We start from the raw sequence: 56,842 nt of genomic DNA on the forward strand, positions 1-56,842 counted from the left end.
AGAAACGTAAATAGGTGTCTGGGGAGACCATGGTCATGAGGGTGTCCAGGTGCATGACCGCGTCAAGCTCGGTGTAGAAGGCGCGGTCGGGCATGTGCACGCCAATGACCCTGTCGGCGACGCCGTCGGCGAAGAGCCGGGTGGCCAGGCGCTCCACCCCAGCGGCGCTGGAGCGGTGGGTCAGGCCCATGACCAGGGCGCGGTTGCCCAGGACCTGGAAGTCGCCGCCCTCGACGGTGGCGGTGGAGGCTCCGTGTCCCTCGGACCACAGGAGGCTGCGCCCACCATCGTTCAGGCGGCTGGTGAAGACCGGGTGGTAGCGGTAAACGGCCTCATAGTTGACAGCCTCGCGGCGGCGGGGGGCCAGGGCCATGGTGTTGACGGAGACCCCGCCGTAGAGCCACGCGGAGGTGTCGCGGGTGAAGAGGTGGTTGGGCAGGGGGGTGACGACGAACTGCCCCTCCAGGGTGGACAGGTAGGTGGTGTTGAACAGGGTGGCGGCGTCGGCGGGGGTGAGGCGCTCGTGCAGTTCGGCGCGGGTGATGCCGGCTAGGAGCACTTCGGCGAGCTCGGCGTCGGGCAGGGACTGGAAGTAGTCGATGAGAACCTCGGAGGTGGACACGCCCACCGCGTCGGGGCCGACGGTTTCAGTCAGGACTAGGGAGCGGGCCTCGGGGTTGGCCAGCGTTTCGGTGAGCAGGTCGCGGAAGTCGTGGACGATGACGCCCTCGGCGCGCAGGATGGCCGTGAAGGCGTCGTGCTCGGCCTGGGCGCGGGCAATGTTGAGGGCGTCGTCGAAGAGCAGGGAGTTGGCGTTGATCGGGGTCAGGCGGGAGATCTCGCGGCCGGGCCGGTGGACGATGACCTCGCGCAGCCGGCCTGTCTCAGAGCCGACACGCCCACCGCCGTCAGCGCGGAGGATGAAAGGGCGGGCCTGCGGGGAGGCGAGGTCGGGTGTCGTCGTCATGGGGCCAGGGTAACGGGCCCGGCCGCCTCCCCCTCCAACGAAATCCTCACAGCACAACGTCCGCGGACGTTGTGCTGTGAGGATTTCGTTGGAGGGGAGTAAGGTCCGGCGCATTGGGCCGAGAGGCGGGCGCCGGCCTAGGCTGACGCCATGCCAGGCTCTCAGGCGGATGCCGCCCGCTACCCCGTGCCCGCATGCGTCTCGGAGGTCTTCGCTCCCGCTCGCTGGCGGGAGGTTGAGGGTTTCACTCACGGCCCCGGGGGCCTGGCCGATATCACCTACCACCGCGGCTGTGTGCGCGACGGCGACGGCGTCTGGGTGCGAGATCTGCCGGTGGTGCGAGTGGCCTTCGACCGGCCCGAGGTGCGCAACGCCTTCCGACCCCGAACCGTTGACGAGCTCTACCGGGTTTTGGACCACGCGCGTATGAGCGGGGATGTTGGCGCCGTCATCCTCACCGGTAACGGCCCTTCCCCGCGCGACGGCGGCTGGGCCTTCTCCTCTGGGGGCGACCAGCGCGTCCGAGGGCGCGACGGCTACCGCTACGAGCGCGAAGAGGCCGCACTCGACGCCGCCGGCGAGCAGGCGGGCGCGGCCGGGGCGCCCCCCGGGCGGGCAGCCGCCGACGGCGCCGTCGTCCACGACGGCTCTCACGCCCACGATCACGCCGCTGACGTAGTAGCGGTCCGCGAGCGCATTGACGCCGCCCGCGCCGGACGGCTGCACATCCTGGAGGTCCAGCGCCTCATCCGCACCATGCCCAAGGTTGTCATCGCTGCGGTGAGCGGCTGGGCGGCCGGCGGCGGACACTCCCTGAACGTCGTGTGCGACTTGTCGGTGGCCAGCGCCGAGCACGCCCGTTTCAAGCAGACCGACGCCGACGTGGGCAGCTTTGACGCCGGCTACGGTTCTGCTCTGCTGGCGCGCCAGGTCGGGGACAAGCGCGCCCGCGAGATCTTCTTCCTGGCGCAGGAGTATTCGGCGGCCGACGCCGTGCACTGGGGTGTGGTCAATGAGGCCGTGCCGCATGCCCAGCTGGAGGACAAGGCCCTGGAGTATGCGGAGATCGTGGCCGGCAAGTCGCCCCAGGCGATCCGCATGCTCAAATTCGCCTTCAACCTGGCCGACGACGGCCTGGCGGGACAGCAGGTGTTCGCCGGGGAGGCCACGCGCCTGGCCTATATGACTGATGAGGCCGCCGAGGGCCGTGACGCCTTCCTGGAGCGCCGCACCCCGGACTGGTCGCCCTTCCCCTACTACTTCTGAACTTCTGACTACTTCTGAGCGCCGCTGTTCGCCGCCGAGGGGTGGGGAGTGTCGCAGCCTGTCGAGAAGGTGTCTTGGACGACGGTGGGGCTGGTCGCCTCCACGGCGATCCGCCCCACCGACTCGGTCGCTGTCAGTGCGGTCGTGCTGTTGTCTGCGCCTGGCTGCCGGGGTCTTCGAGCAGCGCGGCCGCCTGCCGCCTGGCCTGCTCCTCCTTGGGCTTGACCAGCTCCCGGTAGAGGCCGGACTCCGTGGTGCATCCGCGTTTGATCCCCCAAGTCCACACCTCGTCAAGCTGGGCGTTGATCGCCGCGAGCATCTGCGGTATCTGCTCACGCGTCCCAATGTGAATGACCCCCGGGAGTTGGCGGGCTTGGCCGTCATTGCAAGCCTGGCAGGCGGCCACGGACCACTGGTTGGAGAACCTGCGCACGACCGGGTAAAAGCTCGAACGGGTGGTCGGCCAGGGCAGGCGGCGGGTGAACATGCTGACGCAGATCAGCCCTTGGCGGGTGACTATGGTGCGCGCCACCGAGTAGCCCAACGCAAAGGCCAGCAGAATGCCCAGTAAGGGGAGTTGGACGGCGATGAGCAGGAGCGACACGGGGACCGCCCAGCTCGGTGGGTTGGGGTTGAGCACGACGGTGAGTGTCAGGAAGCAGCCTAGAAGCACCAGCATTGCCATGCTGTTGATCGCCAGGATCACGTATGTGCGCCGGGCCAGACCGGCGACTTCCCTCGGCGGTTCCAGGAGCAGCGCCTCTCGCAGGTCCGTTGCCGCCCGCGGCGCTTTGGCCATGTTGTCTCCTCCTTGCCCCCTACTGAACTGTAAGGGCTCGCCGCAGGCATGGGAATGGGGCCACCTCCCCATGGTGCGGAACAGGTGAGCGGTGCCGGGCCCGACTGCTGACAGGGGCCCGGATGCAGCTTTTGCACAGATCACCGAGTGCGGCCAGGACACCGCACCTATGGGGTCATACGGTAGTGACGCGAGCCCGCCCGTGCCATGAAGACGCGCAGGTCAATGAGTGCAATTGGGTTGTTGCATGTGGCTGTGGGCCGGGGTGCCCCTGTTGACTGTGATGCTGCCCGGCTCCTGGGGGCGCGCGAGGCCGCCCGTGTCGGCCTGGATCCTTAAGAGAGGTGTTGCCCGGCTCCCGGGGATTCGCGCCGTCCGAGATCCCCTAGCGCGCGCCCGGGTCTGGAGGTTGCACATTCTTTCTGCCCTCGAGGAGTGGAGAGGCGCGGAATCCTGCGGATCTGCCCGGGGTCCGAGGGCCCAGGAAGAAGATGAATGTGCAAATGGGTACTCCGTTGCACATTCATCCTTGTCGAACCAACCTTCTGCGGCGAGGAATCGTTGAAATACCAACGATCCCTCACAAGCCGATGCAAGAAGAATGTGCAACACTGCCAATCCCTCCGGCCACCCGCCCATCGATGAGGCCGGGGGCAGCGATCGAGCACAGCCACTGCCTTCTCAGCGCTGGCAAGGCTCGGTCAGGGCCCCGACGGCGCGGTGCTCAGCGCACCGCGAGGCTCGGCCGGTGACCTCGCGGCGTCGCCGCGCCGATCATTCCGCCGGTCCGAGGCGGCAGTGCGTGTCGCGTCATTGATCGGCGGGGACCGACAGTTCGATGAGGTTCCGGTCCGGATCGCGAATATAAACGCTGCGAATCGGACCTCGGGCTCCGGTCCTGGTCACCGGACCGAGTTCGAGGTCAACCCCGTGGGATTCAAGCCGTGCCATCGCCGCTTCCATGGGCACCGTGAGGATGAAGCACAGATCTGCGCTCCCCGGTGCCGGGTGCTCCGCATGCGGGGCGACGGGACGTTCGACATGATGCAGGTTGATTTTCCATCCCGCCCCCACCAGTGCGGTGCGTCCGTCATGGAGGTCCCGTCTCTCAAGGCCCAGCACGTCGCAGTAGAACCGCGTGCTCGCCTCGAGGTCGCGTACCGTTAGCACCAGATGGTCCACGTGGCTCAGCACGGTGACACCGGTTTCTGACGCCGAGGGGCTAACCGGCCTGTTTTTCCCGCATCACTCCCGCGCCATCGGCGACCCATCCCGCACGACCGAGGAACTCATGTCCGCCACTGCCGCCAGCTCACCCCCGCCTCACGATGGGGCCGCAGCCCGATCCGACCCGGCCACCGACGGCAACGGCGTCGTCATCGGCCCGGATGGTCTCGCCCGCCCCGCGTGGGCGAGCAGCGATCCCCTGCTGCGTGAGTACTACGACACCGAATGGGGGATGCCCGTGCGCGACGAACAGGGCCTCTACGAGCGCATCAGCCTCGAGGCCTTCCAAGCCGGGCTGTCCTGGGCGACGATCCTGCGCAAGCGCCCGGCCTTCCGGGCCGCCTTCGACGACTTCCACCCCGAGACCGTCGCCGCCTACACCGAGGAGGACGTCTTGCGGCTCCTCGCCGACCCCGGGATCGTCCGTAACCGGGCGAAGATCAAGGCCGCGATCACGAATGCGAGGGCCACGATCCAGCTCCGCGAGAAGAGCGGTCTCGTGGATTTCGTGTGGAGCTTCCAACCGGCAGACACGCCCCGCCCCACACGGTCCTCCGACATCCCCACTCAGTCACCCGAATCGGTCGCCCTGTCGAAAGCGCTGCGCAAAGAGGGGTTCACCTTCGTGGGCCCAACCACCATGTACGCCCTGATGGAGGCGATCGGCATCATTGACACTCACCTGATCGCCAGCCACCGCCGCGGCAGCTCCGGCATCTGGCCGCGATGACGCCCGTTACCCTGTTGGCGGTCCTGGATGCTCCGGGGCCGGACCGACCTGTGCCGGCATAATGTCTTGCCCCTGTCTCACCGAATGATCCGGGGGCGAAAGTCACTTGCCGAGGCTTCTCGCTGACGCTCGACTCAGCGGGTGACGGCCACCACCGCCATCGCGAAGGCGACGCCGTAGACCAGTTCTGTCAGTCCGGCGTCGCGCAGCACGGGGATGAGTGCGCGCCCCGACGCGCCGCGCCACACCGGCGCCGCCGCCCGGCGGACCATAGCGGCCACGGCCACTATGAACACTATGAAGGCGCCGACGGCAACGGTGTCCACCGACCTGGGGGCGCCATCGCCGTCGGCCCAGTGCGCCCAGCCCAGGGCCACCGCCCCCAGCGGCAGCGGGGCGACAAGAAGAGCGATGAAGGCGGCCCGGGCTCGGCGCTCCCCCAGGCGTACGGCCAGGGTCCGCTTGCCAGCGGCAGGATCAGTGCGGATATCGCGCAGGTTGTTGACCATGAGCAGGGAGCAGGCCAGCAGGCCAATGCCTGTGGCCGCCACCCACGCCCACCCGGGCACGGCGCCGCTCTGAATGTAGAGGGTGCCGCAGGCGGCCACCAGGCCGAAGAACACGAAGACGAAGACCTCCCCCAGGCCCGCATAGCCGTAGGGGCGGGGGCCGCCGGTGTAGAACCAGGCGGCGGCAATCGCCCCGGCCCCCAGCACCAGCATCCACCACTGCCCGCTTAGAGCCAGGATCACCAGGCCCAGCACGGCGCCGACTCCAAAGCAGCCGAAGGCAGCGGCCTTGACAGCGCCCGGGGCCACCTCGCCGGAGGCGGTCAGGCGGGGCGGACCGGTGCGCTGGTCGTCGGTGCCGCGGACGCCATCGGAGTAGTCGTTGGCCAGGTTGCAGCCGATCTGCAGAGCCAGGGCGACCCCGGCCGCCAGCAGGCTGCGTGGAGCGGAGAAGGCGCCCTGGGCGGCTGCGGCGCCGGCCCCCAGAATGACGGGGGCCACAGCAGCCGGCAGGGTGCGCAGGCGCACGACCTCCACCCAGCTGGTTGCGCGCGGCTGCACGCCCGCCGCCTGCCCGCCGGTACTGCTCACGTCGCCCTCCCAGGTTGTCGGCTAAGCGCCCGCACCCTAGCAGTGCGACCGCTGGGGGCGGAACCTGGGGCAATGGCAATGGGCCGGGCGCGGCCGTCAAAACGCGTCGCCGTCAACGCAGGAGGTACCGGCTCTCCTGCTCCTCGCGCGCGCTTTGCAGCAGCGCATTCCCGCGCAAAGGCGTGTAGCGGCCGGTCTCGCGGGCGTATCCGCGCGCCACCGCCCAGGCCCAGATCCGTGAGCACTCCTCCACGGCGGTGGCCTCGGTGTGCGCCAGGACCGGGCCGGTCCACCTCAGGGCGGCAATGGGCACGAGGCCGCCGTCGGGATCGACCATGCAGGCCTCACAGCTATGCATGGCCTTCGCACTGTGGCTCTCCTTGGTGTGCACGAAGATCCCGGTGCGCGACTCCGGCCAGGGCACGGTCCGCTTGCTGCGACCACCCACCCTGAGGGTGACCCCGCGGGAGTCCAGGACAGTGCGGATTCTCGACGCCAGGTACAGCACCCAGTCAATCAGGAGGGTGAACACCAGTGTGAACAGCGTGGCGGGCAGCGAGTTGCTTCTTTCAACCAGGGCGACAATCAGACCCGCGTTCAGGAAGATCGCGAACACCACCACAATCCCGAACGTGATGGCACCGGAGGTGGTCGACCACATGGCCAGGACCAGACGATCCGAGTTCTGCCCGCCGACGAGCCTGGTGCCGACGCCTCCATGGACCGGACCCTCCGACCGCGGCCCCGGGGCCGCCTGGGGGCCCGTGCCGGCGGCGGCACCGGCGGCTCCAGACGGCCAAGGTCCGCTAGTCGGACCGCCCGCGGCGGGGCCCGCCTGGACGACGCCGTACCCGCCGGGGCCCGCAGGGGCGCCTTCGGCGGCCGGGGCCCCATACCCCGGCTGCCCCTGAGGAGCCCCAGGATGCTGGTATCCATACGACGCCCGCCCGCCGACCGGCCCTTGGGGCGCCTGGTGGGCTGCATCTTGACCGTACTGACCGTATCCGCCGGAGTTCTCCGGCATGGGCTGAGTCATTACTATGCGCCTCCTGTCAGCATGGCTGCCCAGGAGGGTAATGCTCCCCCTGGGCAGGACGCACGGTGTAGAACTCTCCATCGCGCTGTCGCGCCCCGTCGTTGAAGCGCGCGCGGCCACTGACGCCCGCCTCGCTTCAGCTCCCGCCTTCTTCTCCGGGTCGACCCAGGGCGTCCTGGAGCATGGTCTGCACGGCGCGGCGGTCCGGTTTTCCCGGTCCTCGCACGGGCAGCGCGTCAAGAGCGATCACCTTCTTCGGGCATGATGGCCCGTCGAGGAGGGTGCGTGCGGCGGCCCGCAGCGCGGCGGGGTCCGGGTTGGCCCCTGCCTTGAGGACGACGGCGGCGACCACGGCGCGGCCCCATTGCGGGTCCGGGACGCCGACGACGCAGGCCTCGGCGACGTCGTCAAGCCCGATCAGTGCCGCCTCGACCTGGTGGGGGTCGACCTTGACGCCACCGGTGACAATGATGTCGTCGACGCGCCCCAGGACCGTCAGGCGCCCGTCGGCCTCCATGCGCCCGCGGTCGGCGGTGACCAGGACGCGGTGGAGAAGACCGTCGGGCCCGCGTTCGGTGTGGAAGCCGGGGGCACTGCTGACGCCTGCGGGGGCGAGTCGGCCGGGCCCCGACGGTGCGCCACCACTCCGCGCATCCTCTAACGCCCTGCCCTCACCGTTCCCCTGCGCTGAGGCCTGCGGGTCGTCGTCGGCGTAGCCTTCGGCCAGGACCGGCCCGCAGAGCACGACTCGACCGTGGGCATTCACCCGCACCCGGACACCGTCCAGGGGCAGGCCGTCGTAGATGCAGCCACCGCCCGTCTCGCTCATGCCGTAGGTGGTGACCACCCGGATCCCGGCCGCACTGGAGCGCTTCAGCAGCCCGGGCGGCGCCGAAGCGCCCCCGAGCAGGACGGTCTCGGCCCGCGCCAGGGCTTTGGTCGCGGCGGAGTCATCCAGGACGCGCTGGAGCTGGGTGGGGACCAGGGAGACGTAGAGGCGCGAGCCCGGCCCGACTTGGGCGGAGTCCGGGCCGAGGCGACCATGACCGTGGGGGCCCCGGCCTGCCCTCACAGCACCATCACGACCACCTGCGCCGACGGCGAGGGCCGTCAGCACGGCCTCGGCCAGACGCGCCGGATCGAAGCCCGTGCGCGTGTCCACAACCACCGGCTCGGTACCGGCCAGGAGGGAGCGCGTGAGGATCTGCAAGCCGGCCACGTGGTGGGCGGGCAGGGCGAGCACCCAGGTGCCGGGCCCGCCCAGCCGGGTGTGGGTGGCCCTGGCCGAGGCCGCCAGGGCGCCGGCCCCCATGGCCACGAGCCTGCCGGTCCCGGTGGTCGAGCCGCTGGTGCGCACTATGAGGTCGGTGGCCGCGTTGAGCCGGTGTGCGCGACGCTGGAGATCAGCGTCGACCTGCTCAGGGTCCTCCTGGGGGCCAATGGGCACCAGCAGTGGTAGGGCCGTGCAGCGGGCTCGGACCGGCGCCCCCGGTGGCGGCCCGGCTGGACCGCCCTGAGGGGGAAGCAGGCCACGGCGGGCCAGGCGCTGCGCGAGGGCGGCGCGCAAGGCGGCAACGTCGGCGGGGGCGGTGCCGCCGACAAGGAGCCGGAAGCGGGCGGAGGGTGCGCGCACAGAAGGCCATGGTGCCACGGCGCCGGGACTTGCGCCGCTCCCATCAGGCGGTGGGATCCAGGGGCGAGTCGGCCGGGCCCGGGCGCCGCCCGCATTATGGGCCCGGGCGCCGCCCGCGCGGCCCATGACCCGGGCTCCGGGGAACTGGTCGGCGCGACTCGGTTATGGTGTGCCCATGCGCGCTGTCGTCATCGTCCTCGTCCTAGCCCTGACGATCTATTCCCTCCTGGACTGCGCGCGCACTCCCGAGGAGTCAATGCCCGCCCGGATGCCCCGGTTCCTGTGGATTGTCCTGATCGTCCTCGTCCCCACCATCGGCCCCGTTGCCTGGATTATTGTCTCGCGCGTCAAGGCAGCCGAGGAGCGTGGAGGCGTGGTGGAACCGACCGTCTGGTCCTCCAAGGAGGGCACCCAGTTCCGCCGCCCTGAGCGCCCGCGTGCTCTCGGCCCCGATGACGACCCCGAGTTCCTGCGCAACCTTGAACGCGATATTCGTCGCCGCCGCGAGCAGGATCAGAATAATAAGGACGGGGAGGAGCCCGCCTCCGACTCCTGATCGACCCGGCAGGAGGCGGGTAATCGACCCGGCAGGAGGCGGGGCGCCCGCTGCTCACGGGCGCCCGCGCTCACTGGGCGCCGTGGCGGGCCCTCATTCCTCGGCGGGCCCTCACTCAGGGGCCGGGCGCGGCCAGAGGGTCGTGTCAATGTCGTAGCCATGGGCGGCGGCGTGCAATAGCCAATCGCCGGGCAGCCAGGTGCGCCCCACCAGTTGGGGGTGCTCGGGCAGGTACTGGACGGCCCAGAGCACGAGCACGAGTTCAGCCCACTGGACGCGCAGTTTCCAGCGCGCCGATCCTGAGGCGTTGGCGGCGGCCACAATGATCTCGCCGGTGCTGGTGTGCTGGATCTCCTGAATATCGTGGAAGCCGACCGGCATAATCCCCTCCCCCGTGCCCAGGTAGATGCCGTGGGTGGAGACGGTGAGGCGGGCCCGGGCCAGGTGGCGCCACTTCTCAATGGCGTCAGCCTCGGCGGCCCTCTTGCGTCGGGAGTTGACCCAGGCCTGGCCGCCGAAGAACGCGGCCGTGAGCGCGAGCCCGACCGGACCGCCGGCCAGGAAGAAGCCCCGCGAGGGGTTGTAAGCGGCGTCGCCGCGGCGCCACATGAGCAGTTCGGCGTCGCAGCTGGCGAGCATGACCTCACCGGCGCCCAGGACGGGTCGCACGGGGTCGATCACTGGGGAGACGGGGTTGGGGCGCCGTCCCTGGCGGGTGGCGGTGAGCACGGCGGCAGTGTTCCACCACACGAAGTCCTGGCCGGTCCAGGGGCGCTGAGGCTTGGGCCGCAGGCCCTGGGCGTGGGTGAGCCCCTGTTCGGCGCCGGGAACGAGCTCGCCTGCGGGCCGCCCCTGATGGGGCTCCGCCCGCGGCATGGTGGGACCTGGTTGGGTCACGCGGGCGTCTCCGCCCGGCCCGCCCCCGCCTGTAAACCGGCCTGTGAATCGGGGCCCGGCTCATCGGCCCGCCCTGCCGGGGAAGCCTGCTCCGCCGGGGAGGCGGGCCCGGCCGGCGCAGCCGCCTGGGCCACCGGGGCCGGCGGGGGCTCCTCCTTCAACGCGCCGGCCCGCCCCATGGTGACGGTGGCGGCGGAGGTGCCCGGCACCATGTCCTCGGCGCTGCGCAGCAGATCACCGGCGGGCTCCCAGTAGGCCAGCCCCACCAGGGTGCGCCCCTCAAAAGTCAGTGAGGTCAGGGAGGCCAGGGAGCACTGGCGGCGGCGCGGGTCGTGGGCCAGCCAACGACCCTCCAACCACAAGCGCAGGGCCCACACGGGCAGCTGGTGGGAGACCAGAAGCGCCTCACGGCCTTCGGCCTGTCTAATGGCGGAGGCGACGGCGTCGCGCATGCGGGCCACGAGCTCGGTGTAGGGCTCCCCCCACGAAGGGCGCAGGGGGTTGCGGTAGTAGGACCAGTGCCCGGGATGGGCCAGCAGCCAGCGGTTGCGGTTGAGCGGAATGCCCTCGAAGTGGTTGTCGGCCTCAATGAGGCGCGCGTCAGTGCTGGCCTCCAGGTTGAAGACCTCAGCCGTGGGCGCCCCGGACTCGCGGGCCCGCTCCAGGGGTGAGGTGATGACGGCGGCAATGTCGTGCCCGGAGGCGGCCAGGACATCGGCGACGCGTGCGGCCATCTGGTTGCCGAGCCCGGAGAGATGGTAGCCGGGCAGGCGCCCGTAGAGGACGCCCTCAGGGTTGTGGACCTCGCCGTGCCTCATGAGATGGATGGTGGTGCGCGCCATGGTGCGATTGTGTCATGCGGGGCATGGCGGCGCCCTGACCCGGATGACGAGCGTTACGGCTACCGGTCATCTTGGTCCCGTATGGTGTGGGTTATGACGACTCGCAGCGCATGGGGTCTCGGCCTGGCGACCGTGACCAATGACGGCAACACCCTTGACGTGTGGTACCCGAAGCCGATCCTCGGCAGGGAGCCGGAGGGCGGGGACCCCGAGCTTCTGGCCACCCTGAGCGCCATGGAGCGCAAGGATGACGCCCGTGGCGTCCACACCCAGGTGGTGCGCACCTGGGCGGACCTCGACGACGCCCCCCTGACCGTGGCCGGCGCCTACCTGCGTCTGCATGTCCTGTCCCACCGCCTGGCCAAGCCCAACACCGTCAACCTTGACGGCATTTTCTCCCGGCTGCCCAACGTGGTGTGGACTTCCGCCGGGCCCTGCGCCGCCGAGGGCTTTGAGGCCACCCGCACTCGCCTGCGGGCCCTGGGCGCCCACGTCCAGGTCCACTCGGTGGACAAGTTCCCGCGCATGACCGACTACGTCCTGCCCTCGGGGGTGCGCATCGGCGACGCCGCGAACGTGCGCCTGGGCGCTTATCTTGCTGAGGGCACGACGGTCATGCACGCCGGTTTTGTGAACTACAACGCCGGGACCCTGGGCCGCTCCATGGTTGAGGGGCGCATCTCGCAGGGCGTCGTCATTGGTGACGGCTCGGATGTCGGCGGCGGGGCCTCCACCATGGGCATGCTCTCGGGCGGCGGGCGTCAGCGCGTGGCGCTGGGAGAGCGCTGCCTGCTGGGCGCGAACTCCGGCCTCGGCATTCCGCTGGGTGATGACTGCGTGGTCGAGGCGGGCCTGTACCTGACTGCGGGCACAAAGGTCTCCCTCATGCCCCAGGGCGGCGTGGTCCCCGGCAGCCATGGCCTGTTCAAGGAGCCCCGGGTGGTTTCGGCCCGCGAACTCGCCGGCGCCTCGAATGTTCTGTTCCGCCGCAACTCCCAGTCCGGTGCCGTCGAGGCCTTGGCCCGCGGCGGCAAGGGCATTGAGCTCAATACAGTGCTCCACGCCGGCCAGTGACCGGCGGGCCCTGGCCGGGCCCGCCAACACCCCGCCCCGGCCCGCCCCGGCCCCCGGGTGTCCACCAAGACATCCTGTCGATTGGACATGGTTTACCGAGCGCATTTCTGTGACGCACGCTACACTGGAGGGGTTAAGGCTATAAGGAGCGTGGGCCAGCCATGGGCGTCGAGACGGGACCAAATCGGGCAGCACCACCGGTGGGTGACGCACTGCCGCCGCGCCAGGTGCATCGTGCGCGCCCCTCGCACATAGCCCTGAAGGCGACCATGGCCGTGAGCGGCTCAATCATGGCGGCCTTCGTCATCGCCCACATGGTCGGCAACCTCAAGGCCTTTATGGGGCCGGAGGACTACAACAGCTACGCCAGGTTCCTGCGCACGGTCCTGTACCCGCTGTTGCCCTATGAGGGCGTGCTGTGGATTCTTCGCGTGGTGCTCCTGGCCTGCCTGGTGGCGCACACGACGGCGGGCATAATGCTGTGGCGCCGAGGCCGCCGGGCGCGCGGATCCTTCGGGCGGCAGAGCATCATGGCGCGCTCCTGGGCGACGCGCACCATGATCCTGTCGGGCGCCGTCGTCCTGGTTTTCATTGTCGTCCACCTCCTGGATCTGACCATTGGCCGGCTGGTGGCCTCCTCGGCTTACCAAGCGCCCGTGCACACCGGCCCTCACGAGGTGGAGATCCACGCCTACGAGAACCTAGTCGCCAGCCTTTCCCGTCCGGGCATGGCGCTGTTCTACACGGCCGTCATGCTCGTCATTAGCATCCATCTGGCCCAGGGCCTGTGGAACGTCCTGCACGACCTGGGCGGTACGGCGCCGCGGCTGCGGCGGATCTGGCTGGCTCTGGGGCTGGCGGCCGCCCTGGCGGTCGCCGTGCTCAACGGCATGCTTCCCCTCCTCGTCCTCGCCGGGGTGATCTCATGAAGGGCCTGCGTTTCATTGTCGACTCCGTCCTGGCCAGGGCGGATACCCCGGCCCCCGAAACCTTTGACGCCACGTCCGGGGGCCGGGCCACCACCCGGCGCCCCTCGCGCACCCCCGCCCCCGTGGATGCCGGCTACCAGGCCGGGGAGGACCTCGACCCGCATCTGCCCCAGGCGGACCCCTTGGAGGCGTGGCGCTCCCGACGCGACTCCTACCGCCTGGTCAGCCCCGCCAACCGCCGTCGTCTCACCGTCATTGTGGTGGGCACCGGCCTGGCCGGTTCAGGGGCGGCCGCCACCCTGGGGCGCCTGGGCTACCGAGTGGAGTGCTTCAGCCTCCACGACTCCCCGCGCCGCGCCCACTCAGTGGCCGCTCAGGGCGGCATTAACGCTGCGCGGGCCCGTAAAGTCGATGGCGACACCCTGCGCCGTTTCGTGAAAGACACCGTCAAGGGCGGGGACTACCGGGGCCGGGAGGCCGACGTGGTGCGCCTGGCCGAAGAGTCGGTCAAGGTCATTGACCACATGTACGCCATTGGCGCGCCTTTCGCCCGCGAATACGGCGGCCAGCTCGCCACCCGCTCCTTCGGCGGGGTCCAGGTCTCTCGGACCTACTACACGCGCGGAGAGACCGGCCAGCAGTTGGAGATCGCCTGCTCCCAGGCCCTCCAGGAACAGGTGCGCGCCGGCAATGTGCACATGCACACGCGCACCGAGATGCTTGAGCTCATCGTGTCCGACGGGCGCGCCCAGGGCATTGTCACCCGGGACCTGCTCTCGGGGCAGATACGCTCCTGGAGCGGCCACGCCGTCGTGCTGTGCACCGGCGGCTACGGCTCGCTCTTCCACTACTCGACCCTGGCCATGGCCTCCAACGCCACCGCCACCTGGCGCGCGCACCGCTGCGGGGCGGCCTTCGCCTCCCCCTGCTACGTCCAGTTCCATCCCACCGCCCTGCCGGTGAGTTCGCGGTGGCAGTCCAAGACCACCCTCATGAGCGAGTCCCTGCGCAACGATGGGCGCATCTGGGTGCCAGTGCGCCCCGGGGACGAGCGGGCGCCGAACGACATCCCCGAAGCTGAGCGCGACTACTACCTGGAGCGCAAGTACCCGGCCTTCGGCAACCTCACCCCCCGCGATGTGGCCTCACGCAACGCCCGCGAGCAGATCGAGTCCGGCCGCGGCGTGGGCCCCCTGCGCAACTCCGTCTACCTGGACTTCCGCGACTCCCTGGCCCGCCTGGGCAAGGACGTCATCGCCGCCCGGTACGGCAACCTGTTCGAGATGTACCTGGACGCCACCGGCGAGGACCCCTACGAGGTGCCCATGCGCATTGCCCCGGGAGCGCACTTCACCATGGGGGGCCTGTGGGTGGACTTCGACCAGATGACCACTATCCCCGGGCTCTTCGTGGGCGGGGAGGCGTCGAACAACTACCACGGGGCCAACCGCCTGGGGGCGAACTCGCTGCTGAGCGCCTGCGTGGACGGCTGGTTCACCCTCCCCTTGGCCGTGCCCAACTACCTGGCGGAGTTGACCGGCGCCCCCCTGCTGAAGGAGGACGCCCCCGAGGCGCTGGCCGCCGTGGAACAGGCCGGCCGGCGGGTGCGGCGCCTGCTGGAGATTCGCGGCACGCACCGGCCGGTGTGGTTCCACCGGCGGCTGGGTGAAATCCTCTACTCCGGGTGCGGGGTGAGCCGATCCGAGGAGGGGCTGCGCCAAGCCCTGCAACAGGTCCGCGAGCTGCGCGAGGAGTTCTGGCGGGACGTGCTCGTCGTCGGCGCCGAGCAGCGGCTCAACCAGGAACTGGAGAAGGCCGGGCGCGTGGCCGACTTCCTGGAGCTGGCCGAACTCATGGTCCTGGACGCCCTGGACCGCCGCGAATCGGCTGGGGCCCACTTCCGGGAGGAGTTCGCCACCCCCGAGGGCGAGGCCAAACGCGACGACGACAACTGGTGCTCGGTCTCGGCCTGGCACACGCTCCCCGACGGCAGCCATGTGCGCCGCTCGGAGCCCTTGGACTTCTCGGTCATCAAGCTGCAGGTGAGGGACTACCGATGAGAGTCACCCTGGATATCTGGCGTCAGGACGGCCCGCGGGCCGGCGGCCGCTTTGAGACGCACGTGGTTGAGGACGCCGAGCCGGAGATGAGCCTGCTCGAACTCCTGGACCGGCTCAACGACCAGATCATTGAGGCCGGCGGCGAGCCGGTGGTCTTCGAGTCGGACTGCCGGGAGGGCGTGTGCGGCTGTTGCGGCTTTCTCGTCAACGGCCGCCCCCACGGCCCGGTGGACAACACCCCCGCGTGCCGCCAGCATCTGCGGGCCTTCCCGGAGGTCACCCACATGCGCCTGGAGCCCTTCAGGGCGGGCGCCTTCCCGGTCATCCGGGATCTGGCGGTGGATCGCAGCGCCCTGGACGCGCTCATCCAGGCCGGGGGCACGGTCGATGTGATGGCGGGCACCGCCCCCGACGCCGACGCCGTGCCCCAGCCCTACCAGCAGGCGGAGACCGCCCTGGACTTCGCCTCCTGCATTGGCTGCGGCGCCTGCGTAGCGGCCTGCCCCAACGGGGCGGCCATGCTCTTCGCGGGAGCCAAACTGGCGCACCTGGCGCTCATGCCGCAAGGGGCGCACGAGCGCTCGCGGCGGGCCCGGCAGATGGGGCGGGCCCTCGACGAGCACTTCGGGCCCTGCTCGGTCTTCGGGGAGTGCGTGCCCACCTGCCCGGCGGGCATTCCACTGGCGGCGGTGGCCGCCGCCAACCGAGAGGTGCTGCGCGCCGCCTGGCGGGGCCGCACCCACGACGACTAACCGCCCTCGCCCTCGGACGAGCCCTGCGCTCACCGCCGCCACGTCGGGGCCCAGCCCTCTCGGGGGCGCCGCCGCTCGGGCCGCCGAAGCCCCGGGGCCACCTGGGCGCCGGGTGCTCCGGGCTCGGCCGGGTGCCCCGGGCTCGTGGGTTCGGCCCCGGGGCGCCGTGTGGGGCGGCTCATCCCCCGTGGGGCGGCTCAGCTCGGTTTGCGGGCCACGAGGGCAATGCCGACCATGTCCTTGCGGTAGCGCTTGAAGGTCTTGCGCATGCCCAGCACTCGCTGACGCAGGGCCTTGTTGCTCATAACGTTGCGCACTATGCGCAGAGCCCCGCCCAGCCCCTCGTCGGCGAGGTTGCGGCGCATGGCGAGCAGGGCCATGGGGGCGGTGCCAACCCACTCCACCTCCAGGCCGGCGTCCTGAAGGAGCTGCTTCCAGGCGGCTGCGGTCATGGGGCGGGCGTTGACGTGGATGGCCCGGGCCAGGTCTTTGCGCAGCTCGGTGTAGTAGGCCTGGTCAATGTCGTCAGGGGTGACGCCGAGCTCGTGGATGGCGTAGCGGCCGCCGGGGCGCAGCACGCGGGCGGCCTCGGAAACAATGGCGGTCTTGCCCTTATCCCCCTGCATGGTGAGCATGGCCTCGCCGACGACGACGTCGGCGCTCGCCTCGGGCAGGCCGGTGGAGGCGGCCTCGCCCTGTCGCACGGTGCCGCGATCCCCGACGACGGCGGCCACGCGGGCGGCGGCGTCGGGGTCACGGTCCACAGCGGTGTAGGAGGAGGGGCCGGCGGCAATGATCTCGGCTGCCGTGCGCCCCAGGCCGGGAGCCAGCTCGACGACGTCGGCCCCGGGAATCCGGGCGTGGGCGAGCATGGAGGCGGTCAGGGCGGCGCCGCCGGGGCGCAGGACGCGCTTGCCGGCGCGGGCCAGAACCCAGTGGCCGGGGGCGGTGGCGATTGGCCGATCGGCGTAGGGCAGGGGGGTGTCGGGGTCGGTGCGGTCATGAGCCATACCGTGAGTTTAGCCTGACCTAACCGGGAGAAAGAAGGGTGACCTTACCCTCCTCCTTCCCGCTCCCGCCTATGCCCGCCCCCGGTCCGCCCCGTCGGCGTGCCCGCCTAGACGCGGTTGACGCGGTCGAGGCTGGAGACCCCCAGTCGCGTGCCGGGGTAGGCCTCCTGGGGGCGCTTGCGGCGGTGCATGGCCACGTAGTGGCGCTCGACCGGGCCGGTGTAGACCTGGCGGGGGCGGCCAATGCGCTTGGCGGGGTCGGCGATCATCTCCCGGTACTGGGCGATCCAGCCCGGCAGGCGCCCCAGGGCGAACAGTGGGGTGAACATCTTCGTGGGGAAGCCCATCGCCTGGTAGATCAGGCCGGTGTAGAAGTCCACATTGGGGTAGAGCTTGCGGGACACGAAGTAGTCGTCGCGCAGCGCCACCTCCTCCAGCTCCATGGCGATCTCGAGCTTGCGGTCGCCCTCGTCGCTGCCCAGGCGGGCCAGGACGTCGTGGGCGGTCTCTTTGACGATGGCGGCGCGCGGGTCGTAGTTCTTGTAGACCCGGTGGCCGAAGCCCATGAGCCGCACCCCGTCCTCCTTGTCCTTGACCTTGCGGACGAACTCGGAGGTGGACATCCCCTCGGTCTGGATCATGTCGAGCATGCGCAGCACCGCCTCATTGGCCCCGCCGTGCAGCGGCCCGGACAGGGCCCCCACGCCGGCGGCCACGGAGGCGTACATGTTGGCGTCCGAGGAGCCCACCAGGCGCACGGTGGAGGTCGAGCAGTTCTGCTCATGGTCGGCGTGGAGGATCAGGAGCATGTCCAGGGCCCGCACCACCACCGGGTCAATGTCGTAGGCCTGGTAGGGCATGCCGAAGGTCAAGCGGATGAAGTCCTCGACGTAGCCGATCTTGGGGTCGGGGTAGAGCAGTGGCAGGCCAATAGCGCGCCGGGCGATGTAGCTGATCATTGTCGGCATCTTGCTCAGCAGCAGGACGGTGGCCAGCTCGCGTTCAAAGGGGTCATGCGGGTTGAGGGTGTCCTCGTAGTAGGTGGCCAGGCCCGATATGCCGGCCTGGAGGATCGCCATGGGGTGCCCGGAGGAGGGGAAGGAGGTGAAGAAGCTGCGGAAGTCCTCGTGCAGGAGGCGGTGGCGCGAGATGCGGCGGTTGAAACGCTCGAAGGTCTCGCGGTCCGGCAGCTCGCCGTTAATGAGCAGGTAGGCGACCTCCAGGAAGGTTGAGGACTTGGCGAGCTCCTCAATGGGGTAGCCGCGGTAGCGCAGAATGCCGGCGGCGCCGTCAATGTAGGTGATATCGGAGGTGCAGGACGCCGTGTTGGTGAAACCGGCGTCGAGGGTCACCATGCCGGTGGAGCCCAGGAGCTTGCCAATACCCAGGGCGTCGGAGCCCTCGGTGGCGAAGGTGCGGGGCAGCTCCAGGGTGCGCCCGCCAATGCTCAGCAGGCCGGGGGCGTCCCTGTCACTCGGGTTGGGCTGCTCAGGGGTCTGGGTCATGGTGCCTCCTTCTTAACCGGGGACCACTGTACGGGGTGGTCGAGGGGGTCGCGCCCGCCCGCGGACAAGGACGGTCAGCGCTCAGCGGGAAGGGACGACGCCGCCGACGGATAGCCGGCGGCCGAGGACTCGGCATCCTAACCGAATAGGGGACGCCGGCGCTTCAGCCGGCCGCGCCCGAGGACGATTAACGACGCCGCCGGTGGAACCGGCTCGAAGAGGCCGCTTCCGGGGCCCGCCCTACGGCGGGCGGAGCAGACCGGCCCTGCGGCGGGCGGAGCGGGCCGGGTCAGCGGCCGAAGAGGGCGGCCGCCCGCTCGGAGCGCAGGCGCTGGGCCGCGGCCGCCACACGCTCATCAGTGTCAGTCAGGCTCATGCGCACGTGCCCGGCACCGGCCGGACCGTAGAAGTCCCCGGGGGCCACGACGATCCCCAACTCGGCGAAGGCCCCCACCAGGTCGTAGGCGCTCATTGACGCCGGCCCCTTCAGCCACAGGTAGAGGCCCGCCACGGAGGCGGGATCGTTGACGAGGCCCGCTGCCGCCGTGGCCGCCACCAGCGCCTCGCGCCGCGCCCGGTAAACCTCCCGCTGGGCGTCCACATGGGCCGTGTCACCCAGGGCCGCCACCATGGCCGCCTGGACGGGGGCGGGCATGAGCAGCCCGGAGTGCTTGCGCACCTCGGTGACGGCGCCTACCAGGGCGGCGTCACCGGCCAGGAGGGCGGCTCGGTAGCCGGCCATATTCGACTGCTTGGACAAGGAGTACAGGGCGAGCAGTCCGCGCCGGTCGGGAGCGCCGTCGGCCGAAGAACCGCCCACGCGCGCATCAAGCAGTGAGGGGATGCCCTGGCTGGCCCACGGCTGGGCCCAGGCGAGTTCGGCGTAGCACTCGTCGGAGAGGACAATGGCGCCCCGGCCTCGCGCCCAGGCGACAATGCGGGCCATCTGCTCAACGGACAGGACGTGGCCGTCAGGGTTGCCGGGACTGTTGAGCCACACGGCGACCAGCCGGCCCTCCGGCAGTTCCCAGGTGGCGGGGTCGGCGTCCGTGTCCACGGGCACCGGCGTGGCCCCGGCAATGCGGGTGCCAACATCGTAGGTGGGATAGGCGGCCCGCGGGTGGCAGACGAGGTCGCCGGGGCCGACCCCGAGTTGGAGGGGCAGGAGGGCGACGGACTCCTTGGAGCCAATGGTGGGGATGACCTCGGAGTCGTTCAGGCCCACCACTCCGCGGCGGCTCTCCATCCACGTGGCAATGGCCTCCCGCAGGGCCGGGGTGCCAACAGCGGCGGGGTAGCCCGGGGCGTTGGCGGCCCCGGCCAGGGCGGTGCGCGCCACCGCGGGCGTGGGGTCGACGGGGGTCCCCACGGCCAGGTCGACGACGCCATCAGGGTGCTCGGCGGCGCGGGCCCGGTAGGGGCGCAGGGAGTCCCACGGGAAGTCGGGTAGGGCCAAGGGGCGGGGCAGGGCGAGGGGCGTCGGAGTGGTCACCCGGTGATTGTCCCCCAGGACCGGCCCCGCCCGCCCCAGGAGCCCTGAAGAGGGTGCCGTGTTGACGTGTTGAAGCGCGGCCCCGAAGGGCGGCGCGCCCGCCCGAACGGTTTTCCCGGCCCGGGGTTAAGTGGTGCCGCCCGGGCTCCACGCTCTCCTCCGGCCCCTGCCGGTGAACGTGGAACCCGTCACCGGCCCGGGCGCCGGCGGGCGGGCTCAGATGAGCCCTTCGGCCTCGCGGTACTCCAGGTTCTGCGGGGGCAGGGCCGCAATCATGGGGTCGTCGTAGTCCTGGGGGCCGGCCTTCTGGGCACCGCCGGGACTGCCGAGGCCCTTGAGCTCGAAGAAGTCAATATTGGCCCGGGTGTAGTCGGCCCACTCATCGGGGACGTCGTCCTCGTAGAAGATCGCCTCGGTGGGGCAGACCGGCTCGCAGGCCCCGCAGTCAACGCACTCGTCGGCGTTGATGTAGAGAGAGCGCTCGCCTTCATAAATGCAGTCGACAGGGCACTCGTCCACGCAGGCGCGGTCCTTGACGTCGACGCAGGGCTGGGCGATGACGTAGGTCATGGCGCGTTGTTCCTCTCTGTGCACGGGCCGCGCTGCGGCGCTTGTCCGGGGCCAGTATCGCCCCGTGGCGCTCGGGAGCCCAAGACGTGTCAAGGATGCTGACGCCCACCGAGACGGCCCGCCGCAACCGCGAAGGCGATCAGCGCCGGCCCAGGCGTTTTTTCGTCATGCGCCCGGCACGAATGTGCGCACGGGCCCTGCGGCCGGCGCTGCGATGCCCGAGCCGTCAGCGGCGCCCGAGCCGGTGCCCTGGACGCGCATTCGCGCCGCCACCGGGGCGCCGCCTAGGGCGGCGGCTCGGCCGCCGGAGCCGCAGTCCCGGTTTCCCCGCCGCAGAGCACGGGGTTGTCCGCGGCGTAGGTGGTGTTCAGCACGTCGTCGGGCAGGGCCTGCCCATTGACGGAGCGCTTGCGCGTCACCACGATGTCGAAGCCGTCGTTGCCGCCCTTGTAGGGCTCGCAGCCCTCGGCAGGACCCTGAACCGGTGCGGTGGGTTGAATATTGGTCTTCTCCCCCGAGGTGATGGTGACCTCGTAGTACGGGGTGGACCACAGGCGCACATGCACCTGCCCATCCCCCACCCAGGCCTGGAGGAGTGCCGTGTAGGGGGTCGAGTTGGTGAACTTGACGTCCTTGGCGCCGGTCCAAATGGTGGCCTCCCGCCCTGCGGGGTAGCGGTCGAGCCAGTAGCCGTGGGGCCAGTGCTCGGTGTCGTCCATACCGGCCTCGAAGCCGGCGTTGAAGACGGTGGTGCCCACCTGAGACAGGCCCCCGCCCATAGCGTCGACGTGGGCGCCATTGACAATGACGCCGGCGTCGGCGTAGCCATGGGCGGCGTCAACGGTCCCCAGGGCGTCGACTGTGGAGAAGACCTGCCCCGGTGCGATGAGGGAGCCGTTGATCATCTCAGTGCCGCGGATGAGGTTCTGGTCGCGGGCGGCCTCGGACTCGAACGGCGTGGAGTACTCGCCGACGATCTCCGTCAGCCCCGCATCCGGCGGGGCCGGCGCATCCGGTGGGGGCGTGACGCTCATGGGCAGGGGGACGGTGCGCTGCGTGGCGGTGGTCCCAGTGGTCCCGGCGGTGAGCAGGTCGGCGGCCAGGGTCTGGGTGTCGATCCTCAGCACGGTCCCCGCCGGCAAGTACTCGGGTTTGGCCTCCTGGGCCCTGGCAGGGGTTCCGTCAATGGTCCAGGCGCCTTCGGTGGTGGTCCACTCGATTCCGGCCCCCATGGCTGCCACCACGGCGTTGTAGAGGCCCTCTGTGTCCAGGCTGACGCTGAGCCGGCCCTGCTCGTTGGTAATGACGAGCAGGCCGGCGGTCTGCTCGGGGGTCAGAACCAGGGAACCATTGGCGCTCTTGGCGGAGGCGGGAGTGACCACGAGGTTGCTGGAGAGCATGGGGGTGAGGGTGGTCTCGATCAGGGTGGCGACCTCGGCATCGGAGACGGCGGGCTCGGCGTCCCCCTCCACCAGGGGGACGCTCTTCTGCCCCAGGGGCCAATCCGCCAGAGCGGTCACCGAGGCCGGCACATCGGCGCCCTTCCCGGCGCTGGCCGGGGTCGTGACCGGGGTGGTGCCCTCCAGCGTCACGGAGGCGTTGACGGTGTCTGAGGCCAGCACATCGAGGTGGGCGTTGAGCGCGTCGGTCAGGACCTGGCTGTCCACGGTGGCGACGGCGTCGACCTGGGCGCCGCCGAGCCTGTCGATCAGGGTCAGGGGGTTGAGGGTGAAACCGGTCAGCCGCTGCACGCTGGCCGCGGCGTCCACGCTCACGCCCGACTCGGCGGGCACGATCTGGACGCTGCCGCCGGAGACGGTCACAGTGACCGGATCGTTAATGCTGTCCTGGACGGCTTGGCGGGCCTGGGAGGGGCTCATGCCCGAGACGTCCACACTGGATATGGCCGACCCCGGGGCAATGGACTGGGTGGTGGCCCAGGCCACTCCCAGCCAGGTGATGAGGAGGGCGCCCAGGATGCTCAACAGCAGCGGGCACAGCAGCGGATGTGCCCGCAGCCGTTGGGTGGCGCGCCGCCAGACGCGCGCCAGCGGCCCACTGGAGGACCGTCCTGTTCGCCGTGGTGACCGCGCCGCAGCCGGGGTGCGCCCACTGGCCGCCTTCGACCCGCTCTTACCCCTGCGCCGATCGTTTGGGCGGTGGGGGGCTCCCGAGCGGTAGGAGGCCCCGCGGTAGGAGGACCCTGAGTGGCGGGAGCCCGGGGGGCGGCGGCCGGGCCTGGGGCGCGCCTTGGCGGGGCGGGCCCTGGTGGAGGCCGTCTGGACGGCGCGCAGGCGCCCGCCTGCGGGCACTGACCGCTCGACGTCGGCGGGCTTCCTCCTGCTCATAGCACGACTCCTGCCAGGGGCTGGGCTTAGCCCTCAGCCCGACGGCGGCGGGCGACGTCCCGGAAGCGTTCCTGAGAGTCCAGGATAACCTTGCGTATGCGCACCGCGTCAGGGGTGACCTCGACGCACTCGTCATTGGCGGCGAACTCCAGGGCCTCCTCCAGGGTGAGTTTGCGCGGCGGGGTCAGGGCCTCGAAGGCGTCGGCGGTCGCGGAACGCATATTGGTCTGCTGTTTCTCCCGGACCACATTGACGTCCATGTCCTCCCCGCGGGGGTTCTCGCCGACAACCTGCCCCTCGTAGGTTTCCTGACCGGGCTCGACGAAGAAGGTGCCGCGGTCACCCAGGCGGATGAGGGCGTAGGCGGTCACCGCCCCGGGGCGGTCGGAGATCAGGGAGCCGGTGGTGCGCGTGGTCATGGCGCCGGCCCACGGCTCGTAGCCCTCGGCAATGGAGGAGGCGATGCCGGTGCCGCGGGTCTCGGTGAGGAACTGGGTGCGCAGGCCAATGAGCCCGCGGGCGGGAATGAGGAACTCCATGCGCACCCAGCCGGTGCCGTGGTTGGCCATAGTCTCCATGCGGCCCTTGCGGGCGGCCATGAGCTGAGTGACGGCGCCCAGGTGCTCCTCGGGGACATCAATGGTCATGCGCTCGACGGGCTCATGGCGGCGCCCGTCAATGGTCTTGGTGACCACCTGGGGCTTGCCGACGGTCAGTTCGAAGCCCTCGCGGCGCATCTGCTCGACCAGGATCGCCAGGGCGAGTTCGCCGCGCCCCTGGACTTCCCAGGCGTCGGGCCGGGCGGTGGGCAGGACGCGCAGGGACACATTGCCGACGAGCTCGCGGTCCAGGCGATCCTTGACCTGGCGGGCGGTGACCTTGGCGCCCTTGGTGCGCCCGGCCATGGGCGAGGTGTTAATGCCAATGGTCATGGAGATGGCCGGGTCGTCCACGGTAATGAGCGGCAGGGGGCGCGGGTCTTCGGGATCCACCAGGGACTCGCCAATGGTGATGTCCTCAATGCCGGCGACGGCGACAATGTCCCCGGCGTGGGCGGCCTGCGCGGGCTTGCGCTCCAGGCCCTCAGTGACCAGCAGCTCGGAGACCCGCGCGCTCTCCAGGCTGCCGTCGTGGCGGGCCCGGGCCACGGTCTGGCCCTTGCGGATGGTGCCGCCCCAAATGCGCAGCAGCGCCAGCCGCCCTAGGAAGGGGGAGGCGTCCAGGTTGGTGACGTGGGCCTGCAATGGCGCGCCCTCCTGGTAGGTGGGCCCGGGGATGCGCTCAATCATGGTGCGGAACAGGGGCTCAAGGTTCGCACTGGCGGGAAGGTCGCCGTCGGCCGGCGCGGTGGTGCTGGCGCGGCGGGCCTTGGCGGAGGCGTAGACGACCGGCACATCCAGCACAGCATCGAGGTCGATGTCGGGGTGCTCGTCGACCAGGTCGGAGGCCAGGGACAGCAGCAGGTCGGTGGACTCGGCCACGACCTCGGCAATACGGGAGTCGGGGCGGTCAACCTTGTTGACCACGAGGATGACCGGCAGGTTCGCGGCCAAGGCTTTGCGCAGCACGAAGCGGGTCTGGGGCAGGGGCCCCTCGGAGGCGTCGACGAGCAGAACCACGCCGTCGACCATGGACAGGCCGCGTTCGACCTCCCCGCCGAAGTCGGCGTGGCCGGGGGTGTCGACAACGTTGATGGTGATACCCTGCGGGCAGCCGGCGTCCGCAGCGGCAGGGCCTGCGTAGTGGATGGCGGTGTTCTTGGCGAGGATGGTGATGCCCTTCTCACGCTCGAGCTCCCCGGAGTCCATGACGCGCTCGGTGGTGTTCTCCTGCGTGGCGCGCGCCCCGAAGGCTCCGGCCTCCCACAGCATGGCGTCCACGAGAGTGGTCTTGCCGTGGTCAACGTGGGCGACGATGGCGACGTTGCGCAGGTCCTGACGCACAGTCATACGCGGGCTCTTCCTCCATCCGGGTGGCGTGCGCAGGGATGCACACCGCGTCCAGGCTAATGGCGCGGGGCCCGCGGAGACCATGACGCACACGACACTGGTCCTGTGCGCCGGCTCACGGCCGGGTCAGGCCAGGCTCACGGCCGGGTCAGGCCAGGGCGGTGGCGGTCAATAGGAGGCACAGCACTGCGGCCAGGATCAGCGGCGGCCGGTTCCACTGGGAGCGCAGTGCGGGCCGGGGAGTCCGCGGCGCCCGAGAGTCGGGGTTGAGGGCGTGCGCGCCTTCTCGCGGGTCCGCACGCGGCGCGCCCGTGGCCGATCGCGCCCCCGGGCCGATCCCGCCGTGCTGGGTGCGGCGCTCGGCATAAGCCTCAATAAGGTCCCCGGCCTGCTCGGAGTCCATGCCGGTGCGGTAGGCGCCCTCCCCGGTGAGAAAGTCCTCACGCACGCCGCTGTGCACCTGCTCCCAGTTGGCCCCGCGGCCGGTGCTCTCGGCCCGGCGCAGGGCCTGACGGCGACGCAGAGAGGTTCGCAGGCCCCCGGCGCGCTGGGCCGCCGCGGCCCGGACGACGGCGCCATCAGTGGTGACGATCTCCAGGGCCCAGCGGGTGCGGCAGGTCTCAATGGCCTCCCAGGCCACAATGTGAGTGCGCCAGGCGTTGCGGATGGTCAGGCGGTCGGCGTCCAGGCGCAGCTGCGGGGCCCACCACAGCGCCCACACCGCCAAGGTCACGAGCCCGCCCCAGGCCAAGGCCTGCGCCCCGTTGCGCGCGCCGTCGGCGGCCCAGATGGTCAGGACCGCCCACAGGGCTCCGGCACCGACCACCAGGGCGCCCAGGCGGCCGGGCAAAGAGCGAACAATGACGGTGGGCGCAGCGGGCGCGGTGGACTCGGCGGGCATGACCCCATCCTGCCCGGTGCCCGCCGGCCGGCGAAACGCGGCGCACGGGCTGCGGGCCGCCCCTACCCGGTGCATCACGAGGTGGGGGCGGCCCGGAGCCGGCGGGCGCTCAGCGCATAGCCGCTGTCACGCCATGTAGCCGACGTTCTCGGCGCGGAAGGAGGCCAGGCCCACGGCGCCGAAGTTGGCCAGGTTCTTGGGCACGGCGGTCAGCTGGCGGCGCACGTAGATGGGGAAGTTGTAGACGTTCTCCCACAGCAGGGCGTCGCACTCGTTGGTCAACCTGACGCGCTCGTCGTGGTCAGCCGTCGAAGCGACCTTCGCAATGTACTCGTCGACCTCGGGCACGGCCTGGCCGGTGAAGTTCGATTCGCTGGTCGCGCCGTAAATCTGCCCGATGTTCGCCATGGGGAACTGGGTGGCCTGCCAGGTGAAGGCGGTGATGGCGTAGTTCTTCGGGTTGACGTACTCGTCGAAGTACTTGTTGGTGTCCACTGTCTGGAGGGTCATCTCCATGCCGACCTCCTTGAGCTGAGACTGCAGGAGGTTGGCCTCGTTCTCCGTGGTGGGGGCGCCAGTGGGAATGGTGAAGACGAAGGCGAGGCGGGTGCCGTCCTTCTCCCGCACGCCGTCGGCGCCCACAGTCCAGCCGGCGTCGTCCAGCAGCTTCTTCGCGGCCTCGACGTCGTAGCCCCATTCCCCGGAGTTGTCCTGGTAGCCGTCCTGGTTGGGAAGGAAGAACCGGTTGCCCGTGAGCAGTTCTTTGTAGTCGACGGGAAGGCCGGCCAGGTCTGAGGCGGTAATGGACTCCCGGTCGCAGGCGCGCACAATGGCCTGGCGCACGGCCTTGTCGGCCAGCGGGCCGGAGGAGGCGTTAATGGTGAAGTGGCGCCACTGGCGCCCGAAGTTCTGGCGGATCTCGGCATCCGAGCGGGCGACGGCCTGGTTGTACACGTCGGCGGAGATAATGTAGTCCAGCACGTCGAGGGCCTTGTTGGCGAAGGAGGTCGCCTCGGCGGCCGAGTCCAGGACGCGGAAGGTGACCTTGTCCAGCAGCGGCTTCTCCCCCCACCACAGGTCATTGGGGACCAAGGTGATGAGCTGCTGGGAGGTGTCGTAGCTGTCGACTTTGAAGGGGCCAGCGAAGTAGTCGTTGTTGAAGGAGCCGCTGCCGGCCATGGTCTTGTTGAAGGTCTCGGCGTCAACGTAGAGCTCCTTGGGGAACTGGAGCGCAAAGGCGTTGGCCCAGTCGGGGTAGATCGAGTCGAAGGTGACCTTGGCGGTGAGGTCGTCAACGATCTCAACGCTCTCAACCTTGTCGATGCCGTCGGTCGAGGCCCAGGCGTACTCCGGGTCCTTGGCGTGCTCAACGGAGGCCTTGACGTCCTCCGAACTCCAGGAGCGGCCGTTGCCCCACACGGCCTTCTCATTGAAGGCGATGGTCACGACCGTCTTGCCGTCGACCTCGGCGGCCTCGAAGGTGGTGAGGAAGTCCGGGTTGGCGCTGAAGGAGCCGTCCTCGGCGTAGTCGAGGACCTGGGGCGAGGCGAAGTCCAGCACATTGCGCAGGTTGACGCTGTTGCCGTCAACGTGGTTGATGTTCCAGTTGGCGATGGTTGCGGTAATGGAGAACTTGAGTTCGCCGCCCTGCTTGAGGGCGGAGCGCTCCTGGGGGTTGGTCTGGTTGGCCGCATCACCCCCACCGCCGGAGTCCGTACCGTTCTTGCTGCAGGCGGACAGGGCGAGCATGGCTGCGACGGAAGCCGATCCAGCCAGGAACATGCGGCGGTTCATCATCATTGGGAACTCCATTCATGGGATGGGAGCGAAGGTGGTACAGCGATAGGGCCATCGGCGCCCTGAGCGCACATGCACGCACGAGTGATTCCTGACAGTATCATTCCTCACACAAGCGGTCATGACGCTCCGGGGCCATGGCGCGATTCGGCGGGCGCGCCCCGGCGCGATTCGGCGGGCGCCGTCCTCCGGGCGGGTACGGGCCCGGGGCGGGCGCCAGACCCGGGGCACGACCCAGAAACCCGGGACACGATCTAGAACACGGCCGTGCGCTCGGGGTAGTGGCAGGCGACCTCATGGTCCTCCCCCTCGCGGGTGAAGCCCGGCATCCTCTCCAGGCAGGCCGCGCGCTGCTCATCGGTGAGAATGTTCTTGAACGTCTGGCAGCGGGTGCGGAAACGGCAGCCAGTGGGCGGATTCGCCGGGCTGGGCAGGTCGCCCTGGAGGATGATCCGCTCACGGGTGCGCTCCTTGGCCGGATCCGGGATGGGGATGGCCGAGAGCAGGGCCTGGGTGTAGGGGTGCGCCGGGGCCTCGAAGATTGTGTCGACGTCGCCGATCTCAACGATCTTGCCCAGGTACATGACGGCTACGCGGTCAGCGATGTGGCGGACCACGGACAGGTCGTGGGCCACGAAGAGGTAGCTCAACCCCAGGGTGGCGCGCAGTTCGTCAAGCAGGTTAATGACGCCGGCTTGGATGGACACGTCCAGGGCCGAGACCGGCTCGTCCAGGACTATGAGCTTGGGCCTGAGGGCCAGGGCCCGGGCGATGCCAATGCGCTGGCGCTGGCCCCCCGAGAAGTTGCGCGGGTAGCGGTTGGCGTGGCTGGGTTCCAGGCCCACCAGGGTCATGAGCTCTTCGACCCGGGGGGCGATGTCCGCCTTCGCCCACCCGTTGGCCTGCAACGGCTCAGCAATGATGTCGTAGATGGGCAGGCGCGGATCCAGGGAGGCCATGGGGTCCTGGAAGACGATCTGCAAGTCGCGGCGCACCGCGCGGCGCTGGGCGCGCCTCAGGTCAGCGGTGTTCTTACCCAGGACCACAATGGTGCCCTCCTGGGGCGCCTCCAAATTAAGCACTTCCATGAGGGTGGTGGTCTTGCCGCAGCCCGACTCCCCCACCAGGGCCAGGGTTTCGCCCTTGCGCACGTCGAAGGAGATGCCCGATACCGCGTGGACCGTACCGACGCGCCGCTTGAACACGGCGCCCTTCATGAGCGGGAACTCCTTGACCAGGTCGGTGGCGCGCAGCACCTCGGGGCGCTGGGCGTGCGGCAGGGCCATGGTGTCGGCGGTCTTGAGGGCCGGCACCGGGAAAATGTCGGTGTAATCCAGGTTCTCAGCCTCAATATCGTCGAAGCGGCGGCAGGCACTGAACTGGGCGCCGGCCATGAAGGCGTCCTGGACGCCGGGGGCGCCCGGATCCCCCGTGGCGCGCACCTGGGTGAGCTCGGGTTCGGCGCTGAGGCATTCGGGCTCGGCCATGGGGCAGCGCGGGGCGAAGGGACAGCCCGGGGGCAGGGCCAGCAGCGAGGGCGGGTTGCCCTCCAAGGACGCCAGGGCCGAGTCCTTCCTCGCGTCCAACCGCGGCAGGGAGCCGAGCAGGCCAATGGTGTAGGGCATGCGCGAGCGGTAGAAGATGTCATCGACGTCGCCGGCCTCCACTATCCGCCCGGCGTACATGACCGCCACCCGGTCCGCCATGCCGGCCACAACCCCCAGGTCGTGGGTGATCATAATGACGCCGGCCCCGGTCTCCTTCTGGGCGGTCTTGAGCACCTCAAGGATCTGGGCCTGGATGGTCACATCCAAAGCCGTCGTGGGCTCGTCGGCAATAATGAGGTCGGGATCATTGGCAATGGCAATGGCAATGATCGCTCGCTGGCGCATGCCTCCGGAGAACTCATGGGGGTAGGCTCTGGCGCGCACCTCAGGGTTGGGAATCCCCACCAGGTCGAGGAGTTCGACGGCGCGCCGCCAGGCGACGCCCCGGGACATGCCGGAGTTGTGGATGACCAGCGCCTCCACGATCTGGTCCCCGACGGTGTAGACCGGGGTCAGGGCGGAGAGGGGATCCTGGAAAACCATGGACAGCTGGACGCCGCGAATCTTGGACATGTAACGGTCGGAGCGGCCCAACAGCTCAGTGCCGTGCAGGCGAACCGACCCGGAGACCTCGGCGGACTCGTCAAGCAGGCCCATGACGGCCGTCGAGGTCACGGACTTGCCCGAGCCGGATTCGCCCACCAGGGCCAGGACCTCACCGCGGGCCACGGTCAGATTGACACCGCGCACGGCGTTGACGCGGCCGTCCTCGGAGGGGAAGGAGACGTGGAGGTCAACGACCTCCAGCAGGGGGGCGTCGGCGTTGCGATCCGGCAGGCTGTCGGAGGCGTGGGGCGAGGAGCCCGCAGCGGTTGTCTTCGTCGGGCTCATGCCTTGCCTCCGGACTTGGACGAGGGGTCGATGGCGTCGCGCAGCCCGTCGCCCATGAAGTTGACGCACACGAGCATGAGAACCAGGACGGCGGCGGGGGCCAGGAAGATCCACGGGTAGGTGGTCGCCGAGCGCTGCCCCTCGGCGATCAAGGTGCCCAAAGAGGTGTCCGGGGGCTGCACCCCGAAACCGAAGTAGGACAGTGTTGTCTCACTGATCACCGCGTAGGCGACGTTAACGGTGGCATCAATAATAAGCAGCGAGGCGATGTTGGGGATAATGTGTCGGGCAATAATGACCGGGCTGGACACGTTCATAAAACGGGCGGCGCTGACATAGTCGAGGTTCTTCACGCTCAATGTCAGGGAGCGCACCACGCGCGCCGTGAGCATCCAGCCGAAGCCCGCCAGAAGCACAATGAACAGCAGTGTGGAGCCCTTGGCGGCACCCGCCCTCTGGGACAGGACCGCAATAATGAGGAAGGACGGGACCACCAGCAGCAGGTCGGTGAGCCACAGTGCAATCCGCTCCCACCAGCCGCCGAAATATGCCGCTGAAGAGCCGATGACGGCGGCGATCCCGGTCTGAAGCAGGGCCACGCACACGCCAATGAGCATGGATTTGCGAGAGCCCTCGACCACCAGGGCGAAGACGTCGCGGCCGCCCTGGGTGGTGCCGAACCAGTGCTCGGCACTGGGCGGGGACAAGAAGGCGGTATTGTCGACCTCGGTGTAACCCCAGGGGCCGATGTACTCCCCCAGGAGCGCCATGAGGGTGATGAGCGCAAAGCCGATGGCCCCCAGGACGGCGGCCTTATTGCGCAGGAATCGCCTGGCGATGATCTGGCGGCGACTGAGGCGCTTGCCCTCTTTGGCCGCTGGAACCTCGGGGTCGAGCGCCCCGGCGGCGTCGTCCAGGGGCACTGAGATCGGTGTGTTGGAGGCCATGGTCTCAGCTCACCCTCACTCGCGGATCGACAATGGCGACGAAGACATCCGAGAGCAGCGCGCCGGTGAGGGTGCACAGGCCCGAGAAGGCCACCACGGCCGTGACCCCGTTAATGTCGTACTGGGATATGGAATCGATGGAGTACTCGCCCATGCCGTGCCAGGCGTAGACGCGCTCGGTAATGGCGGCACCGGTGAACAGGCCGGCCAGGGCGAAAGCGAAATAGGTGGCCATGGGGATGAGGGCGGTGCGCAGGGCATGGCGGGTGACGGCTTGGCGCTTGACCAGTCCCTTGGCGCGGGCGGTGCGCACGTAGTCCGCCCCCAGGGTATCCAGCATGAGGTTGCGCTGATAGCGCGAGTAGGCGGCAACGGCACCCAGGGACATTGACAGGGTCGGCAGCACCAGGTGCTGCAGGCGGCCCGCCAGGCCCTCGCCCTCACCGGTGAACTCGAAGATCTGATAGCCGGTCTGCCGGTTGATCTGCACCGCCACGACCTGCAGGAGAATCGCCAGGACCATGGCCGGGGTCGAGATAATGAGCATGGACAGCAGCGTGACCGCCCGATCGGAGAACTTGTACTGGCGGGTCGCCGTCCAGGCCCCCAGGGCCACGCCGCCGGTGATGCCAATGGCCGCACCCAGGAAGACCAGGCGGACCGAGACGCCGATCTTGACGCCAATGAGGTCGTTGACCACCTCGCCCTTGGGAGTCACGCCCCAGTCCCACGAGGTGACGACGCCGCGCAGCCAGGTCACATAGCGGTCCCACACCGGCAGATCAGCGCTGATGTTGTAGTCAACGAGGTTGGCGTTAATGGCCGTCCAGTTCAGGGTCGGGTCCTCTCGGTTCCACAGGTTGGAGGGGTCCAGGGAGGCCGAGGCCAGGAGGTACGCCAAGGACGTGGCGATGAACAGCAGGACCGCGTAGTTGGCGATCCGCCGCGCTAGATATGGGAGCATCTGTCTTCTCTTCCGGATAACCGGACAATCACGTTGTCGGGGATGTGCGGCCGGTGCGGACATCCCGCCTGCCTCGGTGCAGCACGCGGCCACGCCCCGGTTGACGGTTTTAGAACACGATACCCGCTAGTGGAAACATGGCCGACATGCGCCTGTGATCTACGGGGCCGCCCCGACCGGGTCGGCCCCGTGGCGCATCCTGCCGGCACCCCTCGGACCCGGGCCCGGAATCCGTGGTTCACCACCGGTCCGACCGGCGGCTGCGGGGCCCTTTGCCGGCGGGGCTCTTTGCGGGCGGCACCGGGGTGCCGCCCGCAAAGAGCCCCGCCGGCCATGCCTCAGGCGGCGTCACCGTACTCAAGCGGCACTCAGGCGGCGTCACCGTAAAGGTCGATGCCGGCGCCGGGCACGGCGGCAATGAGCCGCTGGGTGTACTCCTGGCGCGGGTTGGCGAAGAGTTCGTCACTGGGGCCGGCCTCGACCACGCGCCCCTTCTCCATGACCACGACGTCGTCCGCGAGCAGGCGCACGACAGCCAGGTCGTGGGTAATGAACAGGTAGCTCAGCCCCAGTTCGGATTGCAGGTCGGACAACAGCGTGAGGATCTGGGCCTGCACCAGCACGTCCAGAGCGGAGACGGCCTCATCGAGGACCACCACCTCGGGGCGCAGCGCCAGGGCTCGGGCCACGGCCACGCGCTGGCGCTGGCCACCGGAAAGCTCCCCGGGATAGCGGCGCATGGCGGAGCGGGGCAGGGCCACCATGTCGAGCAGTTCGGCCACCCGCGCCTCGCGCTCCTTGCGGGTGCCCACCTTGTGCACCCGCAGGGGCTCCTCCACTGAGCTGAACACCGAGCGCATGGGGTCCAAGGACCCGTAGGGGTTCTGGAACACCGGCTGGAGGCGGCGGCGCAGCGCGAAGAGCTCCTTCTTGCCCAGCGTCGACAGGTCGGTGCCGTGGTGGTAGACCCTCCCCTCGGTGGGGTTAATGAGGTTCAGGACAATATTGGCCACCGTTGACTTGCCCGACCCGGACTCCCCCACCAGGGCCAGGGTGGTGCCCTCGCGCAGGGTGAAGGAGACGTCGTCGACCGCCTTGAAGGTCTTGGCCCGGCTCTTAGCGCCGCGCACGTCGAAGACCTTCGTCAGGTTCTCGACGCGAATGACCGGCTCAGTTGAGGTCGCCCCCATCCCGGCGCCGAGGAGTTCATCCTCGGAGACCTTGACCCCTTTGGCGTGGGCGTCCTCAATGCGGTGGGAGGCCAGGGAGGGTGCGGCCTTGACCAGTCGCTTGGTGTAGGGGTGGCGGGGATCCTGAAGGATCTCCAGGCTGGGCCCGGACTCCACCACTCGGCCACGGTGCATGACCACCAGGTGCTCGGCGCGCTCAGCGGCCAGCCCCAGGTCGTGGGTGATGAAGAGCACGGCGGTGCCCTTCTCATGGGTCAGGGACTGCAGGTGATCCAGAATGACGCGCTGAACGGTGACGTCCAGGGCGCTGGTGGGCTCGTCGGCGATGAGGAGGCTGGGGCGCGCCGCCATGCCAATGGCGATGAGGGCCCGCTGACGCATGCCCCCGGAGAACTCGTGAGGGTACTGCTTGGCGCGGTGCTCGGCGTCCGGCAGGCCGGCCTCGGTGAGAAGCTCGGCGACCCGCTTGCGCCTCTGCCGGCCGCGGACCACATTGTTGGCCCGCAGCGCCTCCTTGACCTGGTAGCCGATGGACCACACCGGGTTGAGGTTGCTCATGGGGTCCTGGGGGACCAGGCCAATGCGTGAGCCGCGCAGCGCGGTCATCCCCTTGTCATCCAGGTTGGTGATGTCCCGGCCCTCGAAGAGGATCCGCCCACCGGTGATCCGCCCGCTGCCGGGCAGCAGGCCGATGACGGCATGGGCGAGGGTGGACTTGCCCGAGCCGGACTCCCCCACGACGGCCACCGACTGGCCGGGGTAGACGGTCAGGTTGGCGCCCCTGACCGCGGGGACCATGCCGGTCGAGGAGCGGAAGGCGACCTCCAGGTCACGGATCTGCAGCAGGGGGGCCGGGTCGGCGGCCCCGGGGTTCGCGCTCTCGGGGGCGCTGGCGGTCGGGGTGGTGCTCATCGCTTCCTCGCCTTGGGGTCCAGGGCGTCGCGCACGGCGTCGCCCATCATAATGAAGCCCAGGACCGTCAGCGCCAGGGCCCCGGCCGGGTAGAACAGAATGTGCGGGGCGTCGCGAAACGACTCCTTGGCGGTGGAAATGTCGGCGCCCCAGGAGACGGTCCCATCGGGCAGCCCAATGCCCAGGAAGGACATGGTGGCCTCAGCGACAATGTAGGACCCCAGGGAGACGGTGGCGGTCACAATGATCGGGGCCGCGGCGTTGGGGAGGATGTGGCGCGCCAGCGTCGCCCAGCGGCCGGCCCCCAGGGCGATGGAGGCGGTGACGAACTCCTCGTTCTTAACCTCCATGACGGCGCCCCGGGTAATGCGGGCGATCTGCGGCCAGCCGAAGACTCCCAGGACCAGAACCACGGTGAGGATGGAGCGCTGGGACTTGAACATGCTCATCACCACAATGGCGGCCAGCATGAAGGGGATGGCAAAGAAGATGTCCGTCACCCGCGACAGCAGCGAGTCGAACCATCCCCCGAAGTATCCGGCAATGGCCCCCACCAGGGAGCCGACCACTACCACCAGAATGGTGGTGAGGACGCCCACGCTCACCGAGGCGCGGGCCCCGTAAACGGTGCGGGCGAAGATGTCGCATCCCTGCTTGTCGAAGCCGAAGGGGTGGTCGGGGGCGGCGGCCCCCAGGGAGTCGGACAGTAGGCAGAGCCGGGGGTCCGTGCCGGTGAACAGGTTGGGGAACAGCGCCAGCAGCACGGCGCCCACAATGAGCAGGGACGCCGCCCAGAACAGGGGCTGCCGGCGCAGGACCTTCCAGGCCTCCCCCCACATGGAGGAGGGGGCGGACTCGTCGGAGACCGCGTCGACGGCACCCAGGCCGGTCTCGTCGCTCTCGGAGACGTAGCGCTCCTGGCCGGGCAGCGGGATGCGCTTCGCGGGGTCCGCGGCGGCGGTGGGGGTCTCAGGCATAGCGGATCCTCGGGTCGAGGGCTGCGTAGAGCAAGTCCACGAGCAGGTTGGAGACGATGAAGACGAGGACGAGGACAGTGGTGAAGGAGACCACGGTGGCCCCCTGCCCCTGGGTGATCGCCTTGTAGAGGGTCCCGCCCACGCCGTGAATGTTGAAGATGCCCTCAGTGACAATGGCGCCGCCCATGAGCGCGCCCAGGTCGGCGCCCAGGAAGGTCACCACCGGGATGAGGGAATTGCGCAGGACGTGGTGGGTGACCACCCGTGTGCCGCTCAAGCCCTTGGCGCGGGCGGTGCGCACGTGGTCGGCGCCCAGGTTCTCACCCACCTCCGTGCGCGTCAGGCGCAGAACATAGGCAAAGGACACTGCCGAGAGCACCATGGCGGGCATGAGCAGCTCACGGAACCCGGGGTTGGGGCCGGTGGTCACAGGCAGCCAGCCGGCCTTAACGCCGATGAGGAACTGCATGACGAAGCCGGTGACGAACGTGGGCACGGCGATCACGGTCAAGGAGATCACGAGCACGGTGGCGTCGAAGACCCCTCCCCGGCGCAGGCCCGCCAGGGTCCCCACGGCAATGCCCAGGACCGCCTCGAAGGCCAGGGCCATGAGGGCGAGCTTAATGGTCACCGGGAAGGCTTGGGCCATGACCTCGGTGACCGGCTGATGGGAGAAGGTGGTGCCGAAGTCGCCCTTGAGGATGCCCTTGAGGTAGAGCAGGTACTGGACGAGGAACGGCTGGTCGAGGTGGTACTGGGCGCGCAGCTGCTCAACGACAGCCGGTGGCAGGGTGCGCTCCCCGCCCAAGGCCGCAACCGGGTCCCCTGGCATGGCGAAAACCATGGCGTAGATGAGGAAGGTGGCGCCGAAGAAGACGGGGACGACCTGGAGGAGTCTGCGCCCGACATAGCGGAGCATGAGGGGATCCTTCTGGTGGTGCTGAGGCTGTGGAGGGGCCGGGGGCGCACGAGCCCCGGGCCGGCGCGCCACCGGCCCCGGTCCACGGGTGTCAGGCCTTGGTGATGGCGTAGTACAGCGGGGTGGAGTTCCAGCCGAACTGCACGTCGGAGACCTTGGTGGAGTAGCCGCCGAAGCCGTTCTGGTACCACAGTGGGATTGCGGGCAGGTCGGCGAACAGGACCGTCTGGGCCTGCTTGTACACCTCGGTCGCCTGGGCCTGGTCGGTGGTCTGGGCCGCCTGGTCGAGGAGCGCGTCGAAGTCGGGATTGGAGTACTGGGCGTCGTTGGAGCCGGCGCCGGTGCGGTAAACCGCCCCCAGGAAGTTGCCCATTGACGGGTAGTCGCCCTGCCATCCGGAGCGGAAGCCGGAGGTGAGGGAGTGGGCGGTAATGTCGGTGCGCAGTTCCTTGAAGGTGGCGTAGGCCTGGCCGGCGGCCTCAATGCCCAGCACGTTCTTAATGGAGTTGCATACGGCGTCGACCCAGGTCTTGTGCGGGCCGTCGGAGTTGTAGGCGATGGTGAAGGAGCCGGAGAAGGGGCTGATGGCGTCGGCGTCGGCCCAGGCCTGCTTGGCGGCGGCCTCGTCGAAGACCAGAACCTCGTTGCCGGCGACGTCCTCACTCCACCCGTCAATGACCGGGGAGGTGAAGTCCGAGGCGGGAGTGCGGGTGGAGTAGTAGATGGTGTCGCAGATCTCCTTGCGGTTAATGGCCAGTGACAGGGCCTTGCGGCGCAGGCGCCCCTCCTCGTCCATCTTGAAGTGCTCGGAGTTAACGTCAATGGCGAAGCACTGGATGATGGCGCCGGGCTGGTTAACGGCGCGCTCACCCAGGTCGTTCTTGAAGGTGGACAGGGCGGAGTCGGGGATGGCGTCAATGACATCCACGGCGTCGGCCTGGAGGTCGGCGTAGGCGGCGTCGTTGTCGGTGTAGAACACGAAGGTCACGCCCTTGTTGGCGGCCTTGCGCGGACCGGTGTACTTCTCGTTGGGGACCAGCTCGCACCGCTCGTTGTGGGTCCACTTCGACAGGGCGTAGGGGCCGTTGCCGACCGGGTTCTCGCCGAAGGCCTCCATGTCTGCGAAGGCGGACTCGGGCAGCGGGTAGAAGGCGGAGTAGCCCAGGCTCAGCGGGAAGTCGGACTGGGGCGCGTTCAGGGTGATGGTGAACTCGGTGTCTGAGACCTTCTTCAGGCCGGTCAGCTCGGAGTCGGCGTCGTAGGAGAAGCCCTGGATCGGCTCGAAGAAGTAGCTCGATAGCTGGGCGTTGGACAGCAGGGCGCCGTAGTTCCAGGCCTTAATGAAGGAGTCGGAGGTCACCGGGGTGCCGTCGGAGAAGGTCCACCCCTCGTTGAGGGTTACGGTGAAGGTCTGGTTGTCCGTGGTGGTGATGTCCTTGGCGACCTCGTTGACCACGGACCCGTCGGCGGCGTAGGAGTACAGGCCGGCGAAGAGCAGGTCGACAATGCGGCCGCCGCCGACCTCGTTGGTGTTGGTGGGAAGAAGGGGGTTCTGGGGCTCGGTGCCCAGGGCGGTGACGACGCCGTCAGCACCCCCTCCCGTTGAGTCCGAGGAGCAGGCGGCGAGCGCGGCCAGGGCGGCTGCAGAGACAACACCGGCTCCGAAGGCCCGGCGGGACATGATGAGGCTGTTCATAGGAACTCTCCCACGGGAAGGGGCGTTGACGCCCGGAGAACGATCTTGTCCACCAGCGGGGGCATGGCCGGCGGAACACCGGTGTATTTCCATGCACCGTTACGTATGGACGGCGGTCACAGTACCGCATGCGCTCGACATGCACACGTTACCTGCCGCTCTGCGGGCCTCCGGTTCGCAACTGTCTTTACCAGGTCTTCACCGGGTTGCCCTCACCAGGCCGCGGCGAGGAGCTCGTAGGAGCGGCGCCTGGCGGCGGCGTCGTGGGCGTGGGTGACCACAATGATCTCATTGAGCTCCCAACGCCGGGCGAGGTCGTGCAACCGCGGCGCCACCTCCTGGGCGGTGCCCACGAAGGACACGGCCATGGCCGCCTCCGCCGCCCGGTCCCGGCCCTGGGCCAGCGGGCGCCAAGCCTCCGGATCGTCGGTGGGGGCGTCCAGCGGACCGGGGCACCCGCCCAGGATGCGGGCGGTGGCGGCCATGGCGGTGGTGAAGAGCCGGCGGGCCTCCCGGGTCGTGGGGGCCACCATGACATTGACGGCGGCGGCGGTGCGCGGGCGGCCCTCCGCGCAGGTGGGGGCCTTGGGGTTGAACATGGAACGGTAGGTCATAATGGCCGCCTCGGCCTGGGCGGGGGCGAAGTGGGAGGCGACGGCGAAGGGCAGGCCCAGGCTGCCGGCGACCCTGGCGCCGTTGACCGAGGAGCCCAGGACCCAGGTGCGCGGGGCGGTGCCCTCGCCCGGCAGGGCGCGCACCGGCTGAAAGGCTCCGGTCGTGGGCCCGCACTCCCCGGCCCGCAGGGCCCGCGCGCGGGCGGTCTCATCGGCATGTGCGGCCGCGTCCCGCCCGGAGGGGTCGGTGCCGGCGGGGATCAGGGATCCGGGCACGGCGGCGGCCAGGGCGTGTCGCGCTGGGGCGAGGTAGGAGATGGTCTCCACAACCTCCTCGCTGAACTGGTGCGGGTCGGCGCTGCGGCGGCGCAGGGCCGCGGCGGTCAGGGGGTCCGTTCCCGGGGCGCGCCCCAGACCCAGGTCCACCCGCCCGGGGTAGAGGGTGGCCAGGGTGCCGATCTGCTCGGCAACAACCAGGGGGGCGTGGTTGGGCAGCATAATGCCGCCGCTGGCCACGCTCATTCGCGCAGTGGCGGCCAGTACCTGCCCCATGAGCACGGTGGTGGCCGAGGCCATGTAGGTGGTGGCCCCATGGTGCTCGGCAAGCCAGTAGCGCTCATAGCCGGCGTCGTCGGCGGCCTGAGCGAGGGCCGTCATCTCCCTCAAGGCGTCCGCGCGGCTGCGTCCAGAGGAAACAGGAACGAGGTCCAGAACGGACAAAGAAACAGTCATAAAGTCACCATACGACCGCGGGGGCGTCGTTCTCAGGGTCCTGGATGGCGAATGTCCTGGAGAATCCTGTGCCGCCCCTGGAACGCCTCCGGCGCCTGTGCCTGCGCGGCTCCCAAGCCAGGGGCCGGGACGGGTGGCCGTTCGGCGCCGGGCCGGGGCGGGCGGTGCGGTCAGCGCCGGGCCGGAGCCCGGGCTGCCGCGCTAGGGGGCGACGGCGGGGTGGGTGGTGCGGTCAGCGCCGGGTCGGGGCCAGGGCCGCCGCGCTGGGGCGACGCCGGAGTGGGTGGTGCGGTCAGCGCCGGGTCGGGGCCAGGGCCGCGACGCCGGACTTGATGAGGTCCCCGACCACGAAGGGCGCCAAGCCCAGGGTCAGGGTGGCGCTCCAGGCAAGGCCGGTGAAGGCCTTGAGCCACAGCAGGCCCGGGATGTAGACCGCGGCCGAGGCTGCCAGCATGAGACCCAGGCGCGCCAGAACGCCGCGGCCGGGCGCCGTGGCCCGCCCAGCGATGGCCCCGACCAGGGCGTAGCCCAGCACGTAGCCGAAAGAGGCCGTCACCCCACTGCCCCACCCGGCCAGGACCGGGGCCCCGAGAGCGGCCAGCGCCGCCAGCAGCAGTGCGGAGGCCACCGCGCGGCGCGAACCGAGGAAAGCGCCCACCCCCAGGACGGCGAGGGTCCCCAGGGTCACGGGCACCGGCGTAAAGGGCAGGGGCAGGGAGATCTGGCCGATCAGGGCAATGGCCGCGGTCCCCGCGGCGACCAGGCCGGTCTCGCGGGCGATGGTGCGCAGGTGCCGGGCGACTCCCTCCCGGGGCCGGGCGGCGTCGGCGGTCAAGGAGGAAGTTGAAGCCTGTTTCATGGTCATGCAACAACCCTAGGCAGGTGTTGACGGGCAGTACATCCCGATCTGCGCCGGTCGTCGCCAGGAGGCTTTGTTCCTTTCACCCAAACGGAGCGTGTTGGGTGAGCTCACACGTGGGCGCCGATCCACCGCAGCAGCGCGGTGGTCACCTCCTCGCGGTTGGTCTCATTGAGCAGCTCATGACGCGCTCCGGGGTAGAGGACGAGCCCGACCTCGTGCACCCCGGAAGCCCGGTAGCGGGTAGCGATCTGGCGCACGCCCCGGCCCGCGCCCCCCACGGGATCGGCGTCCCCGGAAACGAAGAGGACCGGGAGGTCGGCCGGTGTGCGGGCAATGACCTCGGGATTGCTGATCTCCATGACGCCAGTGATCAGATCCCGGTAGAAGCCGGCGGTGCAGGTGAAGCCGCACAGGGGGTCGGCAATGTAGGCGTCGACCTCGTCGGGGTCGCGGCTGAGCCAGTCGAAGTCAGTGCGGGCCGGGGCGAAGGCCTTGTTGTAACCCGCATAGGAGAAGGACTCCAGGCGTGTCGAGGGGTGGCGGGGTCCGCGCAGGCGCACCTCGGTGCGGGCCAGGAGTCGGCCGACGCGCCCCGGGGCGCCCGGGTCGCTCACCGTGCCCATGGACACCAGGCCGGCGAGCTCGTCCCCATGGCGACTGGCGTAGCCGCGGGCCAGCAGGGAGCCCCACGAATGGCCCATGAGAATGACCGGGGAGTGCGACCAGGTCGCCTTGATCGCCAGCAGCACCGTGTGCTGGTCCTCCAAGAGCTGGTCCCAGCCCTCAGCGTCCAGGCTGTGGCCGCGCTCGTTCGGCTCGGCAATGGTCAGGCCGTGGCCGCGGTGGTCGTCGGCGACGACGGCGTAGCCGGCTTGGGTGGCGGCGGCAGCGAAGCGGGCGTAGCGGCCCGAGTGCTCGCTCATGCCGTGGGCGACCTGGATGACCGCGCGCGGGTTGGGCGCCTGCGGGTCGGGGGCGCCGAGTTCGGCAACACCCTCCGGCAGCCAGGCGCGCACGGCCAGGGGCGTGGAGTCGGTGGCGATGAGCCTCGTGATCTGGGCGCGCATGGTGGTGCTCCCCGGGATGACAGTAAGACCGTCTTAGGTTACCGGGTGCGTCAGGACCCCGGCGGTCTGTTACGGTCTGCCCATGCCTGGCCGCCCCTTCGCCCTGGTGCCCGCCGCCTATGTTTTTCTGCTGCGGCGCCAGCCCGTCCGGCCGGGCACTGAGGAGGCCACGAGTGCTCCGGGCGCCGGGAGATCGGCCACCGGCACGGCGCGCGCGAGCACCTCCAGCGCCCGCGTCCCGGACGCCGGCGCCTCCAGCCGCTGCACCCCAAGAGTCAGTGCCACGGGTCCCCGCCCCGGCCGCTCCCAGCCGGGCGGTCGTGCGATGGGGGCCGGCACCGCCCCGGCCCGCGCGATCGAGTCGGCGGCCAACACTCAGGTGCTGCTACAGCTGCGGCAGAACACCGGTTATATGGACGGTTACTGGGCCTGCGGTATTGCCGGGCACGTCGAGCCCGCCGAGTCCGTCATGGCCACCGCCCTGCGCGAGGCCCGCGAAGAGACGGGCGTCCTCCTGGCGCCCTACCATCTTGAGCCTTTGACCTCCATGCACCGCAGTGCCGACCTGGGTGGGGCGGCGCTGGAGCAGCGCATTGACTTCTTCTTCACCGCCCGCTCCTGGTCCGGTGAGCCGCGCGTGCTGGAACCGGGCAAGGCGGCCCAGATGGCGTGGTTCGGGCTCGATGCGCTGCCCGGGCCGGTCCCGCCCCACGAGCGGGTGGTGCTCGACCAGCTGGCGGCCGCCCTGGATGGGGGCGCCAGGGTCCCAACGATCCAGGCCTTCGGCTTCAACCCCGGGCCCCGCTGACCGCCCCTCCCCCTCGCCCACCCTCCCCCCACCTAGCCCTCCAACGAAATCCTCACAGCACAACGTCCACGGCTGTTGTGCTGTGAGGATTTCGTTGGAGGGGAGGAGGGCCGAGCCGGGGCAGGGCAGGGGCAGCGCGGGGCGTGAGGGGACTGTCCGGCTAGAGGCCCAGGAAGCGCAGGATCCTCGGCAGTTCGCGGCGGGCCTGCACCAGCCCGGCCTCATAGGTGGACACCAGGCGGTCGTAGCGCAGTTCACCGTTGGCAATGTCCATGCGCTCGGGCCGGTAGAGGTAGACACCGCCCTCACGGTGGCGCTCTTCAAGATCCTCCAGGGTCGCGTTGTAACGCTCAGGGCGGGCCACAATGCCCTCGGCGACTGCCGGGTAACGGCGGAATAGGCCCCGGTAGGCGGCCGGCAGGCGCTGGGGCGGCTTGCGGTAGCCGGCGGGGCGGGTGGAGACCACCAGCATTCTCTCGTAGCCGTCGGCCCGGGCGGCGTCGACGGCGAACCCGCCGGTGGGGCCCAATGCGCCATCGAGGTAGGGGACACCGTCAATGTCCACCACGGGCATGAGCAGGGGCATGGAGGAGGAGGCCTGGGCGCGCGGCAGCAGGTCCGCCAACTCAGCCATGTCCTCTAGGCCCCAGTAGACCTCCTCGCCGGTATCGCAGCGGAAAGAACCGATGCGCACCGTGGAGTCCGAGGAGTGGAAGGTGGGCCAGTCGAAGGGGAAGGCCTCCCCGGGCAGGGACGTGTGGTGGTAGATGTGCTCGGAGTTGAAGTAGCCCTGACGGCGCATGAAGCTTCCCCAGCCCCCCGCCTCGGGGTCGGTGGCCAGGCCGACAAAGGCGGAGCGCACGCGCCACGTGTCGCGCGAGACCATATTGACAGTGTTCGTGCAGCCCGCCGAGATGCCGCCCACCCAGGGAAAGGACAGGCCCTCCTCCAGGAGGACAGCTGTCAGGGCCGCGGTGTAGGTGCCGCGCATGCCGCCTCCCTCGAAGACGAGGGCGACATCCTCAACATGCTGGGTGATCGGCGCCGGCACATGGTTGGGGTGACCGTAGGGGACAGGGCGAGTGAGGTGGTCCGTGGAAGCCATGATGGCGGGCACGCTACTCCCCTTGAGCATCCAGGGCCGGGGCGTTTCCAATGCCGGACGGACCCGGCGCGGCCGCCGGCGGCACCTGGCCCGCCGGGCGGGCACCGGGCGGCCTTGGGCTCCTCGATCCGCGCCAAGGCGCGTTGATCCGCGGGCGGGCGGCCGCTCTGGGCCCTGACATCGGCCGCCGCTGAGGCGTAGCGTCATGCCATGCGAACCCTGCGTCTTCTTGAGCCCATGACCATGCGCGGCATCCGTGCCCGCAACCGCTTGTGGCTGCCGCCCATGTGCATGTACAGCGTCGAGGCCGCCGACGGCGCGGCCACCGACTGGCACGTCCTGCACTACGCCACCCGCGCCCAGGGGGGCTTCGGCACCATTGTGGTTGAGGCCACGGCGGTTGAGCCGGTGGGTCGCCTCTCCCCCTACGACCTGGGCTTGTGGGACGACTCCCATATCGCCGGGCATCGCCGGATAACCGAGGCGCTGCGCGCCCGTGGTGCGGTCGCCGGCGTCCAGCTCGGGCACGGCGGCCGCAAGGCCGGCACCGCACCGTGGCGCCCCAATGATCCGATGGCTCGACAGGGCACCTTGGAGGGTTGGGATGTTGTGGGACCCAGCGCAGTGGCCTACCCGGGGCACGCGGTGCCGCGCGCCCTGTCCACTGAGGATGTGCGCCATGTCGTGGAGGCCTTTGCGGCAGCGGCGCGCCGGGCGGTGGCAGCGGGCTATGAGCTCATTGAGATTCATGGCGCTCACGGCTATCTCATCCACCAGTTCCTCTCGCCCCTGTCCAACCACCGCGAGGACGCCTACGGCGGTTCCCCGAGCAGGCGGCGGCAGATCGCCTTGGAGGTCGTGCACGCGGTGCGTGAGGCGGTCGGCACGGAGACGGTGATCGGAATCCGTTTGTCGGCCACGGACTGGGTCGAGGGCGGCATCACCGCCCAGGACACTGCTGAACTCGCCCCACTGCTGGTCGAGGCCGGCGCCGACGTCCTGCATGTATCCACTGGCGGCAATGCGCCGGCCCAGGTGCCGGTGGGCCCGGGCTACCAGGTGCCGTTCGCAGCGCAGGTGCGCCGGGCGGTGGTGGGCACGGAGGCGCTGGTGGTGGCCGTCGGGCTCATTACCAGTGCTGCCCAGGCCGAACAGCTGCTGGCCTGTGGGCAGGCCGACGCGGTGGCTGTGGGCCGCCCGGCATTGCGCGACCCGTACCTGCCCTTGCGCTGGGCCCACGACCTGGGGGTCAACGCCTGGGATGAGGCCGGGTTCCCCATCCAGTACTGGCGCGGCGCCTGGCACTGAGGGGTTACTGAGAGGTTGCTGAGGGGCTTCGGCGGGCGGGGGGCCGCGGCGGGGCGGGCCCGCTCTGAACCGAGTTCCTGCTGGATCCGTGGGCGCGGATCCGTGAGCTCCAAGCTCAGTGGGCTCCGGCGCAGCGGGGCCGCGCCGGAGGCCTGCTCAGCGCCGGAGGCCTGCTCAGCTCCCCGACCAGTAGGCGCGCAGGGCCCGGGCCATCCAGGGCCCGTCCTGGACGCCGCACATTTCACGCTGGGAGTGCATGGACAGTAGTGGCACCCCCACGTCCACTGTCGTCATCCCCAGGCGCGCGGCCGTAATGGGACCAATGGTGGTGCCGCAGGGCACGGCGTTATTGGATACGAAGTCCTGCTGGGGCACGCCCGCGACTGCGCAGGCCCGCCTCCACAGCGCCTCCCCCGGGGCGTCGGTGGCGTAGCGCTGGCGGGCGTTGATCTTGAGCAGCGGGCCGCCGTTGAGGCGGGGCCGGACCACCGGGTCGTGCAGGCCCGGGTAGTTGGGGTGGATGCTGTGCCCGGCGTCGGCGCTCACACAGGTCGAGCGGGCGATCATTGCGGCGCCGGCGTCGCCTTCAACGCCCATGACGGCGCCGAGGCGCTTCAGGAGGGTTTCCAGGAGGGGGCCGGCTGCTCCGGAACGGGTCATGGAGCCGACTTCCTCATGGTCGAAGGCGATGAGCAGGAGCGGGTCCTCCAGGTCGGCCATAACGCCCGCGAGCGCTTCCAGGGCCACCAGCCCCGCGTGGACCGAGGAGAGATTGTCCAGGCGGGCGCTGGCGAGGAACTCCTGGTCGCGCCCGAAGCGGGCGGGGGGCTCGGTGGGGAACGTGAGAATGTCGTGCCCTGCGAGCTCAGTGGGCTCGATCCCGGCGATCTCACACAGGTGGGCCTCCACCGCATTGGGGGCGTCGTCGTCGGCCAGGGCCCACAGGGGCAGCAGGTGGGCCTGCGGGTCGAGGTGCAGGGAGTCGTTGACGCTGCGGTCCAGGTGCGGGGCGACTTGGGCGACGCGGGCAATCGGGCCGGTGCGCACCAGGACAGTGCGCCCGTCGCGGGTGGTGAGTCGGCCGGCCAGGCCGAGCTCGCGGTCCAGGAACGAGTTGAGTAGGGGGCCGCCGTAGACCTCCGCGTTGATGAGCTGGAATCCGGCGCGGGTGAGGGCCGCGGCGGGTTTGAGTTTGAGGGCCGGGGAGTCGGTGTGGGCGCCGATAATGCGGAAGGCGGCATTCCGGCCCGGGCGCGCGGGCAGGGCCCAGGCGGCCACGGCGCCATCGCGGATGACCAGGCCGCGGCGCGGCAGGGCCTCATCCCAGGGTTCGGTCTCCCTCACCGGCGTGAATCCGGCCGCCTCCAGGCGGGCGCAGACCTGGGCGGCGGCGTGGTAGGAGGACGGCGAAGCGGTTATGAAGTCAATGAGGGAGTCGGTGTAGGCGTCGGGGCTGTGCAGCGCCGGCATGCCGGCAGGAGGTGCGGAGGGGGCGGAGGTCATGGGCCGATCCTTCCACCGTCGGCCACTGCGCACCCGGCCACCCTCGCCGCCGACGCGTAAGGACTTTAGACCCATGGACTTCGTCGAGTGCGTCCACCTACACTTGCAATCGTTCCTGCAAACGTTCTCATGTAGGTTATCCGCTCACACCAGACCAGAAAGCGAGCGCGCCATGAGCGTCCCAGTCCCCAATCTCCGCGGCCTCAACCCCGCCCCCGTCACCCCCTTCACCCCTGACGGCCAGATCGACTTCCCCGCCATTGAGCGCCTCGGCTCGTGGCTGGGCACCTTCCCCGAGGTCACCTCCCTGGTAGTCCTGGGCCACGCCGGCGAAGGCACCTTCCTCACCCAGTCCGAGCAGGTTGCCGTCATTGAGGCCTTCGTCGCCTCCACCGCCGGCCGTGTCCCCGTAGTCGCCGGCATCACCGGTGAGGGCACCAAGGTTGCCGTTGAGGAGGCCCAGCGCGCCGTCGACGCGGGCGCCACCGCCGGACTCATCTACCCCTCCCACGGCTGGCTGCGCTTCGGCTTCCAGCCCGGGGCCCCGCAAGACCGCTACCGGGCCATCTACGAGGAGACCGGCCTCAACGAAATCCTCTTCCAGTACCCGGACAACACCAAGTGCTCCTACGACTTGGACACCCAACTTGAGATCGCCGCCCTGCCCGGCGTGCACTACACCAAGAATGGCGTGCGCAATATGAAGCGCTGGGACACCGAGATCCCCGTGCTGCGCCAGGCCTTCCCCGAACTCACCATTATGAGCTGCCACGACGAGTACCTGCTGCACACGATCTTCGACGTCGACGGCCTGCTCGTGGGCTACGGCAATATCGCTCCCGAGCTCCTGATCGCACTGCTCAAGGCCGGCCAGGCGCACGACTACGACGCCGCCCGGGCCGTCCACGACCGGCTCCTGCCGGTGACCAGCGCCGTCTACCACCGCGGCTCCCACATGGAGGGCACGGTGGCCCTCAAGGAGGCGCTGGTGGCCCGCGGGGTCCTGGAAACCGCCACCGTGCGCTCCCCGCTGCGCCCCCTGGCGGCGGGAGCCCACGAGGAGATCGCCGCGGCACTGGCCAGCGCGGGCCTTGGCGCCGCGCAGATCCCCTCCTGAGCGGTCTAGGCCCCCTGATCAGCCGCCCTCCGGCCGGCCGGCGCCATTAGGCCAGTTGGGCCAGTGCGCATGACCCGGCCGGTCCGGATCCCCTGGCCGGCCAACGCCGTCGGGCCCCGCACCAGGGCCCGACGGCGCCCCATCAGCCCCGCCCACAAACCACACCCACGTCTCGCAACGGAGCCCGGCCGTGATTCTCATTCATTTCCTCGTCATGCTCGCCTTCATCATTATCGGCGCGAAGATCGGCGGGATTGGCGTCGCCTTCGCCGGTGGTGCCGGCGTGCTCACCCTGGCGCTTCTGGGCGCCACACCAGGAGACCTGCCCATGCAGGTCATTGTGTTCATTATGGTGGTCATCTACGCCGCCTCGGCCATGCAGGCGGCCGGAGGCCTGGACTACCTGGTCAACCTCACCGACCGTCTTCTGCGGGCCCACCCCACCTATTTGGCCATTCTGGCGCCCCTGGTCACCTACACGCTCACCTTCATGGCCTCCACCGGACAGGTCTCCTTCGCCACCATGCCGGTGATCGTAGAGGTCGCCAAGGACAATAACATTCGCCCCACCCGCTCGCTGTCGGTCGCCGTAGCCGGCTCCCTGCTGGGCATTACCGCCTCACCCATCTCGGCGGCGGTGGTCTTCTTGTCCACCCAACTGGAGGACAGGCAGACCGGCTGGACCTTCATCGACCTCATCCTCGTCTCCATTCCAGCGACCTTCCTGGGCACCATGGTCACCGCCGTCATCTTCATGCTCTGGGACAAGGCCCGCGGCAACGACACCCTTGAGGACGTGCCCGAATACCAGCGCCGCCTGGCCGAGGGCAAGGTCGCCGCCCCCAAGCGGGAGGTGCGCCGGCTGCGCCCGGGCGCAAAACTCTCGGTCCTCATCTTCGTCACCGCCCTGGTGGTGGTCCTGACCTACTCCATCCTCATCTCGGAGAAGATCGGCATTATCGCCAACCCGGTCATGGATGCGGGTCAGTGCCGGATCGCCGTCATGCTGGCGGCGGCCGGCATGATCCTGGTGCTGTGCCGAACCAGCCCCAAGGAGATCCCCTCCTCCTCGATCTTCCGCACGGGCATGAACGCCTGCGCCTGCATCCTGGGCGTGGCCTGGCTGGGCACCACCTTCATGTCCAACCACCAGGAGTGGATCCAGACCCACCTGGGCGACACCATCTCCGGGCGCCCCTGGCTCTTCGCCATTATCGTCGTCGTGGCCTCCTCCCTGCTGTACTCCCAGGCCGCCTCCACCAAGGCGCTCTTCCCCACGGCATTGGCCATTGGCGTCGCCCCCGCCACCGTGGTGGCCTGCTTCCCGGCCACCTCGTCCCTGTTTATCCTGCCGACCTATCCCACCCTGCTGGCGGCGGTGGACCTCGATGACACCGGGTCAACCCGTCTGGGGCGCCGTTTCTTCGACCACCCCTTCCTCATCCCGGGCCTGACGGCCACGACCCTGAGCGTCGTCTTCGGCTTCGCCCTGTCGGCGATCGTGGTCTGAACCAGGCCCGCACCCGGTGTGCTGCACTCTCGGGGCGCGCTTGTAGGCCGATAGCATGCGACCGGTCCGCAAGCGCGCTCACGCGGAATGACGGTGCCGGTCCACTGGCGCCGCCAGTTCGCCAGCGCCTCCCGATCCGGGGCGGACCTCGGGGTCCCGACGCCGTCGCGGGCCGGGACCGCGGGCACGCCGCGCGCAGAGGGCAGGTCAGGAGGCCGCAATGAGAACCGTCACCCTTAAGGACGTCGCCGCCGCGGCGGGCGTCTCGGTCTCGACGGTTTCGCGCGTCCTGGACGAGCGCCTGCCCCCTTCCCGGTCGCAGGCCGCCGAACGGGTGCGGGTCGCCGCCGCCGAGCTCGGCTACCGCCGCGACGCCGCCGCCTCGGCACTGCGTCGCGGTGACACCGCCACAATCGGCGTCCTGGTGCCGCGCCTGAGGGACACGGTCATGGCCCTGCTCTTCGAGGCCCTGTACACCGAGGCCGCCCACCGCGGCCTATTCGCCCTGGTGTCCGTGTGCGGCGATGACCCGGCCGAGGAGAGCAACGCCACTGAGTCCCTGCTCTCCCGGCGCGTGGACGGGCTGGTGCTGGCCGCCGCCCGGCTCGACGACGCTTTGCCCACCCGCCTGCGGAACCAGCACGTACCGCACGTGCTGGCGCTGCGCACTGATGGGCACAGCCCGGCGGCCGTGTGCGATGACGAGCTGGGCGGCTACCTGGCCACTCGCCACCTCATTGACCTGGGTCATGAGCGCGTCGCCGTCCTCCCCGGCCCGGACTTCACCTCCACCGCCGCCAGGCGCCTGGCGGGCTTCCGTCAGGCCGTCTCAGAGGCGGGCTTGAAGGCGCCCGGCGGCGTCGTGCGCCACTGCGGCTTCGACTACCAGGCGGGGCTCCAGACGGCGGGGGTGCTCCTGGGGGAGCAGCCCGATGTCACCGCCGTGTTCGCCGCCAACGACCAGCTCGCCCTGGGCGCCATCACCGCGGCGCACCAGCTGGGGCGCCGCGTCCCCGAGGACCTGTCAGTGGTGGGCTACAACGACACGCCCCTGGCGGCCCAGCTTCCCGTCCCACTGACCACGGTGCGGGTGCCCTTCGAGCGGATCGCCGCCGACGCCCTGGACCTGCTGTCCTCCACCCCTCCCGCCCCTCAGGGCGCCGCCGTTGAACGGCGTTCGACGCCCACGCTCATACCTCGCCACTCCACGGCCCGCCCCTAAGACGGGCGCGAGCCGGTCGTTCGAGGGCGCCGCTGAGGAGCTCGACCTGGCTCGCCCCCTAGGGCGGGCACGGGTCCTGAACCCGGCCCGGACCCGGCCCGCCTCCTCCTGAAGGAGGATTCTCCTCCTTCAGGAGGGTGTGGAGCCGAGCACGTCTCATTCTTAAGGTCTTGCCCTACGGCTTCTACCGCGACAGACTCCTCCTATAGGTGCATGATGGCACCACAGGGAGAGGACAACATATGACGTCGCAGAGCGTAGCACCAGTGGCGGTGAAGCCACTGCCGCGAACGCAGCCTCGCCGCGCCGCCCGTGGGTCCCGTCTCGCCCCCGTTGTCTTTCACCGTGTCATTAGTGGCGTGCACCGGATCCTGCCGCGCGCCGTGAGGGCGCGCGTGCCGGCCACCTTCCTCGGCTACGCGCTCATCAACGGATCGGCCTTCCTTATTGACATCAGTTTCCTGTGGGTCTTCTACGAGAAGCTGCACTGGTTCTACCCGCTGGCCGTCACGGTCGGCTACGCCATTGCCGGCATCTACTCCCTGCTGCTCAACCGCTGGCTGAACTTCCAGTCCCACGGGCACCTGGTGGCCCAGGGCTCGCGCTACTTCGCCGGGCTCATCAGCCAGTACGTGATTTTCATTGTGGGCCTGTCCAGCCTGCTGCACTGGGCGGGGATGAACGCCGAGTTGGCGCGCTTCCTCTCGGCGTGCTGCGAGGGCGTCTACCTGTACGTGCTCATGCGCGTATGGGTCTTCCGCGGCGCCCCGGAGCCCGAGGAACCCTGAGCGGGGGATCGCCGAGCGAGGGCTTGCCGGCAGCGCCGGGCCTCGGCGGTCCTGACCATTCCATTGAAGCGCCCCTGAGAGTTGGGGGCCGCCGACTTCGGCGGAAGAAGTTGCGCGATCCAGGTCGAAGCGCCCCTGAGAGTCGGGGGCCACTGCCCGAGCGCCGGCCCCGCTGCCCGGTTGAGCCCGGCGGGGCCGGCCTTCCAGAGCTTCCCGAAGAAGGCACCGGGGCCCGGCCCGGTCTACCAGAAGGCCCGAGTAGTCTCAGTGGGCCCGTCGAGTTCAGTGAAGCCGGCGTCCACCACCGACACTGGCCGCACTGCGGCCTCCCACTGCCGGTGGGTCGGCACCACAAGCCGCACCCGGAAGCCGTCGGCGGCCCACGCCCGGCGCAGCGCGGTGGGCATCTGCGGGCTCTCCCAGGCCAGTTGAGCGGCGTGGGCCGCCTGGGCCGCAAGCTTGCCCGCGCTCATGTCGTGTACGGGGGTGGCCTCAATAGTCACCAGGGCGTCGTGGGAGAGGCTGTGCACCCCCAGGGCGATCTCCCCGGCCGCACTGGGGTCGCGGGCAATGCGCGCCGTAATGGCCGCCGGCGGCGGTGGCAGCTCGGCACCGGAGGGGAAGACCGTGCCCTCCACCTGGGTCTTGGCCAGGGCGGCGGGCAGGGGTCGGACCGGTCCGGGCACGAAGGCGCGGGCCGCCGCTGGTCCCCAGCCATGCGGCGTTTCCTGGGTGACGGTCACGCCGTCGAGCTCATGGAGTTCACGCCAGCGCGCCGAGCGGGCTCGGCGCACCAGTTTGCGAATGCGCCCGTCGTGCCAGTAGGAGACCGCCTCATGCCAGGGGCCGCCGGGTGCCGCCTGCGGTGAGGCCAGCAGGCCGACGACGGCGCGGGCCACGACCTCGGCCACGTCGACGCGCCTGGGCGGGTCAGTCTTGGAGTAGTGCACGGCGATCTGCATGCCCCAGGGGGTGTCATGGTCACCGCCGCTGGTCGGCGAGGGGCGCTGGGCGGCCGGGCGGGGGGCGGAAGCGGGCATGGGGTGAGCCTACGGAACAGCGCGTCCGGGGTCGGGGCGCCAAGCGGCGTCGTCCCGCTTGAGCGGGCCTCTCCTCCTGGGCGAGGAGAAGAGCGTTGGCCCCGTCTCGTTCGACAGCAGGAGCAAAAGACCAACAGCACCCCAATAAGTTACGGCCATGAACACGACTCCTTCGACCTCCGCCGGCCTGCCCGGCGCCCAGGGGAACAACCCGGTCGTACGAGGTCAGTGGCTGCGAGGTGTCCGGCCTGCCCGGCGCCCAGGGGAACAACCCTGGCCCTGAGATCCCCAGGCCGCGCCTGCTCAACGGCGCCACCATCCATGGGGTGGCCGGTCAACGAAAACTGCGCCACCCGGCGGAGTGGCCACTGGTGTGGGCGTCCGCGGTCATCACCGCGATCGCCTATGGGCTGTGGGCGGCAACTCTGGCGTGGCTCGCCCTGGTCCCCGAGCACACTGGGGTCGGCACGTACGTGCGGGACTTCCTCAGCACGGACTCCACCGCCGTCCAGGCCCTCCTGTTCCTGCCGTTCATGCCCATCATTATCTGGGTGGTCAGGGCCATGATGTACGCCAATATGCGGTCCAACGCGGTGCAGATGAGTCCCACCCAGTTCCCCGAGGGGTACCGCATGGTGGTGGAGGCCGCGCAGCGCCAAGGGCTGCGGCGCGTGCCCGACGCCTACGTACTGCTGGGCAACGGCGCTATTAACGCCTTCGCCTCCGGTCACGGCTTCCGCCGCTTCGTGGTGGTGTATTCCGACCTATTCGAGATCGGCGGGCGGGCCCGGGACCCCGAGGCCCTGCGCTTCGTCATTAACCACGAAGTGGGGCACCTGGCCGCCGGTCACGTCTCCTACTTCCGGCTCCTGCTGACCCTCCTGGCCCGCCAGCTCCCGCTGCTCGGCCCGGCCCTGTCACGGGCCCAGGAGTACACCGCCGACAACTACGGTTACGACGCCGCCCCGCAGGGGGTGGCCGGGGTCATGGGCCTGCTCACCGCGGGCAAGTACCTGGGCGCCCAGGTCAATACCCATGCGCTGGCCGACCGCGCCGCCCGCGAGAAGGGCCTGTGGCTGCACCTGGTTGTTTGGGGGGCCAGCCACCCGGTGCCGACCTGGCGGACCCATGCCCTGCGCGACCGGAACCGACCGGGCCGGATCATGCTGCGCCCCAAGGAGAGCGCGGCCTGGTTCCCGCCGGCTGGGGCTCATGGGTCGCAGCACTCCGCAACATGGCCGACCCCCGCCCAGGTCCTCGCGCACCTGGACAGCAGCAAGCCTCGGGTCCCCTCCGAGGAGCAGTTCGGACGCTACCCGGGGATCAGCTACGAGGTGCCGCGCGACGAGCTGCGCTGGGCGGACCCGACCCCGGCGCCGGTCTCGCCGCCCCCGGCCCAGCCCGACCCCTGGCACTCGCCCTCGGGCGCCGGCACCGACTCCTCCGCGCCAGCCTGAACCCCAGGAGCAGGGCCCGCCCGGGCACGGTGAGTCATTAACGTCGGTCCGCCGGCCGAGTCGAGCAGTGTCGATCCGCACGCCGAAGTTAACCTGCACGCCGAATACGCCGATCGCGGCCGCCTCTCGTTCTCCAGTCAACAGTCCTTGGCCGAAGAACGAGAGGCGGCCGCGATCGGCATTGGTGCAGGGCCAGCGCGCTCCTGGCGATTACGCGCTACCCATTGCCGCACAAAGCCAGCGGTCCGAGGCCGGCCCGCCGCGCACGCACCTGGAGCGCCGAGGCCGCAACTCACCTGCGGCGCCCCGTGGGCCCCGGGTCGGCCCACAGTGATGCCATCGCTGATGGACTGCCTGCCGGGCACCCCGTGGGCCCGAGGTCGACCGGACCTGAGCGTCCGCCTTGTTCGGGTGCGGTCTTTGCGGCTTAAGGGACCGCGGATGGGACTCAGAGCTCACGGGCTGGGGCATTCGGCGGACGGGGATACACCTCCTGAGAGACAATGGTGAGATGCGGCACATTATCTGGGATATGGGTGGAACCCTGGTCGATACCTACCCCGGGGTGGTCAACGCTTTGTGCAAGGCGGCGTTTGGAGACACCACCCCGGCTCACCTGCGCGAAACCGGCGCTCTGACCAGGCGCTCAATCGGCCACGCCATTGAGACCCTTTCCGCCTCGCGCGGGGTGCCCCGTGAGGATCTGGAGCGCGCCCACGAGGAGCTTAAGACCCGATGGCGCACCCGGCCGGCCCCCGTCATGGACGGTGCACGTGAACTCATGGCGCGGGTGTGGGAGAAGGGGGGCCTCAACCTCATGGCCACCCACCGCGACCGGGCCAGCGCCACCATGCTGGTTACCGTGCTCGGCCTCGACCTCGACGACATGGTCTGCGCACCCGACGGCTACGAGCGCAAGCCCAGCCCCGCCATGAACCTCCTGCTGGCCGACAAGTACGGCCTCGATCCAACCCAGGTCCTTTGCGTAGGGGACCGCCCCATTGACGCCGTCGCCGCCGCGCGCGCCGGGATGCCTCCTGCGCTCCTGGTCTCCCCGGGAACCATCCTCACCCTCGAAAACCCGGTCGAGGGCACGGTGGTGGTGGCGAGCCTGCGCGACCTCATCCCCTTCTTCTGAGTCCCTCTGGGCCCCCGACCCCCCACGGGAGGCCCTGGGCGAGGCGGGCCCGAGCGGGGTCTCCGGCGCATTCAAGAGGAAGCGCCCGGGAGCCCTGGGCGGGGCGGGGCAGGCCTTACCGTGAGCTCGGGGACCACTGAGGCGCCCTGGGGCCTGGTTGAGCGCATCAAGCCATGCGGCGGCGCCGATGGGCGGCGCCGCCGGTGGGCGGGTGGCCGGAAGGATTGGCGGTGTTGCACATTCTTCTTGCGTGGGGCTGTGGGGGATCGTTGGTATTTCAACGATCCCTCGCCGTAAGCCACCCGTTCGGCAAAGATGAATGTGCAACGGAGTACCCATTCGCACATTCATCCCATTCCCGAACCCTCAAGCCCCGAGCAGATCCGCAGGATTCCGCGCCTCCTCAGTCTTCGAGGGAAGAAAGAATGTGCAACCCCCCAAGCCCGCACGCACCTCCCGGGGGTCGCCACTGCGCCAGAGGCCGGCCGGCCAACGTGCTAGGTTCTCCCCGCGCCGGCCCCAAGCACGAGGAGCAGCAATGGCCACCGACCCCATCGCCCCAGTTGACCGGCAGCGAATCCGGCCGGCCGACCAGGCCCCGGCCCTCCAACCCGAAGAGCCCGCGGTCACCAACTGGAAGACGACCGCACTCAATGAGTTATTCGCCCACCTGCTGGCCCTGGCCGGAACCCCGACAGGCCGCCCCGCCATTGTCGCGGTGGACGGCCGCGGCGCCGCCGGCAAGACGACCCTGGCCGGGGCCCTGGTCTCAGCCGTCCCGGGGACGCAAGTAGTGCACGTTGACGACCTGGACTGGAATGAGCCCCTCTACCAGTGGGATCACGTGCTCGTGGCCGCACTCACCGAGCTGCACACCACCGGTGCCCTGGACTACGTGCCCCCGGCGTGGCGGCCCCACGGCCGCTCCGGCTCGGTGGTGGTCCAGGCCGGGACTCCACTCGTCGTCGTCGAAGGAACCGGGGCGAGCATGCGGGCCGTGACCGATCTGCTGGATGCGTGCGTGTGGGTCCAGACCGATGACCAAGTCGCCGAGGACCGCGGCATCCAGCGGGACATTGCCGAGGGGGTCAATGGGGGCGTCGAAGACACGGTGGCCTTCTGGCACTGGTGGATGGCCGGCGAGCGGCGTTTCTTCGCCGCCGATCGGCCTTGGGAGCGGGCGGACGTCATCGTCTCCGGTGCGCCGGCGCTCGGCGTGGAGGCCGGGGAGGTCGCCTGGGCGGAGGGCCCGCTGCGCTCGCCGACTGCAACCGTATTGGGCGCGCACAAGCACTAAGGCCGCACACGGGCCCAGGGGCGGGTGCCGGGCCGGTCGCTCTATGACCGACCGTCACCCGCCCCTGGGCCAGTACCTCGCCCTCATCGCCCTCAGGCGCTCACCGGTACCGCCGTGGCGGTGTCCTGCGCCTCAGCGACCTGCTCCATGCCGCTCTTGCGCGACAGCGGCACCTCCGGCAGAAGCAGCGCCACCACGGCGGTGACCACGAACAGCGGCACCATCCAGCCGAAGATGGGCAGCAGGGCGTCCGCGTAGGAGCTCGCGACGGCGTCGTGCAGCACCGTAGGGAGCTGGTTCACCAGCGCAGGGGTCAGTGAGGAGGTGTCCTGCCCCTGGAACTGGGCGAGCGCCGTCGGGTCCGCGCTATGGGCCAAGGACGTCATCTTCTCGGCGAGCTCACTGGTGAGATTGGAGGAGAATGCCGCACCAATGAGGGAGGCGCCCAGCGCGACCGCCACTTCGCGGAAGAAGTTGTTGCCACTGGTGGCCGTGCCCAGGTGCCGGGCGGGAACGGCGTTCTGGACAACAGTGACCAGGAGCTGGAAGAACAGGCCGATCCCCGCGCCCATGACGAAGGTGGCCGCAGAGACCTCCCACACCGGCGAGGAAATGCTCAGCCTGGAGAGCCAGAGGGCGGCGGTAGCCGCGACCAGGGATCCGGCCACGGGGTAGGCCTTGTAGCGGCCGTTACGTGCGACCAGGACGCCCGAGAGGATGGAGGCGGTGAGCATGCCAATGGTCATGGGCACCAGAAGGAGCCCGGAGATGGTGGCAGAATGCCCGTAGACCATCTGCAAGTAAGTGGGCAGATAGCTCATGACGCCAATCATCCCGCCCATGGCGAGCATGCCCACCACGGTGGAGATGACGAATGTGCGGTTGGTCAGAATAGCGGAGGGCAATATGGGGTCGGCCGCCCGCGTCTCGACCCAGGCGAACAGCCCCCAGCAGGCCACGCCGGCCACGACCAGGAAGATAATGACGGGGCTGGACCAGGCGTACTGGGTGCCTCCCCAGGTGGCCACGAGGACCAGGGCGATGGCCCCGGCGTTCATGAGGGCCAGGCCGGCCCAATCAATGGGACTGCTCAGAGGGCGCTTGGGCAGGCGCAGCACCACCGTGACGGCGATAAAGGCGAGAACGCCCAAGGGGAGGTTAATCCAGAAGGTCCAGCGCCAGGACACCGAGTCGGTCAACCAGCCGCCGATAATGGGGCCCAGAATTGAGGCGATGCCGAACATGGTGCCCATGGGGGCCATGTAGGTGCCGCGCACGCGCGGTGGAATGAGGTCTCCGGTAATGGCCTGGGAGGAAATCATGAGGCCGCCGCCGCCCAGGCCCTGCAAGGCGCGGTAAGCGATGAGTTGGATCATGGTGGTGGCGGTGCCGCACAGGGCCGAGCCGACAAGGAACAGACCAATAGCCGTCAGGAAAAGATTCTTGCGCCCCACCAGGTCGCCGAGCTTGCCGTAAACGGGCATGGCCACAGTGATCGCCAGGGTGTATGCGGTGAGGATCCAGGCCATGTGGGCGGCGCCGCCCAGGTCGCCCACAATAGTGGGTAGGGCGGTGCCGACAATGGTCTGATCCATGGCGGACAGGAACATGACCACCAGGAGTGAGGCGTAGACGGCCCAGAAGCGGCGGTCGGGGTGGAAATCACTTTCCGCGCTGGTCGCGGCCCGAGCCGACGGCGTCGCGTGTTCAGTCATATGTTGTCACCTTCATGTAAAAGTTGGGAAGGATTTAAAAAGGAACCAATGGGATTGGCCCGGCCGGCCGGGACCG

General features: G+C 69.7%; 46 protein-coding genes (1 of these 46 running past the window's edge). 16 read left to right on the forward strand and 30 right to left on the reverse strand.

Annotation, left to right across the window (positions count from 1 at the left end):
• Nucleotides 1-967 carry the 5' portion of an arginine deiminase gene (locus EUC46_RS02865; protein WP_128772682.1) on the reverse strand. 368 nt of this gene lie to the left of the window's left edge, so 967 of the gene's 1,335 nt are visible here — the first part of the coding sequence; the start codon lies at nucleotides 965-967; its stop codon lies beyond the left edge, outside the window.
• 150 nt (nucleotides 968-1,117) lie between these two features.
• On the opposite strand from EUC46_RS02865, the gene EUC46_RS02870 reads away from it, so the two are divergent.
• Nucleotides 1,118-2,233 (forward strand): 1,4-dihydroxy-2-naphthoyl-CoA synthase, encoded by a 1,116-nt coding sequence (locus EUC46_RS02870; RefSeq protein ID WP_128772683.1) that lies wholly within the window; start codon nucleotides 1,118-1,120, stop codon nucleotides 2,231-2,233.
• Nucleotides 2,234-2,366: 133 nt separating this feature from the next.
• Here EUC46_RS02870 and EUC46_RS02875 read toward each other — a convergent pair whose 3' ends face one another.
• Entirely contained in the window at nucleotides 2,367-3,032 is a 666-nt protein-coding gene (locus EUC46_RS02875; protein ID WP_128772684.1) for a hypothetical protein, read from the reverse strand.
• An 810-nt stretch (nucleotides 3,033-3,842) separates the two neighbouring features.
• On the reverse strand, nucleotides 3,843-4,226 hold the full coding sequence (locus tag EUC46_RS02880; RefSeq protein WP_128772685.1) for a VOC family protein: 384 nt from the start codon (nucleotides 4,224-4,226) through the stop codon (nucleotides 3,843-3,845).
• Nucleotides 4,227-4,323: 97 nt separating this feature from the next.
• On the opposite strand from EUC46_RS02880, the gene EUC46_RS02885 reads away from it, so the two are divergent.
• A complete protein-coding gene (locus EUC46_RS02885; RefSeq protein ID WP_128772686.1) occupies nucleotides 4,324-4,989 on the forward strand; it encodes a DNA-3-methyladenine glycosylase I in 666 nt (221 codons plus the stop codon).
• A 134-nt stretch (nucleotides 4,990-5,123) separates the two neighbouring features.
• On the opposite strand, the gene EUC46_RS02890 is transcribed toward EUC46_RS02885, so the two are convergent.
• From EUC46_RS02890 to EUC46_RS02900, 3 genes are all read right to left on the reverse strand, one after another.
• Nucleotides 5,124-6,089, reverse strand: coding sequence for a 1,4-dihydroxy-2-naphthoate polyprenyltransferase (locus tag EUC46_RS02890; RefSeq protein WP_128772687.1), 966 nt, complete (start codon nucleotides 6,087-6,089; stop codon nucleotides 5,124-5,126).
• A 112-nt stretch (nucleotides 6,090-6,201) separates the two neighbouring features.
• Entirely contained in the window at nucleotides 6,202-7,125 is a 924-nt protein-coding gene (locus tag EUC46_RS12480) for a hypothetical protein (RefSeq protein ID WP_164918735.1), read from the reverse strand.
• A 136-nt stretch (nucleotides 7,126-7,261) separates the two neighbouring features.
• The gene (locus EUC46_RS02900) at nucleotides 7,262-8,758 is read right to left on the reverse strand and encodes an AMP-binding enzyme (RefSeq protein ID WP_241655352.1); all 1,497 of its coding nucleotides are present in this window, start codon (nucleotides 8,756-8,758) and stop codon (nucleotides 7,262-7,264) included.
• Nucleotides 8,759-8,933: 175 nt separating this feature from the next.
• Between EUC46_RS02900 and EUC46_RS02905 the strand changes: the two genes are divergently transcribed.
• The gene (locus EUC46_RS02905) at nucleotides 8,934-9,314 is read left to right on the forward strand and encodes a PLD nuclease N-terminal domain-containing protein (RefSeq protein ID WP_128772690.1); all 381 of its coding nucleotides are present in this window, start codon (nucleotides 8,934-8,936) and stop codon (nucleotides 9,312-9,314) included.
• Between the two features lie 111 nt (nucleotides 9,315-9,425).
• On the opposite strand, the gene EUC46_RS02910 is transcribed toward EUC46_RS02905, so the two are convergent.
• Together EUC46_RS02910 and EUC46_RS02920 are read right to left on the reverse strand one after the other, a co-directional pair.
• Nucleotides 9,426-10,211 carry a hypothetical protein gene (locus tag EUC46_RS02910; RefSeq protein ID WP_241655353.1) on the reverse strand — a complete coding sequence of 262 codons (786 nt, stop codon included), beginning with the start codon at nucleotides 10,209-10,211 and terminating at the stop codon, nucleotides 9,426-9,428.
• A complete protein-coding gene (locus EUC46_RS02920; RefSeq protein ID WP_421701116.1) occupies nucleotides 10,208-11,053 on the reverse strand; it encodes a histidine phosphatase family protein in 846 nt (281 codons plus the stop codon). Before EUC46_RS02920 ends, EUC46_RS02910 begins: the two co-directional genes overlap by 4 nt.
• Nucleotides 11,054-11,146: 93 nt before the next feature.
• On the opposite strand from EUC46_RS02920, the gene dapD reads away from it, so the two are divergent.
• The 4 genes from dapD (at nucleotide 11,147) to EUC46_RS02940 (ending at nucleotide 15,868) form a co-directional block, all read left to right on the forward strand.
• A complete protein-coding gene (dapD, locus tag EUC46_RS02925) occupies nucleotides 11,147-12,127 on the forward strand; it encodes a 2,3,4,5-tetrahydropyridine-2,6-dicarboxylate N-succinyltransferase (RefSeq protein WP_128772691.1) in 981 nt (326 codons plus the stop codon).
• A gap of 161 nt (nucleotides 12,128-12,288) precedes the next feature.
• Nucleotides 12,289-13,056: a succinate dehydrogenase cytochrome b subunit gene (locus EUC46_RS02930; protein ID WP_128772692.1), complete on the forward strand. Its 768-nt coding sequence runs from the start codon at nucleotides 12,289-12,291 to the stop codon at nucleotides 13,054-13,056.
• Complete coding sequence (locus EUC46_RS02935) at nucleotides 13,053-15,116, forward strand: fumarate reductase/succinate dehydrogenase flavoprotein subunit (RefSeq protein ID WP_128772693.1); 2,064 nt, start codon at nucleotides 13,053-13,055, stop codon at nucleotides 15,114-15,116. Before EUC46_RS02930 ends, EUC46_RS02935 begins: the two co-directional genes overlap by 4 nt.
• Nucleotides 15,113-15,868, forward strand: coding sequence for a succinate dehydrogenase/fumarate reductase iron-sulfur subunit (locus tag EUC46_RS02940; RefSeq protein ID WP_128772694.1), 756 nt, complete (start codon nucleotides 15,113-15,115; stop codon nucleotides 15,866-15,868). The genes EUC46_RS02935 and EUC46_RS02940 overlap by 4 nt, the downstream gene beginning before the upstream one ends.
• A gap of 197 nt (nucleotides 15,869-16,065) precedes the next feature.
• Here EUC46_RS02940 and EUC46_RS02945 read toward each other — a convergent pair whose 3' ends face one another.
• The 18 genes from EUC46_RS02945 to EUC46_RS03030 form a co-directional block, all read right to left on the reverse strand.
• On the reverse strand, nucleotides 16,066-16,878 hold the full coding sequence (locus EUC46_RS02945) for a class I SAM-dependent methyltransferase (RefSeq protein WP_128772695.1): 813 nt from the start codon (nucleotides 16,876-16,878) through the stop codon (nucleotides 16,066-16,068).
• A gap of 107 nt (nucleotides 16,879-16,985) precedes the next feature.
• Nucleotides 16,986-18,383 carry a citrate synthase gene (locus tag EUC46_RS02950; protein WP_128772696.1) on the reverse strand — a complete coding sequence of 466 codons (1,398 nt, stop codon included), beginning with the start codon at nucleotides 18,381-18,383 and terminating at the stop codon, nucleotides 16,986-16,988.
• A 289-nt stretch (nucleotides 18,384-18,672) separates the two neighbouring features.
• Nucleotides 18,673-19,875: a succinyldiaminopimelate transaminase gene (gene dapC / locus EUC46_RS02955; RefSeq protein WP_164918736.1), complete on the reverse strand. Its 1,203-nt coding sequence runs from the start codon at nucleotides 19,873-19,875 to the stop codon at nucleotides 18,673-18,675.
• 216 nt (nucleotides 19,876-20,091) lie between these two features.
• A complete protein-coding gene (fdxA, locus tag EUC46_RS02960) occupies nucleotides 20,092-20,445 on the reverse strand; it encodes a ferredoxin (protein WP_128772698.1) in 354 nt (117 codons plus the stop codon).
• Between the two features lie 284 nt (nucleotides 20,446-20,729).
• Nucleotides 20,730-22,793: a VanW family protein gene (locus tag EUC46_RS02965; protein ID WP_128772699.1), complete on the reverse strand. Its 2,064-nt coding sequence runs from the start codon at nucleotides 22,791-22,793 to the stop codon at nucleotides 20,730-20,732.
• A 26-nt stretch (nucleotides 22,794-22,819) separates the two neighbouring features.
• Nucleotides 22,820-24,742 (reverse strand): translational GTPase TypA, encoded by a 1,923-nt coding sequence (gene typA, locus EUC46_RS02970; protein ID WP_128772700.1) that lies wholly within the window; start codon nucleotides 24,740-24,742, stop codon nucleotides 22,820-22,822.
• A 148-nt stretch (nucleotides 24,743-24,890) separates the two neighbouring features.
• Entirely contained in the window at nucleotides 24,891-25,643 is a 753-nt protein-coding gene (locus tag EUC46_RS02975) for a PH domain-containing protein (RefSeq protein WP_164918737.1), read from the reverse strand.
• 126 nt (nucleotides 25,644-25,769) lie between these two features.
• Nucleotides 25,770-27,443, reverse strand: a complete 1,674-nt coding sequence (locus EUC46_RS02980) for an ABC transporter family substrate-binding protein (RefSeq protein ID WP_128772702.1) — start codon at nucleotides 27,441-27,443, stop codon at nucleotides 25,770-25,772.
• A gap of 251 nt (nucleotides 27,444-27,694) precedes the next feature.
• Nucleotides 27,695-29,878, reverse strand: a complete 2,184-nt coding sequence (locus tag EUC46_RS02985) for an ABC transporter ATP-binding protein (protein ID WP_128772703.1) — start codon at nucleotides 29,876-29,878, stop codon at nucleotides 27,695-27,697.
• Nucleotides 29,875-30,825, reverse strand: a complete 951-nt coding sequence (locus EUC46_RS02990; RefSeq protein ID WP_128772704.1) for an ABC transporter permease — start codon at nucleotides 30,823-30,825, stop codon at nucleotides 29,875-29,877. Before EUC46_RS02990 ends, EUC46_RS02985 begins: the two co-directional genes overlap by 4 nt.
• Before the next feature lie 4 nt (nucleotides 30,826-30,829).
• The gene (locus EUC46_RS02995) at nucleotides 30,830-31,789 is read right to left on the reverse strand and encodes an ABC transporter permease (RefSeq protein WP_128772705.1); all 960 of its coding nucleotides are present in this window, start codon (nucleotides 31,787-31,789) and stop codon (nucleotides 30,830-30,832) included.
• Between the two features lie 368 nt (nucleotides 31,790-32,157).
• A complete protein-coding gene (locus EUC46_RS03000) occupies nucleotides 32,158-33,891 on the reverse strand; it encodes a dipeptide ABC transporter ATP-binding protein (protein WP_128772706.1) in 1,734 nt (577 codons plus the stop codon).
• Nucleotides 33,888-34,868 (reverse strand): ABC transporter permease, encoded by a 981-nt coding sequence (locus tag EUC46_RS03005; RefSeq protein WP_128772707.1) that lies wholly within the window; start codon nucleotides 34,866-34,868, stop codon nucleotides 33,888-33,890. Before EUC46_RS03005 ends, EUC46_RS03000 begins: the two co-directional genes overlap by 4 nt.
• The gene (locus EUC46_RS03010) at nucleotides 34,861-35,787 is read right to left on the reverse strand and encodes an ABC transporter permease (RefSeq protein ID WP_128772708.1); all 927 of its coding nucleotides are present in this window, start codon (nucleotides 35,785-35,787) and stop codon (nucleotides 34,861-34,863) included. The genes EUC46_RS03005 and EUC46_RS03010 overlap by 8 nt, the downstream gene beginning before the upstream one ends.
• Before the next feature lie 91 nt (nucleotides 35,788-35,878).
• Nucleotides 35,879-37,483 (reverse strand): peptide ABC transporter substrate-binding protein, encoded by a 1,605-nt coding sequence (locus tag EUC46_RS03015; RefSeq protein WP_206645873.1) that lies wholly within the window; start codon nucleotides 37,481-37,483, stop codon nucleotides 35,879-35,881.
• A 212-nt stretch (nucleotides 37,484-37,695) separates the two neighbouring features.
• Nucleotides 37,696-38,829 carry an LLM class flavin-dependent oxidoreductase gene (locus tag EUC46_RS03020; RefSeq protein ID WP_128772709.1) on the reverse strand — a complete coding sequence of 378 codons (1,134 nt, stop codon included), beginning with the start codon at nucleotides 38,827-38,829 and terminating at the stop codon, nucleotides 37,696-37,698.
• Nucleotides 38,830-39,121: 292 nt separating this feature from the next.
• Nucleotides 39,122-39,694 carry a biotin transporter BioY gene (locus tag EUC46_RS03025; protein WP_128772710.1) on the reverse strand — a complete coding sequence of 191 codons (573 nt, stop codon included), beginning with the start codon at nucleotides 39,692-39,694 and terminating at the stop codon, nucleotides 39,122-39,124.
• Nucleotides 39,695-39,798: 104 nt separating this feature from the next.
• Nucleotides 39,799-40,758 (reverse strand): alpha/beta fold hydrolase, encoded by a 960-nt coding sequence (locus tag EUC46_RS03030; protein WP_128772711.1) that lies wholly within the window; start codon nucleotides 40,756-40,758, stop codon nucleotides 39,799-39,801.
• A 325-nt stretch (nucleotides 40,759-41,083) separates the two neighbouring features.
• On the opposite strand from EUC46_RS03030, the gene EUC46_RS03035 reads away from it, so the two are divergent.
• Complete coding sequence (locus EUC46_RS03035; RefSeq protein WP_128772741.1) at nucleotides 41,084-41,566, forward strand: NUDIX domain-containing protein; 483 nt, start codon at nucleotides 41,084-41,086, stop codon at nucleotides 41,564-41,566.
• A gap of 160 nt (nucleotides 41,567-41,726) precedes the next feature.
• Here EUC46_RS03035 and EUC46_RS03040 read toward each other — a convergent pair whose 3' ends face one another.
• Nucleotides 41,727-42,671 carry a patatin-like phospholipase family protein gene (locus EUC46_RS03040; RefSeq protein ID WP_128772742.1) on the reverse strand — a complete coding sequence of 315 codons (945 nt, stop codon included), beginning with the start codon at nucleotides 42,669-42,671 and terminating at the stop codon, nucleotides 41,727-41,729.
• Between the two features lie 210 nt (nucleotides 42,672-42,881).
• Between EUC46_RS03040 and EUC46_RS03045 the strand changes: the two genes are divergently transcribed.
• A complete protein-coding gene (locus tag EUC46_RS03045) occupies nucleotides 42,882-43,979 on the forward strand; it encodes an NADH:flavin oxidoreductase/NADH oxidase (protein ID WP_128772712.1) in 1,098 nt (365 codons plus the stop codon).
• Nucleotides 43,980-44,153: 174 nt separating this feature from the next.
• Here the strand turns inward: EUC46_RS03045 and EUC46_RS03050 are convergent, their stop codons facing one another.
• The gene (locus EUC46_RS03050; protein ID WP_128772713.1) at nucleotides 44,154-45,482 is read right to left on the reverse strand and encodes a M18 family aminopeptidase; all 1,329 of its coding nucleotides are present in this window, start codon (nucleotides 45,480-45,482) and stop codon (nucleotides 44,154-44,156) included.
• A gap of 172 nt (nucleotides 45,483-45,654) precedes the next feature.
• Here EUC46_RS03050 and EUC46_RS03055 point away from each other — a divergent pair, with 172 nt between their 5' ends.
• The 4 genes from EUC46_RS03055 (at nucleotide 45,655) to EUC46_RS03070 (ending at nucleotide 50,119) form a co-directional block, all read left to right on the forward strand.
• Nucleotides 45,655-46,599, forward strand: coding sequence for a dihydrodipicolinate synthase family protein (locus tag EUC46_RS03055; RefSeq protein ID WP_128772714.1), 945 nt, complete (start codon nucleotides 45,655-45,657; stop codon nucleotides 46,597-46,599).
• A gap of 190 nt (nucleotides 46,600-46,789) precedes the next feature.
• Nucleotides 46,790-48,109: an anaerobic C4-dicarboxylate transporter family protein gene (locus EUC46_RS03060; RefSeq protein WP_128772715.1), complete on the forward strand. Its 1,320-nt coding sequence runs from the start codon at nucleotides 46,790-46,792 to the stop codon at nucleotides 48,107-48,109.
• A gap of 220 nt (nucleotides 48,110-48,329) precedes the next feature.
• The gene (locus EUC46_RS03065) at nucleotides 48,330-49,331 is read left to right on the forward strand and encodes a LacI family DNA-binding transcriptional regulator (RefSeq protein ID WP_128772716.1); all 1,002 of its coding nucleotides are present in this window, start codon (nucleotides 48,330-48,332) and stop codon (nucleotides 49,329-49,331) included.
• Nucleotides 49,332-49,573: 242 nt separating this feature from the next.
• Entirely contained in the window at nucleotides 49,574-50,119 is a 546-nt protein-coding gene (locus EUC46_RS03070) for a GtrA family protein (protein ID WP_128772717.1), read from the forward strand.
• A gap of 242 nt (nucleotides 50,120-50,361) precedes the next feature.
• On the opposite strand, the gene EUC46_RS03075 is transcribed toward EUC46_RS03070, so the two are convergent.
• Nucleotides 50,362-51,159 (reverse strand): peptidyl-tRNA hydrolase, encoded by a 798-nt coding sequence (locus EUC46_RS03075; protein WP_128772718.1) that lies wholly within the window; start codon nucleotides 51,157-51,159, stop codon nucleotides 50,362-50,364.
• Nucleotides 51,160-51,398: 239 nt separating this feature from the next.
• Here EUC46_RS03075 and EUC46_RS03080 point away from each other — a divergent pair, with 239 nt between their 5' ends.
• The 3 genes from EUC46_RS03080 to EUC46_RS03090 all read left to right on the forward strand — a co-directional run bounded on the left by EUC46_RS03080 (nucleotide 51,399) and on the right by EUC46_RS03090 (nucleotide 55,051).
• Nucleotides 51,399-52,616 carry a M48 family metallopeptidase gene (locus EUC46_RS03080; protein ID WP_421701128.1) on the forward strand — a complete coding sequence of 406 codons (1,218 nt, stop codon included), beginning with the start codon at nucleotides 51,399-51,401 and terminating at the stop codon, nucleotides 52,614-52,616.
• Between the two features lie 511 nt (nucleotides 52,617-53,127).
• Nucleotides 53,128-53,754: an HAD family hydrolase gene (locus EUC46_RS03085; protein ID WP_128772719.1), complete on the forward strand. Its 627-nt coding sequence runs from the start codon at nucleotides 53,128-53,130 to the stop codon at nucleotides 53,752-53,754.
• Nucleotides 53,755-54,292: 538 nt separating this feature from the next.
• Entirely contained in the window at nucleotides 54,293-55,051 is a 759-nt protein-coding gene (locus tag EUC46_RS03090; RefSeq protein WP_128772720.1) for a uridine kinase family protein, read from the forward strand.
• 92 nt (nucleotides 55,052-55,143) lie between these two features.
• Here the strand turns inward: EUC46_RS03090 and EUC46_RS03095 are convergent, their stop codons facing one another.
• Nucleotides 55,144-56,766 carry an MDR family MFS transporter gene (locus EUC46_RS03095; protein WP_128772721.1) on the reverse strand — a complete coding sequence of 541 codons (1,623 nt, stop codon included), beginning with the start codon at nucleotides 56,764-56,766 and terminating at the stop codon, nucleotides 55,144-55,146.
• Nucleotides 56,767-56,842: the final 76 nt, after the last annotated feature.

Source organism: Actinomyces oricola (assembly GCF_004104015.1).
In the GTDB taxonomy this organism is placed as follows: domain Bacteria; phylum Actinomycetota; class Actinomycetes; order Actinomycetales; family Actinomycetaceae; genus Actinomyces; species Actinomyces oricola.

What these genes read in the sequence shown, in the direction of transcription:
- EUC46_RS02870 (WP_128772683.1), top strand. Translation starts at nt 1,118, where the DNA reads ATGCCAGGCTCTCAGGCGGATGCCGCCCGCTACCCCGTGCCCGCATGC.
- EUC46_RS02875 (WP_128772684.1), bottom strand. Translation starts at nt 3,032, where the DNA reads ATGGCCAAAGCGCCGCGGGCGGCAACGGACCTGCGAGAGGCGCTGCTC.
- EUC46_RS02885 (WP_128772686.1), top strand. Translation starts at nt 4,324, where the DNA reads ATGTCCGCCACTGCCGCCAGCTCACCCCCGCCTCACGATGGGGCCGCA.
- EUC46_RS12480 (WP_164918735.1), bottom strand. Translation starts at nt 7,125, where the DNA reads ATGACTCAGCCCATGCCGGAGAACTCCGGCGGATACGGTCAGTACGGT.
- EUC46_RS02905 (WP_128772690.1), top strand. Translation starts at nt 8,934, where the DNA reads ATGCGCGCTGTCGTCATCGTCCTCGTCCTAGCCCTGACGATCTATTCC.
- EUC46_RS02920 (WP_421701116.1), bottom strand. Translation starts at nt 11,053, where the DNA reads ATGGCGCGCACCACCATCCATCTCATGAGGCACGGCGAGGTCCACAAC.
- dapD (WP_128772691.1), top strand. Translation starts at nt 11,147, where the DNA reads ATGACGACTCGCAGCGCATGGGGTCTCGGCCTGGCGACCGTGACCAAT.
- EUC46_RS02930 (WP_128772692.1), top strand. Translation starts at nt 12,289, where the DNA reads ATGGGCGTCGAGACGGGACCAAATCGGGCAGCACCACCGGTGGGTGAC.
- EUC46_RS02935 (WP_128772693.1), top strand. Translation starts at nt 13,053, where the DNA reads ATGAAGGGCCTGCGTTTCATTGTCGACTCCGTCCTGGCCAGGGCGGAT.
- EUC46_RS02940 (WP_128772694.1), top strand. Translation starts at nt 15,113, where the DNA reads ATGAGAGTCACCCTGGATATCTGGCGTCAGGACGGCCCGCGGGCCGGC.
- EUC46_RS02945 (WP_128772695.1), bottom strand. Translation starts at nt 16,878, where the DNA reads ATGGCTCATGACCGCACCGACCCCGACACCCCCCTGCCCTACGCCGAT.
- EUC46_RS02950 (WP_128772696.1), bottom strand. Translation starts at nt 18,383, where the DNA reads ATGACCCAGACCCCTGAGCAGCCCAACCCGAGTGACAGGGACGCCCCC.
- fdxA (WP_128772698.1), bottom strand. Translation starts at nt 20,445, where the DNA reads ATGACCTACGTCATCGCCCAGCCCTGCGTCGACGTCAAGGACCGCGCC.
- EUC46_RS02965 (WP_128772699.1), bottom strand. Translation starts at nt 22,793, where the DNA reads ATGAGCAGGAGGAAGCCCGCCGACGTCGAGCGGTCAGTGCCCGCAGGC.
- typA (WP_128772700.1), bottom strand. Translation starts at nt 24,742, where the DNA reads ATGACTGTGCGTCAGGACCTGCGCAACGTCGCCATCGTCGCCCACGTT.
- EUC46_RS02975 (WP_164918737.1), bottom strand. Translation starts at nt 25,643, where the DNA reads ATGCCCGCCGAGTCCACCGCGCCCGCTGCGCCCACCGTCATTGTTCGC.
- EUC46_RS02980 (WP_128772702.1), bottom strand. Translation starts at nt 27,443, where the DNA reads ATGATGATGAACCGCCGCATGTTCCTGGCTGGATCGGCTTCCGTCGCA.
- EUC46_RS02985 (WP_128772703.1), bottom strand. Translation starts at nt 29,878, where the DNA reads ATGAGCCCGACGAAGACAACCGCTGCGGGCTCCTCGCCCCACGCCTCC.
- EUC46_RS02990 (WP_128772704.1), bottom strand. Translation starts at nt 30,825, where the DNA reads ATGGCCTCCAACACACCGATCTCAGTGCCCCTGGACGACGCCGCCGGG.
- EUC46_RS02995 (WP_128772705.1), bottom strand. Translation starts at nt 31,789, where the DNA reads ATGCTCCCATATCTAGCGCGGCGGATCGCCAACTACGCGGTCCTGCTG.
- EUC46_RS03000 (WP_128772706.1), bottom strand. Translation starts at nt 33,891, where the DNA reads ATGAGCACCACCCCGACCGCCAGCGCCCCCGAGAGCGCGAACCCCGGG.
- EUC46_RS03005 (WP_128772707.1), bottom strand. Translation starts at nt 34,868, where the DNA reads ATGCCTGAGACCCCCACCGCCGCCGCGGACCCCGCGAAGCGCATCCCG.
- EUC46_RS03010 (WP_128772708.1), bottom strand. Translation starts at nt 35,787, where the DNA reads ATGCTCCGCTATGTCGGGCGCAGACTCCTCCAGGTCGTCCCCGTCTTC.
- EUC46_RS03015 (WP_206645873.1), bottom strand. Translation starts at nt 37,483, where the DNA reads ATGAACAGCCTCATCATGTCCCGCCGGGCCTTCGGAGCCGGTGTTGTC.
- EUC46_RS03020 (WP_128772709.1), bottom strand. Translation starts at nt 38,829, where the DNA reads ATGACTGTTTCTTTGTCCGTTCTGGACCTCGTTCCTGTTTCCTCTGGA.
- EUC46_RS03025 (WP_128772710.1), bottom strand. Translation starts at nt 39,694, where the DNA reads ATGACCATGAAACAGGCTTCAACTTCCTCCTTGACCGCCGACGCCGCC.
- EUC46_RS03030 (WP_128772711.1), bottom strand. Translation starts at nt 40,758, where the DNA reads ATGCGCGCCCAGATCACGAGGCTCATCGCCACCGACTCCACGCCCCTG.
- EUC46_RS03035 (WP_128772741.1), top strand. Translation starts at nt 41,084, where the DNA reads ATGGGGGCCGGCACCGCCCCGGCCCGCGCGATCGAGTCGGCGGCCAAC.
- EUC46_RS03040 (WP_128772742.1), bottom strand. Translation starts at nt 42,671, where the DNA reads ATGGCTTCCACGGACCACCTCACTCGCCCTGTCCCCTACGGTCACCCC.
- EUC46_RS03045 (WP_128772712.1), top strand. Translation starts at nt 42,882, where the DNA reads ATGCGAACCCTGCGTCTTCTTGAGCCCATGACCATGCGCGGCATCCGT.
- EUC46_RS03050 (WP_128772713.1), bottom strand. Translation starts at nt 45,482, where the DNA reads ATGACCTCCGCCCCCTCCGCACCTCCTGCCGGCATGCCGGCGCTGCAC.
- EUC46_RS03055 (WP_128772714.1), top strand. Translation starts at nt 45,655, where the DNA reads ATGAGCGTCCCAGTCCCCAATCTCCGCGGCCTCAACCCCGCCCCCGTC.
- EUC46_RS03065 (WP_128772716.1), top strand. Translation starts at nt 48,330, where the DNA reads ATGAGAACCGTCACCCTTAAGGACGTCGCCGCCGCGGCGGGCGTCTCG.
- EUC46_RS03070 (WP_128772717.1), top strand. Translation starts at nt 49,574, where the DNA reads ATGACGTCGCAGAGCGTAGCACCAGTGGCGGTGAAGCCACTGCCGCGA.
- EUC46_RS03075 (WP_128772718.1), bottom strand. Translation starts at nt 51,159, where the DNA reads ATGCCCGCTTCCGCCCCCCGCCCGGCCGCCCAGCGCCCCTCGCCGACC.
- EUC46_RS03085 (WP_128772719.1), top strand. Translation starts at nt 53,128, where the DNA reads ATGCGGCACATTATCTGGGATATGGGTGGAACCCTGGTCGATACCTAC.
- EUC46_RS03090 (WP_128772720.1), top strand. Translation starts at nt 54,293, where the DNA reads ATGGCCACCGACCCCATCGCCCCAGTTGACCGGCAGCGAATCCGGCCG.
- EUC46_RS03095 (WP_128772721.1), bottom strand. Translation starts at nt 56,766, where the DNA reads ATGACTGAACACGCGACGCCGTCGGCTCGGGCCGCGACCAGCGCGGAA.